Genomic DNA, 55,745 nt, shown 5'->3' with positions numbered 1-55,745 from the left:
CCGGGATGGGCGGGTGCTCGCCTGTGCGCGTTCCGCCCCACCCGAGGTAGCGGGCATGTGGGAGTTTCCGGGCGGAAAGGTGGGGCACCCGACCTAGCTGGAGTAGACCTCGAACTCGCTGAGCTGGCCGGCCGGCCAGCCGCTGTTGCCGGTGACTGTCAGCCGCAGGTACCGCTGGGTGGTCGCCGTGAAGGTCACGGTGACCGTGTTGCCGCTGGCCGGGTTGAAGCTGTAGCCGGCCGACGCTTTCAGGGTGCTGAACGTCGAGCCGTTGGTGGAGCCGAGCACCGCCAGCGTCTGCGTACGCGTCTGCCAGGCCGACGAGGGCGGGAGCTTCAGCACGACCCGGGACACCGACCGGTCAGCGCCCAGGTCCACTGTCAACGACTGCGGGAAGGCGTTGTTGGCGCTCTCCCAGTAGGTGCTCGCGTTGCCGTCCACCGCGTTGGGGGCGGCGTACACGTCGGAGTGGCTGGTCTCGGTGATCGACCGTCCGGCCGCCAGGTTGCCGCTGGGGGGCGGGGTGGTCGGTGCTGGCGTGGTCGGCGGCGGGGTGGTCGGTGGTGGCGTGGTCTGGGTGCCGCCGTACACCTCGACCTCGGAGAGTTGCGCTGCCGGCCAGCCGGTGTTGCCGGTGACGGTGACCCGGATGTAGCGACGGTCACCGGAGGGCAGCCCGATCGACACCGTGTTGCCCGCACCGGGGGCGAAGACCCTACCGGCGGACGACGCCAGAGTGGTGTACGACGACCCGTCGGTGGAACCGAGCACCGACAGGGTCTGGGTGCGTTGCTCCCAACCGCCGGGCAGTTTGAGCGCCACCCGGTCGACCGACCGGGACGCACCCAGGTCGATGGTGACCGATTGGGGGAAGGCGTTGTTGGCGCTCTCCCAGTACGTCGACGCGTTGCCGTCCACCACGTTGGCGGCCGTGTAGCTCTGATTGGTGCTGGTCGCCGTCGTGGACCGGCCCAGTGCCAGGTTGCCGCTGGTCGGGGGCGGGGTGGTCGGCGGCGGGGTGGTCGGCGGCGGGGTGGTCGGCGGCGGTGTGGTGGGCGGCGGCGAGGTGGGTCCACCGCCCCACTGGGGGTTCGGCCACGGGCCGCAGTACGGGGTCGGGGTGTACCAACCGGAGTTGCCGGAACCCTGGGTGATCTGGAAGCCGGCACCCACGCAGTTGTGCATCGGGTTGCTCTGCGCGATGTTCGTGGCCCGCACGTTGGTGAACGACACCTGGCTGTTCGCCTGCACCTGGAGCGCGTACGTTCCGGCTCCGTCGATCCGTACGTTGTTGAGGTTGATCCCGTTGGTCTGGCCCTCGATCCAGTGCAGCGCCGCGTACGAGCTGTCCAGGATGTCGGTGTCGGTGATGTTGATGGTGGGGTTCTGGAACGCCTCGTTGAGCGCGGAGAACCAGATCGCCCCGACACCGAAGTTCCAGTTGTAGTCCGAGTTGCCGTTACGGATCAACGTGTTCCGGGCGATCGTCCAGGTGCCCTGGACTCCGGTGGCGCCCTGTACGCCGGGGTAGCGGTTCGCGACGTGGATGCCGCCGCCGTTGGTCAGCGAGTCGGCAGTCACGTTGTCGGTGATCTTGATGTCCCGACCGCCGTAGCTGACCAGGTGGTTCGCCAGCAGCGTCACCCCGATGGTGTTGTGGGTGAAGGAGTTGTTGACGTTCGGCACGCTCTGCGCCCACATGGCGAGGGCGTCGTCGCCGGTGTTGCGGACGAACGTGTTCGTCACCGTCGAGTTGGTCACCCCGGTGTGGAAGTTCACCCCGTCCGCTGTCTGGTCCAGGATGCGACTGTTGCGGATGGTGAAGTTGTCCATCGGGCCGTCCATCCACGCCCCGACCTTGGTGTTCTCCAGCCAGAGGTTGTCCACCACCGAGTTGGTCATCGCCCCGCCCAGGGCGTTGACCTGGTCGTCGTCGACCCGCTCGCGGATGTCGCCGATGATGGCGAAGTCCCGCAGCGTGACGTTGCGGCTGGGCCCATTCGCCTCGTGTGCGCGGACCGGGCCGGTGTAGCCGCCACCGGGGACGTACTTGCCGTAGATGCCGACGGACCTGTTCCGCTCGGTGGGGTGCCGGCCGCCGAGCACCGAATACCAGGGGCCCGCGCCGCGCAGAGTCACCCCGTCGACCACCACGTGGTCCCAGAGGGTGAAGGTGCCGGTCGGGATCCAGACCGCCCGGCCCTGGGCCTTGCCGGCGTCGACCGCCGCCTGGAACTTCGCCGTCGAGTCGGTCGCGCCGCTCGGGTCGGCGCCGAAGTCGGTGACCACGTCGAGCACACCGGAGGGCTTCGTGATCGCCGGGGCGACCAGCTCGAAGTCGGCCAGGTCGATGGTGAACGTGGGCGACTGCGCGGTCGAGGAGACCTGGAGCCGGATCTTCGTGCCGGCCGGCTGGGTGCTGCCGAACAGCGCCCGGGTCTCGTCGTAGAAGTGGTGCGGGTTGGTGTCACCCGGGTTGTTGTTGAACGGGTATCCGCCGTAGTACCAGCCGTACCTCGACGTCACCGGGACCGACTTCAGCAGCGCCCCGTTGGCCCGCAGGTCGATGGCGGCGTCCCGACCGGTGCCGGCAGGGCTGTCCGGCAGGCTGTAGCGGAAGGTCACCGCGTTGGCCGGGGCGGTGAGGGTGAACTCGACGTACTCGCCGACGGCGTCGAGGGTGACCGCCTCCCGGCCCGACGCCTCGGACGGCAGCGTGCCGTAACGCCGATCCGGGCCGATCTTCGTGCCGTTGTGGGCGGTCTCCTCCGCCTCCTGCTCGACGAACGGAACTGTCGCGCCCCGGTTGGGGATGTCGAAGGGGGACAACCCCGCCGCCGAGGCCGGGGTCGCGGTGCCGGTGACAGCGAGGGCGGTGACCGATGTGGCGGCGAGCACTGTGGCGGCGATGGCGGCCAACAGCGCCCGGGTCGGGTGTCGAAGGTGGTGCGGGGTGCCGGTGGTGTGGTTGGCCATGAGCTGCGCTCTCCCTTTCGTCAGGCAGGCCAGATCCCCCCGTGTCGGTGCGGTGTCGCGCGTCCCCCCTCGGTTCTCCCTTCTCGGTGGCGTGGTGCCGGCGGCCGGGACGGGCCGCCGGCACCACGGCGGGCAGAGTCAGGTCAGGCCGGGCCGTCCGCCCCGCGCGGCCCGTCGGTGACTTCGGCGGTACGCAGCCAGACCGCTGTGTCAGACGGCAGCAACCCGTCGTCGAGCGGCCCGCTGGCCAGCAGCAACTCCCCCTGAGCTGGCATCGGCACCGGCGCGGCGGACAGGTTGACCAGGCAGGTGAAGCCACCCCCGCCGCGGCTGAACGCCAGCACCCCGTCCGGGGCGGGCAACCAGGTCAGCTCACCGTCACCGAGCGCCGGGTCGGCCCTTCGGGCCTGGATCGCCGCCCGGTACAGCTCCAGCATCGAGGCCGAGTCGCCGGTCTGCGCGCTGGCCGTCCGGTCCTTCCAGTCGGCCGGCTGCGGCAGCCAGGGCGCTGCGGCACCAGTGGGGCTGAACTCGAACGGCGGCTCGTCCCCGGCCCACGGCAGCGGTACGCGGCAGCCGTCCCGACCGGGGTCGATCCGGCCGGACCGCTCCCACATCGGGTCCTGTCGCATCGCGTACGGGATGTCCTCGACCTCGTAGAGGCCCAGCTCCTCGCCCTGGTAGACGTAGGCGGCGCCGGGCAGCGACAGTGAGAGAAGCGCTGCGGCGCGGGCCCGGCGGGTGCCCAACTCCAGGTCGGTGGGGATGCCCTCGCGTTTGGCGGCGAAGCTGAACCGGGTGTCCGCGCGACCGTAGCGGGTGACGTGCCGGGTGACGTCGTGGTTCGAGAGCACCCAGGTGGCCGGCGCGTTGACCGGTGCGTGCGCGCTCAGCGTCCCGTCGATGCTCTCCCGCAGCGCCGCGGCGTCCCACGCGCAGCCGAGGAAGTCGAAGTTGAACGCCGCGTGCAGCTCGTCCGGGCGCAGGTAGTTGGCGAACCGCTGCCGGTCCGGCAGCCACACCTCACCGATCAGCGCCCGGTCGGCGTACTCGTCGGCGACCCGACGCCAGCCCCGGTAGATGTCGTGTACCCCGTCGAGGTCGTGGAACGGGTGCGGCTGGTCCGGCTGCACCTCGGGCAGCGTCGCGTCCTTGACCAGGAGCCCGGCCGAGTCGATCCGGATGCCGTCCACCCCCCGGTCGAACCAGAACCGCAGGATGTCCTCGAACTCCTCCCGCACCCGGGGGTGGTCCCAGTTGAGGTCCGGCTGCTGCGGGGCGAACAGGTGCAGGTACCAGTCGCCGGGGGTGCCGTCCGGGTTGGTGGTGCGCGTCCAGGTCGGCCCGCCGAACTCGCCGATCCAGTCGGTGGGCCGCTCGTCGCCGTTGGGGCCTCGGCCGGGCCGGAACCAGAACAGGTCCCGTTCGGGAGCGTCGGGCCCGCCGGCGAGGGCGGCCTGGAACCAGGGGTGCGCGTCGGAGCAGTGGTTGGGCACCACGTCGACGATGGTCCGGATGCCCAGCTCGTGCGCCTCGGCGATCAGCGCCTCCGCGTCGGCCAGCGTGCCGAAGACCGGGTCGATGTCGCGGTAGTCGGAGACGTCGTAGCCGGCGTCCGCCATCGGGGACGGGTACCAGGGACTGAACCAGATCGCGTCGATGCCGAGCGCGGACAGGTGGTTCAGCCGGGACCGGATGCCGGCGATGTCGCCGATGCCGTCGCCGTTGCCGTCGGCGAAGCTCCGGGGATACACCTGGTAGATCACCGCTCCCCGCCACCACGGACTTCTGTCAGCTGTGGACACGAGCACCTGCTTTCTGCGTCAGTACGTCGGCGGACTCGCCGGACCTGGTCATGTGTCGGGCGAACTGTCGTTGTTCGCCGCGCGGACGGATGCGGTGGTGGTCAGCCCTTGATGCTGCCCGTGGTCAGACCGGACATGATGTTCCGTTGGAAGATCAGGAAGATGATGACCGTCGGGATCGCGGCGATGACCGACGCGGCGATCACCACGTTCATCGGTGTGCCGCCGGCGAAGGTGTAGATGCCGACGCTCACCGTCCGGGTCTCGGGCGAGGGCATGACCAGCTTCGGCCAGAGAAAGTCCTTCCACACCGCCGTCACGGCGAAGATCGAGACGACGCCGAGGATGGGACGCGACAGCGGCAGGATGATCGACCAGAGCGTACGCAGCGACGACGCCCCGTCCATGAGGGCGGCGGCCATCAGCTCCTCCGGAATCGAGTCGAAGAACCGCTTCAGCAGGAAGATGTTGAACGCGTTGGCGACCATCGGCAGCCAGATGGCGAACGGCGAGTCCAGCAGGTTGATGTGCAGGATCGGCAGGTCGAGCACCGTCACGTACTGCGGCACGATGAGGACCATCGCCGGGATCATCAGCGTCGCCAGCATCAGGCCGAGGATCGCGTTGCCGAAGATCGGCCGGAGCTTGGACAGCGAGTACGCCGCCGCGCTGTCGAAGACCAGTTGGAACAGCACCGCGCCGATCGCGTAGTAGAAGGTGTTGAAGAGCAGCTTGGCGAGGGCCAGGTTGTTCCACGCGTCGATGTAGTTCTGCGGCTGTGGGTCCTTCGGGAACAGCGACGGCGGGGTCTGCGCGATCTCCTGGCCGGACTTGAGCGCCCCGGTGACCATCCAGTAGAGCGGTCCGAGGAAGACCAGCGTGAACCCCGCCACCACGACGACCAGCAGCGTCCAGTAGATGACCTTGCCGCGCCCCCGGCTCAGCTGGGAGTGGGAGATGAGGGTCCGGGTTCCGGAATCCTGTGCCATTCCTCGCCGTCCTAGTCCTGTTTCGCAGTCAGCCGCACGTACACGGCGGAGAAGCCGGCCAGCACCACGAGCATGATCACGCCCAGCGCGGCGGCGCCGTTGAGGTCGTTCTGGAAGAACCCGTGCTGATAGATGAGGTACGCCACCGAGGTCGCCGAGTCCTCAGCGCCCGCGCCGTTGGCGAGGATCAGTGGCTCGATGAAGAGCTGCATGGTGGCGACGATCTGGAGCATCGCCAGGAGCGCGAGGATCAACCGGGTCTGCGGGATCGTCACGTGCACGATCCGGCGCCAGATCCCGGCGCCGTCGAGCTCCGCCGCCTCGTAGAGCTCACCGGGGATGTTCTGTAACGACGCCAGGTAGATGAGCACAGCGCCGCCCATGTTCATCCAGGTCGACGCGACCACCATGGCCGGCATCGTCATCTCCGGCGACTGCATCCACTGCGAGGTGGGCAGGTGCAGCGCCTTGAGGATCGCGTTGAACAGCCCTGCCTCGCTCGGGTCGTACGCGTAGAACTTGAAGAGGAACAGCGCCGAGGCCGGCGGCAGCATCACCGGCAGGTAGACCAGGATCCGCAGGTACCCCTTGGCGTGCCGGAACTCGTTGAGCAGGATCGCCACGAAGAACGGCACCACGTACCCGAGGGCCAGCGCCAGGACCGTGAAGTAGAAGGTGTTCTGCCAGGCCGTCCAGAAGCTGGGGTCGGCGATGATGCGGGAGTAGTTGTCCCAGCCCACCCAGGTGGTCTCGCCGCGCCGGGTGCGCTGGAAGCTCATCACGATGCCGCGGATCATCGGGTACCAGGAGAAGACGACGAAGCAGAGCACCGCCCCGATCAGGAACGCGTGACCGGTGAGGTTGTCCCGTACCTTGCGGCCGAGGCTGGTGCGCTGCGGCCTCGCCGAGTACGGCGACGGCGGGCGGCCCGGTTTCCTGGGGGTCTCCGGGACGGTGGTGATCGCCAAGGCAACTCCTGGGTGAGTCGGTGACGTCGAGATGTGGTGCGAGGAGCGTGGGGGCCGGGTCGGCGTACCGGCCCCCACACGATCGGTCAGCTCTCGGCGGCGAGGAGCTGGTTGACCTTCTCTTCGGCGGTCTTGAGCAGCGCGTCGATGTTCGAGTTCGGGTTGGTCAGCACACCCGACATGGCGGCGTCGAGCACCGCGTAGACCGCCTGGGCGTTACGCGGCTCACCCTTGATCGGGACCGGGGTCGCCTCGAAGAGCGCGAAGTTCGTAGTGTCGACGTTCGCGTTCGCCTTGCGCAGCTCCAACTCCTGCTTCTGCGCGTCACTGCCGTTGGCGAAGAGCAGCGGCTGGGGCAGACCGACCGGGTAGTTCTGCGGCTTGGCCCGGACGTAGTCGAACTGGCCCTTACCCGGGGTGAGCTTCTGGTACGCGATCCACTTCAGGCCGGCCTTGACCTGCTCGGGGGTGAGGTCCTTCTTGAAGAAGTAGCCCTCGCCACCACCGAGCGTGCCCTTCGCCGCGCCGTCCTGGCCGGGCAGCGGAGCCATCGCCCAGTCCTGGAACTTGCCCTGGAACTGGCTGACGATCGCCTGGGTGGCGTCCGGCGCGCCGATGAACATGCCGACCTTGCCCGCGCCGGCGTTCGTCAGCAGGTCACCCCACTGGAGCAGCTGACGGGCGCCCATGCTGTTGTCGCCGTACCGCATGTCCTTGAGGTTCTGCAGGACCTGCTTGCCCATGGCGTTGTTGAAGTCCGCCTTCTTGCCGTCCTCGGTCAGCACCCGACCGCCCTGGGAGTAGAGCAGGGAGGTGAAGTGCCAGCCGCCGGTGTTTCCGGCGCTGTACTCCGAGTAGCCGGCGATGCCGTTGCCGAGCGCGGAGATCTTCTTGGCGGCGGTCCGAACGTCGGCCCAGGTCTTCGGCGGGTTGTTCACGTCCAGCCCGGCCTGCTGGAACAGCACCTTGTTGTAGACCAGGCCCATCGAGTAGTTCTTCACCGGAACGGCGTAGAGCTTGCCTCCGTCGGTGAAGACCTCCTTGAGCGCCGGGTCGACGCTCTCCCAGGTCGGGATCGCGTCCTTGTTGACGTGCTGGCTGATGTCCATCGCCTGACCGGAGTCGAGCACCTGCTGGAGATCGGTCATGTACCCGTAGAAGACGTCGGTAACGGTGCCACCGGCGAGGCGGGCGGTGAAGTCCGGCGGGTTGTTGCACTGCTCGCCGACGCTGACGCTCTTGATGGTGATGTCCGGGTTCTGCTTCTGGAACTCGGCGACGTCGTCGTTCCAGTTCTTCAACAGCTCTTTCTGGGCGCCGACCGGCTGGCAGTCGACAGTGATGGTGACCTTGCCAGCTGCGTTCGAGCCCTTGTCGTCACTCTTCGTGGAGCACGCCGTGAGGCTGAGCCCCAGGCCGGCCACGAGCGCAACCGCCGCAGCCTTTCGGTATTGCGGTACGGACATCTGTCCATCCCTTCGGGAACGGGTGTCTCCAATGACCTTCGCTGATCTGCGGTGATACGACCTGACGCCCAGTAGCTGCGTCGGAGCCAGGTGTGAGTGGAGTCACTGTAGCGAGGCCGACTCATTTCGGCAAGGTATCGACCCTGCGGCGAAAGGACACGACGTGATGACGACAGATGTTGGCAAGCTGCTGCAAGCAGCCCTGTTTGCCAGCTATTGATCCCTTATGGCCGATCATTCGGCCCTGTCGATGGCGACCGGGTCCAGCAACGACGAAAACGGCCGCCGACCGCGAGAGGCGGTCGACGGCCGAAGCGTCGTTCGGTGTGGTGCCTAGCGGCCGGGGGCGGGTGCGGTGGAGCCCCGCACCACCAACTCCGGCTCGAACAGCAGCTCGTCCTGAAGGACGCCGGCACCCTCGATCTGGGTGACCAGCAGATCCACCGCGGCCTGCCCCATCGTCTCGATCGGCTGCCGCACAGTGGTCAACGGCGGATCGGTGCAGGTCATGAAGGCGGAGTCGTCGAAACCCACCACCGACACGTCGGCCGGCACCGAACGCCCCAACCGTCGGGCCGCCCGGATCGTACCCAACGCGAGCACGTCGCTGGCGCAGATGATGCCTGTCACGCCCCGCTCGACCAACTTCGTGGCGGCGACCCGCGCCCCCTCCATCGAGAAGCTGGAACGCTCGACGCACTCGGCGTCGCCCTCGTCCCAGCCAGCAGCCTGGACCATCGCGTCGAGTTTGCGCCGCGACGGCACGTGCCCCTCCGGGCCGAGCACCATGCCGATCCGTTCGTGCCCGAGCGAGCGCAGGTGCCCGTACGCCTGCTCCACCGCCACCGCGTCGTCGGTGGAGACCCGGGGGAAGCCCAACTCGTCCACACCGGCGTTGACCAGCACGACCGGAAGCCCCCGGTCGGTCAGTCGACGGTAGTGGTCGTGTCGGGCGTCGGCGAGCGCGTACGAGCCACCGGCGAAGATCACCCCGGAGACCTGGTGGTCGAGGAGCATCTCCACATAGTCCATTTCGGAGACCCCGCCGATGGTTCGGGCACAGAGCGCCGGGGTGTAGCCGCGCTGAGCGAGAGTGCCGGTGACCACCTCGGCCAGCGCCGGGAAGATCGGGTTCTGCAACTCGGGCAGCACCAGCCCGACCAGCCGGGCGCGTTCGCCGCGCAGCTTTGTCGGCCGCTCGTAACCGAGCACGTCCAGCGCCGTGAGCACGGCGGTGCGGGTCGCCTCGGAGACCCCGTCGCGGCCGTTGAGCACCCGGCTGACGGTGGCCTCGCTGACGCCCGCCTTCTTGGCAACTTCAGTCAACCGCTTGGTCACGGTCGCAATCGTACGTCACCTGGATGAAAGAAATGAACAGCAATCTGCCCGTCGTTTGCTGGACGGCTGCCGCATTCTTCCCACCGCCGACCATTCCGACCGCCGCCACCTGCCACACCACAACGCAGGCGCGCCATGATCGACTCGGTTTCAGTGAAATCGCGGGGTTCCAATGCCCCGGACACCCCGACTTCCTGAAACGCGAGTGGATCATGCCCGGCCGCAGCGCGCGCGGGGCGTCGCGGGGGTGCACGGCATTGCCAGGGGCCCTGGGTGCGGGCTGGCGTCAGGACAGGTCGTGCAACGCGGACTCGATGGCCCGGTGGAAGGTCGGGTACGCGTAGATCATGTGCCGGAGCTGACTCAACGGAACCGCCGCGTGCACCGCCACCACCAGCGCGGACAGCACCTCACCGCCGGCCGGGCCGACCGAGGTGGCACCGATCAGCACGCCCTGGTCCGCGTCCGCCACGAGCTTGATGAACCCGTCGTCGCCGACCCGGTGGATCCAGCCGCGGGTCGAGCTGCCGAGCTTGGTGAAACCCACCTGCACGTTGATGCCGCGTTCACGGGCCTGCTGTTCGGTGAGCCCGACCGCGCCGATCTCGGGATCGGTGAAGGTCACCCGGGGCAGCGCGCGGTAGTCGGCTCGCGGGATAGTGCCGGCTGAGCCGCTCGATCCGCTGGCGGCCAGCGAGCTGGACGCGCCCATCGCTCCGCCGACCACGCTGGAGGTGCCGCTGGCGTCCGCCCCCGCGTTCGCCTGCCGGGCGCGGGCCAGGATGTCGGCGATCACGATCCCCGCCTGGTACATGGCGATGTGCGTGAAGGCACCCTCGCCGGTGATGTCGCCGACCGCCCAGACGTGGTCGGTGACGTGCAGACGGTCGTCGACCGGGAGGTAACGCTGGCTGGCGTCCAGGCCGATCGTGTCCAGGCCCAGCTCGGCCAGGTGGGCCTTGCGCCCGGCCACCACCAGCAGCCGGTCGGCGGTGAACTCCGCGCCGCCGCCACCGTGCAGTGTGAACCTGGTCCCGTCGTGTTCGACCCGTTCCGCGCGTACCCCGGTGTGGATCTCCACGCCGTCGGCGCGCAGTGCCGCGGCGGCGACCTCGGACGCCTCGGGTTCCTCGATGGCCAGCACCCGGTCGAGCGCCTCGACCACCGTGACCCGGACCCCGAAGCGGGCGAAGACCTGCGCCAACTCCAGGCCGATCGCGCCGCCACCCAGCACGAGCAGCGACTGCGGCAGCTCCTCGACCTCGATCGCCTGGTGGTTGGTCCAGTACGGCGTGTCGGCCAGGCCGTCGATCGGCGGCACCGACGGTCGGGTGCCGGTGCCCAGCACCACCCCGTGTCGGGCCTCGAACATCTGGTCACCGACGCGGACCCGGCGCGGACCGTCGAGCCGGCCGCTGCCCCGCACGAGCCGGCCACCCTTGCCGACGAACCGCTCCGCCGCGACCGTGTCGTCCCAGGTGTCGGTGGCTTCCTCGCGGATCCGCTTCGCCACCGGCGCCCAGTCGGGTTGGACCTGCGCCGTCCCGGCGAGCCCGTCGACCCGGCGAGCCTCGGCGAGCGCGTTGGCCGCTCTGATCATCATCTTGCTCGGGATGCAGCCCCAGTACGGGCACTCCCCGCCGACGAGATCCCGTTCGACGCCGACGACGCTCAGGCCGGCCTCGGCAAGCCGCTCGGCCACCTCCTCGCCGCCGACCCCGAGCCCGACCACCACCACGTCCACCAACTCCGGCTCCGCCACACCGAACAGCATCCCCCAGCGACACCACCCCAACCACCGGGGTCGGCGGAAAAGTCGGCACGCGCACCGGCCCGGACGCCTACCGTGGCCGGATGCACGCACGCTTCGCTCCGGTCCGGGACTGCTTCCACGACATGCTCGCCTCCGGTCGGGAAACCGGCGCCGCCCTGACCATCTGGTACGACGGGCAGCCCGTCGTGGACCTGACCGGCGGCTCCCGCCGCGGCCACGGGACGGGCGGCGAGCCGTGGCTGCCGGACACGTTGGTGAACGTCTACTCGGTCGGCAAGCCGGTGGCAGCGCTCTGCCTGTTGCTGCTCGTCGACCGGGGAGCTGTCGATCTCGACGCGCCGGTGGACCGGTACTGGCCGGAGTTCCGCACTCCCGCCACTGTGCGTCAGGTGTTGTCGCACACCGCCGGGCTGCCGGCCTTTCCGGTGCCGCGACCGGCCGCCGCGATCGCCGACTGGGCGCTGCTCACCGGCGACCTGGCCGCCGCCGACCCCGAGTGGGCGCCGGGCTCGGTCGCCGGGGAACACGCCTGGACGTACGGGCATCTGGTGGGCGAGGTGGTCCGCCGTGTCGACGGACGGTCGGTGGGCCGGTTCCTGGCCGAGGAGGTCGCCGACCGGTGGCAGCTCGACCTCGGGTTCGGGTTGACCGAGGCGGACCAGTTGCGCTGCGCGGACCTGCGGTACGGCGACCCGGGATGGCCGACCCGGAAGCTCGGCGAGCCGGGGTCACTGCGGGCGCGAGCGCTGGGCAACCCGGCCGGCGGGCTGGACCTGGCCGTGCTGAACAGTCCGCTGTGGCGGGGCGCCGAGATGCCGGCCGTCAACCTGCACGCCACCGCGCCCAGCCTGGCCCGGCTCTACGCCGGCCTGCTGGCCGGTGGTGTCCTGGACGGGGTCCGGCTGTTCAGCCCCGACCTGGTGACGGAGGCGACAGGGGTCCAGTACGACGGGCCGGACCTGGTCTTGGATCGCGACGCCCGCTGGACGTTGGGTATGCAGCGGGAGCCGGACGGCAGCTGGGGCATGGGCGGCATCGGCGGCAGCAGCGCGTGGGCCGACCCCGAGCGCGGCTACACCTTCGCGTACGCCACCGCGCACCTCGCCGAGCACGACCGGGTGGACGAGCTGGTCGAGGCGTTGCACTCGGTGCTCTGATCAGCGCAGCCAGACGGGGTCGGTGCCGGGTACCGAGAGGGGCGGTGGGTAGTCGAGCGTCTGGCGCAGGGCCTCGGGCAGCCGCCACGGTTGGTGGATGGCCCTGCCCTGCACCGTCGCCAGCTCCGGCACCCACCGGCGCACGTAGTCGCCGTCCGGGTCGTACCGTTCGGCCTGCCGGACCGGGTTGAACCCCCGGTAGGGCTTCGTGTCGTTGCCGGTGCCGGCGACCCACTGCCAGTTGCCGGAGTTGTTCGCCACGTCCCCGTCGAGCAGCCAGCGGAAGAACACCGCAACCCCGGACCGCCAGTCCTGCCCGAGGTGCTTGGTCAGGTAGCCGGCGGTGATCAGCCGGGCCCGGTTGTGCATCCAGCCCTGTGCCAGCATCTGGCGCATCCCGGCGTCGACGATCGGCATCCCGGTGCGTCCCTCGGTCCAGGCCGCCAATGCGTCGTCGTCGTAGCGCCACTGCTCGGTGGCACCCCGCCGGTACGCCGCAGTCGAGATCTTCGGGAAGGCTGCGGTGACCTGGTAGTAGAAGTCCCGCCAGCAGAGCTGCCTGACGAACGGGCCGGACCGGTCGCCGGCACGGTTCGCCACCGCCAGCGGAGACACACAGCCGAAGCGCAGGTACGGGCTGAGCCGGGACGTGTCGTCGCCGGCCATGTCGTCGTGCTGATCGCCGTACCGGGTCAGATCGGGCAGCCAGTCGGTGAGCCGCTGCCCGGCGATCCGCTCACCACCGATGGCCGCGTCGGGCGAGTCTCCGGTCGGCAGCGCCGGCAGCGGGCCCACGCGCACCCGATCGGGCAGTGCGATCCCGCGTGGCGCGGCCAACTCCTCGCGCCAGCGGTTGGCCGCCCAGGCCCTGTGGTACGGGCTGAAAACCCGGTAGTGGTCCCCGCCGCCACCGGGCCGCAACGCGCCCGGCTCGACCACCGTCAACCCGGGAAACAGCCGCAGGTGCAGCCGGTGCCGCTCACACTCGGCGCGTAGTCGCCGCTCCCGGCGGACGGCGTAGTGGCTGACGTCGGCCGAGAGCGCGACGGCGGTGGCCCCGACCTCGTCGGCCAGCCGGATCGTCTCGGCCACCGGGTCGCCGTGCCGGACCACCAGGTCGCCACCACGCTCACGAAGTTGGTCGCGCAGGTCGGCAAGGGCCTGGTGCAGGAAGCGGGTGCGGTTGGCGGAGAGGTCGGCCAGCGCCGGGTCGAGCACGTACAGCGGGACCACCTGGTCGAAGGCCGCAGAGGTGGTGGCCAGCGCCGGGTGGTCGTGCACCCGCAGGTCGCGGGTGAGGAGCACGATCGCCGTGCTCGCGGTCACCGGTTCTCCGGCTGGATCGTCGGCCCGGGAATGACTACCGGCGTACCGGTCGAGCTGAGCAGGGCCCGCGCGGCCACCGCCATCCGTCGGCGCTGCGGCACCAGGGCCCGCCGGACGAAGACGTCGTAGTCCTGCGCGGCCACCTCGTCGAGGATGCCGCCGTAGAGGGCGTACGCGGTGCGCATGCAGGCCTGTGAGGCGGGTGCCAGCATGGTGATGCCCGGTGCGGCGGCGGCGTAGTGCGCCTGGGCTCGGGTCACCTCGTACTCGATCAGCTCGCGGATCCGGGGGGTGACGCGGCCCCGGGCGCGGGCCTCGGCCAACTCCTCGCGGGTGACCCCGAACTTCGCCATGTCCTCGTCGGGCAGGTAGGTGCGGCCCCGGTCGAGGTCCTCGGCGACGTCCCGGATGAAGTTGGTGAGCTGGAAGGCGAAGCCGAGCTGTCGGGCCGGTTCCCGGGCCGCCACCGGGTCGGAGCTGCCCAGGATCGGCAGCATCATGGTGCCGATGACCGCCGCCGAGCCCTCCATGTAGTCGAGCAGGTGGTCGTAGGTCGGGTACGCGGTGACCGTCAGGTCCATCGCCATGCTCTTCAGAAACGACGCAAAGTCGTCCCGGTCGAGATCGAAGACGGCGATCGTGTGCAGCACGGCCGGCAACAGTGGGTCGTCTACCGGCGCACCGTGCAGACCGGCCACGAACTGGCTGGCCCAGCGGTCCAGCAGGGCGGCCCTCTCGGCCGGCGGCAGGTCCTCGGTGCGGTCGACGATCTCGTCCGCGTACCGCGTGAACCCGTAGAGGGCGTGCACATGTCGTCGTTTCCAAGCGGGGAGCAGGCGGGTGGCGAGATAGTAGGTGCGGCCGTGGCGTTTGTGCAGCTCACGGCACCGGTCATAGGCAGCGGTGAGATCAGTTTCCACCGGCCCTCCTCCATTTATCGACGCACCAATCGACGCAACCCGTAGCCTAGGGTACGCTCAGCCGCATGGCCAACGACGCAGTTGCGGGCAACGTGACAGGCGTGGCGCCGACAGGGCCAGGGGACGGGGACGATCCGGTCCGCGCCGTTCTGGCTGCCTATACCCACGATCTGGTCACGGCGGTCGACGAGACGCTGGACACCTTCCTCACCTCCGAGGTCGACAACCTCAACGACATCGACGCGTCGATGGGCCGCTTCGCCGCCACCGCGCGGGAGGCCGTCCTCACCGGCGGCAAGCGGATCCGCTCCACGTTCGCCTACTGGGGATGGCGTGGGGCCGTCGGTGGCACCGCGGCGCTGCCACCCGTGCTGCCCGCGCTGGCCGCGCTGGAGTTGCTGCACACCTTCGCGCTGGTGCACGACGACGTGATGGACGCGTCCACCACCCGCCGCGGCCGGCCCACCGCGCACGTCGCGCTCGCCGAACAGCACGTCGCCGCCGGCCACCGAGGTGATCCCGGCCGGTTCGGTGAAGCCGTCGCCGTGCTCATCGGCGACCTCTGCATGGTCTGGGCCGACCAGTTGCTGGCCCATGCCTCGGTGCCGTCGACGCGACTCTTCGAGGTGCGCCGCTGCTACGACCAGATGCGGGTCGAGACGGTCGCCGGGCAGTATCTGGACGTGCTCGGCGAGAACGACCCGGGCAACTGGTCGGTCGACCGGGCGCTACGGGTGGCCCGCTACAAGACCGCCAGCTACACCGTCCAGCGACCACTGCTCTTCGGTGCCTGCCTGGCCGGGGTGCCCGCCGACGACCCGCTGGTCTCCGCGTACACCCGCTATGGCCTGGCTGTCGGCGAAGCGTTCCAGCTCCGCGACGACCTGCTCGGCGTCTACGGCGACCCGGTCGCCACCGGCAAGCCGGCCGGGGACGACCTCCGCACCGGCAAACCGACCACGCTGCTGATGCTGGCCCGTGAGCTGGCCACACCGGCACAGCTCACGGCGTTGGAGCGGGCCGCCGACGGACCGGTCGACACGCTCGCCGAGCTGGTCACCGAGACCGGCGCGGTGACCCGGGTGGAGCAGATGATCGCCGAGCGGGTCAGCGACGCGCTGGCCGCGCTCGACGCCGCACCCGTGGACCAGACGGCGCGGACCGCGTTGACCGGGCTGGCCACCGCCGCTGCCAACCGGCGGGCCTGATGAGCGACTTGAGCGAGGAGGTGGTCACGTGCGGACTGTGACAGGACGGACGGACCGGGTGGTGGTCGTCGGGGCCGGGCTGGGCGGGCTTGCCTGCGCGCTGCACCTGGCCGGCAGCGGTCGACAGGTGACAGTGCTGGAGCGCGAGCCGGTGCCCGGCGGGCGGGCCGGACGCCTCGGCGTGGACGGCTACGAGTTCGACACCGGCCCGACGGTGCTCACCATGCCCGATCTGATCGCCGAGGCGCTCGGCGCTGTCGGCGAGGAGCTGCACGACTGGCTGGACCTGACCCCGCTCGACCCCGCGTACCGGGCGTACTACCCGGACGGCTCGACCCTCGACGTGCTCACCGACACCACCCGGATGGCTGCCGAGATCTCCCGGGTCTGCGGGCCCCGGGAGGCCGACGGCTACCTGCGGTTCGTCGAGTACGCGCGGGAGCTGTGGCGGCTGGAGCGCACCGACTTCATCGAGCGCAACCTGGACGCGCCGACCGACCTGATCACCGGCAACCTGCTCAAGCTGCTCAGTGGCGGGGCCTTCCGGCGACTCCAGACGAAGATCAACCAGTTCTTCCGGGATCCGCGTACCCAGCGGATCTTCTCCTTCCAGGCGATGTACGCCGGCCTCGCGCCGCACGACGCGCTGGCCATCTACGCGGTCATCGCGTACCTCGACTCGGTGGCCGGGGTCTACTTCCCACGCGGCGGCATCCACGCGGTCTCGAGGGCGATGGCCGGCGCGGCCGAGAAGCACGGCGTGCAGATCCGGTACGACACCACCGTCACCCGGGTGGAGACAGTGAACGGCCGCGCCACCGGCGTGCTCACCGCCGACGGCGACCTGGTCCCGGCGGACGTGGTGGTGCTCAACCCCGACCTGCCGGTCGCCTACCGGGACCTGCTCCCCGCCGCGCCTCAGCGCCGGCTCACCTACTCGCCGTCCTGCGTCGTTCTGCACGTCGGCTCCCGACATGCCTATGCGAAGATCGCCCATCACAACATCCATTTCGGACGCGCGTGGAAGGGCACCTTCGATGAGGTCATCCGACGGGGTGAGCTGATGACCGATCCGTCGCTGCTGGTGACCAACCCGAGCCGGACCGACCCCGCGGTCGCACCGCCGGACCGACACACCTACTACGTGCTCGCCCCGGTGCCCAACCTGCACCGGGCGCCGTTCGAGTGGCGCGGCGACCTGACCCAGCGCTACACCGACCAGCTGATCGGCACCCTGGAGGAGCGCGGCTACGTCGGCTTCGGCGCCGGGGTCGAGGTGCTCCGGGCGATCACCCCCGCCGAGTGGGAGGAGCAGGGGATGGCCGCCGGCACCCCGTTCGCCGCCGCGCACACCCTCTTCCAGACCGGCCCGTTCCGCCCGTCCAACCTGCACCGCGACCTGTCGAACGTGGTCTTCGTCGGCTCCGGGACCCAACCCGGCGTCGGCGTACCGATGGTGCTCATCTCCGGCAAGCTCGCCGCCGGCCGGATCACCGGAGAGGGCCGATGAGCGGTCGTGAGAACCACCTCGTCGAACTCGTCGACGAGACCGGCAAGGCCCACGGCGAGACGACAGTCGCGGCGGCGCACCAGCCACCGGGGCAGTTGCACCGGGCCTTCTCGGTGTTGCTGGTGGACCCGGACGGCCAGGTGCTGCTCCAGCGCCGAGCCGGCGTGAAGACCCGGTTCCCGCTGCGCTGGGCCAACTCCTGCTGCGGCCATCCCCAGCCTGGCGAGTCGCTCGCCGAGGCGGCCAACCGACGGCTGAGCGAGGAGTTGGGCGCGGGCCCGGTCGAGCTGACCGAGGTCGGCATCTACGTCTACTACGCCGAGGACCCGGCGACCGGTCGGGTCGAGTTCGAGTACGACCACGTGCTGCGAGGCGAGTTCCTGCCCAACGCTCCGCTACTGCCCGACCCGGACGAGGTGGCCGAGCTGCGGTGGGCCGACCCCGCCGCCCTGGAGGTCGAGTTGAAGCGCGACCCCCGGTCGTACGCGCCCTGGCTGGGCGGGGTGGTGAGCCGGCTGCTCCGCCACGCGGAGTCCCGGTCGGGCGCACCCGGCCCGGCCATGACGCCGCCCGGATCGTCGGCGGATGACACGGCGGAGCGGTCGGGTGGTCGATGAGGCGCTGAGCGCGGGCGCTGTCGCACGTCGGTTGGGGGTCGCGGTAACGACCCTCCGCACCTGGCACCAGCGCTACGGGCTCGGGCCCAGCGAACACATCCCCGGTCACCACCGCCGGTACACACCCACCGATCTGGCCCGTCTCGAGATCATGCGACGACTCACCGCCGAGGGGGTGAGCCCCGCCGAGGCGGCCCAGTGGGCCCGCCAGGCACCGGACCCGACGCCAAACGGCACCGTCGCTCCCGCCCGGATCCACCCCACCGGCCGTGACGGCGGCAGCTCCATCCCGGTCGGCCGCGCCGGTCCGGCGGCGCGCGGCCTGGCCCGGGCGGCCATGCGACTGGACGCGGCGGCGATCAGCGAGACCATCGCGCACACCCTTGCCGCCAGCGGAGTCGTCGCCACCTGGGAGGGCCTGCTGCGCCCGGTGCTCGTCGGCATCGGCGAACGGCACGCCGCCACCGCCGGCCTGATCGAGGTGGAACACCTGGTGTCCCGCTGCGTCTCGGAGGCGCTCGCGGCGGCCAGCCGGGCCAACGTCCCCACCGGGCCGGCCCGGATCCTGCTCTCCTGCGCCGACGAGGAACAGCACACCCTGCCGCTGGAGGCGTTGGCGGCAGCCCTCGCGGAGGCCGGTGTCAGCTACCGGATGCTCGGCGCCCGGGTGCCGGTGGCCGCCCTCGTCGAGGCGGTCAACCGGACCGGCCCGGCCGCCGTGGTGCTCTGGTCGCACACTCGGGCCACTGCCGATCCGACCCAACTCAGCGCGCTGCTCGCCGCTCCCCGACGCCCGTTGCTGGTGCTCGCCGCCGGCCCCGGCTGGCGAGCCGACACGCTGCCCGCCGGGGTGGTGCGGCCGGTCGACCTGGCCGAGGCGGTCTCGCTCTCCGCCGCCGTCCGCGACTCCCTGGACCAGTCGAGGCGTGACTGATCGCACTGTCGCCGGACCGCGTCGTGAACTACCGTCGGGCGGGTCCGCCTACCCCGACCCCTCCGGGAGCGAGCAGATGCAAGCCCGCGCCATCCTGGCGTCCGTCCTCGCCGTGGCGCTGCTCCTTTCCGGCTGTGCCCAGCCGAAGCGCACCATCGCACCCGTCGGTGCCCCACGGCCGGTGGAATCAACCACGCCGCCCACCCCGAAACCACGCCCCAGCGTCACCAAGCCGGCCAAGCCGCCACTGCGGCCGCTGCCGGCCAAGCTCCCCACCGGCCTGGGACGCAACACCGGCGTACGTCCGGTGGCCCTGACGTTCGACGACGGGCCCAGCCCGGCCTGGACACCCAAGGTGCTCGACCAACTGAAGGCCGCCAAGGTGACGGCGACCTTCTGCGTCGTCGGCCGCGAGGTGCAGCGTCACCCGGAGCTGGTCCGGCGGATCGTCCGGGAGGGACACCAGCTCTGCAACCACAGCTGGCGACACGACCTCGAACTCGCCCGTCGACCTGTCGGCGAGATCCGGGCCGACCTGGACCGCACCAACAAAGCCATCCAGAAGGCCGCTCCCGGCGCGAAGGTGTCGTTCTACCGGCAGCCCGGCGGCCGGTGGACATCGGAAGTGGTCGGGGTGGCCAAGGACCTCGGCATGCGTCCGCTGCACTGGTCGGTCGACCCGCAGGACTGGGACAAGCCGACCGCCGCCACGATCGGCAAGCGTGTCCACTCCGCCACCCGACCCGGTGCGATAGTTCTTCTGCACGACGGGGGCGGTAATCGGGCCGCGACACTCGCCGCATGCCCGAAGTTGATCGCCGACCTGAAGCACCGCTTCGGCATCACCCCACTCCGATAGAACCGCTCTGACCTGCGGTTATGACCCGCCTGAAGCCCTTGCCCATACCGATTTTGTCGACCGACGGAGCATCACGTATGCTTTCCAAGCCTCCGGCGGGGCCGGATGGGAGCAAGTCCGCTTGAAGTTGCGAATGTGCAATGATGGCGGGGCCGCCCTCATCGTCTAGCGGCCCAGGACGCCGCCCTTTCAAGGCGGTAGCACGGGTTCGAATCCCGTTGGGGGCACGACCGGCGCAAGCCGGAGCAAGGCAAGACCGGCGCAAGCCGGGCAACACAAGCTAGGTCCTGTGGAGCAGTTGGAGTGCTCGCCGCCCTGTCAAGGCGGAGGTCGCGGGTTCAAGTCCCGTCAGGACCGCAGCGCCGACGCCGCGCCCCGCGCGGCGTTCTGCGTATCGGAGCAGGTCGCCTTGCCGCCGGTTCGTCCGGTTGGCGGGTAACATGAGCCGAGCGACACGGCCAGGTAGCTCAGTTGGTACGAGCGTCCGACTGAAAATCGGAAGGTCGGCGGTTCGACCCCGCCCCTGGCCACATAGCCTTTCGCCGGGCTACAGAGGTCCCCGCCAGCGGAAACGCAGGTGGGGATCTTGCTTTTGGCGGGTCGCTTCCAGTGACGACCACACCCGCCACCCTCCGCGTGGGCGACTTCCTGGGCTATCGCCGACACCCTCCGCCGGCCTACCTGACCAACCCCCGCCGGCCGCGACCGCCCCCGCCCGGCCTGCGCGACCGCCCCCGCCCGGCCTGCGCGACCAACCCCCGCCCGGCCTGCGCGACCAACCCCCGCCCGGCCTGCGTGATCAACACGCCTTTCTTGAAGTCGCGGTGTCCCAGTAGGCGCGACACCGCGTATTCAAGGAAACCGAGTCGATCATGCCCGGGGGAGCCGCCGCGTCGGGGCGGTGGGCCCGGACGTGACGCAGCGGGCGGTGGGCGTGACGCACGACCGCGCGGCGTCAGTGGTCGCGGCGACCCTGCGGGCGATGCTGGGCCACGCTGCCCTGGATCGCCTCCCACACGCTGCGTCCGGCCTCTCGCAGCGTCTCCCCCGCCTGCTCGGCGAACTGGGCTGCGCTCTGCGCGGCAGCCTGCGCCGCGCCCGGAAGACCACCGTCGCCACCTCCGGACGGGCTTGGACCGGACCCAGCCGACTGGCCGGACTTGTTGCCGGTCTGCCCGGCGGTCGGCCCCGTCGACCCCTCGGGGCGCCGCTGGTCCCGCCCCGCCGGGTGCGCTCCGTCACCCGCGCCTTCGGGCCGCTCTCCAGCGGGGTGACGCGCCCCCTCGTGCCGCTGGCCCTCCGGGCGGTTGCCACCTGGCGCGCCGCCCTCCGGCTGCCGTCCATCTGGCTGCTGACCCTCAGGCCGCCGCCCCTCAGGCTGCTGACCCTCCGGATGCCGCCCCTCAGGCTGCTGACCCTGCGCATGCGGGCCCTCAGGCCGCCGCCCCTCAGGCTGCGGCCCCTGCGGGTGCTGACCCTGCGCATGCTGGCCCTGTGGCTGCTGGCCCTGCGGATGCGCCTGGTCGGCAAGCCCCGGGCCGCCAGCTCGCGGCCCAGGTCCGCCGGCACCGGGTCCCGAGCCGACCGGACCAGCCCCGGGTCGACCCGCATCCGGCCGATCAGAACCCGAACGACCTGGGCCGGACTGATTGAGACCCGGGCGATCCGGACCCGGGCCAGCACCCAGTGGCCGAGCTGGACCCGGTCGGTCGGATCCCAGTCGGTGGCGGTCGGCCACCGGGCTGGCCGCGCCGACATACTGGCCCGGCTCGTCGCGTACGGCGTCCGGGCGTCGACTCGACGCCTTGATCTCCGCTGCGCCCGCGGCCACCTGTTGGGCGCTGCGGTTCACGTCGTCGACTGCCGTGCGCGCGAGCGCCTCGATGATGTGCGGGTTGTGGTCGAGCGTGTCGAGGGCGCGGCCCAGGATTCTGGTCAGCTGCTCCAACCGCACCCGTAGTTGCGCCTCGGCGTTCACCCCGTCGATGTTCAACTCGCCGCTGTTGAGGTGCACCCGTACGCCGGCGTCGACCTGGAGCAGGTTGGCCACCCGGGCCCGCAGCGACAGATCGGCCTCCAGACCGTCGACCGCCAGTCGGATGGAGTCGACGGAGACCTTCGGAATGTCGAGCAGGACGTCCGGGTTCCCGCTGTCGACGTTCCGGTCCGGTTCCCGCTGCTGCCCGCTCTCGCTCATGCTCTCCCGCCCCACCTGCACACCGGCCGGGTCGTCCGGGCCGTCGGGCGCGGTTACCCGCTTTCCGGCGGGCCATCCCGTCAGTGACGGCTCGACGACCCTCTGTCTGGAACCGGGCACCGCGCGAAGCTGCACACCGAGGCATCAGCCGGTATGGTCCGGGCCTATGGGACAGGAATTGACTGATCCGGCCGACATCCGGCAGGACGTCGGCCAGTTCTCTCTCCGGTGCAGCCTGCTCGTCCCGGGCTCCGCCGAGCACGCGTTCGCGGTCTTCACCGACGAGCTGACCGACTGGTGGGTCACCGAATACACCTGGTCCGGCCCGGACGCGCTGGCCGAGCTGGGCATGGAGCCTCGGGCCGGCGGCATGCTCTACGAGATCGGCCCGTACGGTTTCCGCGCCGACTGGGGCCGGGTGCTCACCTGGGATCCGCCTCGCCGGCTGGTCTTCGTGTGGCAGATCGGCCCCGACCGGGCGCCGGTGCCGGACCCGGCCCGCGCGAGCGAGGTCGAGGTGCTGTTCCATGCCGAGGGGCCGGAACACACCCGGGTCGAGCTGGAGCACCGGCACTTCGACCGGCACGGCGAAGCTGCCGAGGGTTACCGCAAGGCGCTCACGGCCGGCTGGCACGAGCTGCTCACCCGGTACGTCGCCACTGTGTCGCGTCACCGCCCCAGCACGGCGGCCTGACGACCTACCGGGTCACCGGCCGAGCCGCCGACCGGCTGCGGCGCCGCCGAGGTCCCGACCACCGAGGTTCGCGCGTTGGCCGGCCTCCGCCCCTGAACCGAAGCCGGTGCCGCCCAACCGACGTGGCGGTGCGGTACGCAGCCGTGGGTACTCCTCGGTGAGCCGGCGCTGCACCCGGTCGGACCGGTCGGCCAGCACCAGGGCCATCGACTGTGTGCCCGACTCGCTGGCCGCCGCCGACTCCGCCGCCCAGAGTCGCCCTCCGACCACCTCCGCGAAGCCGGCCAGCCAGGAGCGGCGGAAGGCGGCGGGGTGGTCGTCCGCTGGCACCTCGGTGGCGGCCAGGCCGTGGGCCGCCTGCACGAGCAGCGAGGTGAAGAGCAGGTCGACCCGTTCCAGGTCACTGGAGAAGCCGAAGAGGTGCAGGGCGAAGCCGTTGCCTCGCCGACGGCGTACGCAGCGGCAGCGCAGCGGCTCGGCCACCGCGGCGAGCAGGCCCACCTTGTCGCGGGCGTACGGGGCGACGACGTCCAGCACTCGGTCGCCGACCGGGTCGGTGGTCGGGTCCCGGGCGGCGAGCAGGGCCCTGTCGACGCCGTAGCGGGCGATCAGCTCGGTCGCCTTGGCGGTGAACGCGGCGGCCTCGGCCGGCGTGCAGGCCGGGTCCTCGGCCTGGGCCAGCAGCTTGCGCACCTTGCTGAGCATGGCCTCGGACATGCCTACAGAGCTACCACACGGGCCGGACATCGGGGCCGCGCGGCAATCGATCGATACGTATCATCGTCACGGCCAGATGATCAGTCCGATACGGACGGTCAACCAACTGTTTGGAGGAACGAACGGATGCCATCCCCGACCGCTCGTCTGCTCGCCGTCGCCACGGCCACCGCGCTGCTCTCCGTCGGCACGCCCGCGCAGGCGGAGCCGACCACACCGATCAGCTCCGGGCCGAACGTGTTCGCCCCGCTCGCCACCTGTTACGGCGGGGCGGTCCGGTCGTACTTCGAGACCGGCCGCTACGGCGGCTCGGCCGGCCAGTACCGCACCACGACACGCTGTCGCGACATCAACGTGCGCAACGCGAGCGTGTACGCCACCGACGCGTGCGTGATCTTCGTTGACAAGACGAGCGCCTGCAACTACTGGACCTACCTGCCGGCCAACTCGGGCTGGATCACTGTGGCGACCAATGTCCGGGACGGCGTCAACTTCCGGGTCCGCTTCGAGAACCTGCGGTACGAGTACGAACCGCTGATCGCGTACCACGCGTTCTGACCGACCCGCACCGTCGCGGCGTCCGCCCCCCCGACGGACGCCGCGACCCGGCGTCGGTTCACCCGGCGCGGCTGCGCAGGGTGGCGATCGTCGAGCCGGCGAGTGTGAGCAGGCAGTCGGGGAGCAGGCCGTCGGCGGCCGCAGCGCCGAACAGCGCCTCCCCGGTCGGCTCGTCCCGGTTCGCGTACGCGCTGACGAAGCGGGCCACCCAGCGGGTGTCGTACCCGGCCTGATCGATGCCCGGAAAGTCGAGCGCCGCCCCGCTGGCCGCTGGCGCGTCGCCGAGCATGGTCGCCGCCAGGCACCAGGCGACGTCGTACGCGCCGTCCAGGCCGTCCCGGTCGACGACCGCGTCGAACGCTCCCACCACCGCGTCTCCATCGCCGGTGAGCGCCGAACGGAGCACGGCGGCCGCGTCATCGAACGTCTGCTGTGGTAGGTCCGTCACGCAGCGCACAGTAGGACGGGTGGTCAAGCGCCGCCCGCGACCGTCACTGTCCGTGTTCAACGCGAGCTACCTGCGCATTACGCCACCTCCACGGTCCCGCCGCCGGCCTCGGCACGCTAATGTGCGCAGCGGACCTTCGCCGGAGGAAGGACGACCATGTTCGTATCACGCCGCTCGCGGGTAGCCACACTGGCTGCCTGCGCGACGATCCTGCTCGCCACAAGCGCTTGCGGGGATGACAAGCCCGAAGAGGCCAGCGCTCAACAGGTGCGCCTCTACGGCACGGACGGCAACATGCTCAACTCCTATCCTGCGGAGTTGAAGGAACGGGCGAGTCTGGTCGACGGGATGAAGGGCACCACGCCCCTCGTACCGCTGCCAGACGACTTCAAGGGCCGGCTACGGGCCGTCAATCCGGCGCTGACGGACTACGTGTACTCGGCCGAGACGTACGACGCGGTGGTGATCGCCGTGCTCGCCGCCCAGTTGGCCGGGAGCACCGACCCGGCCGCCATCACCAAGCAGATCGTCGCCGTGACCAACGACGGGCAGCGCTGCGAGGACCCGGCCAGTTGTCTCGCGTTGGCCCGCAACGGGCAGGACATCGAGTACCGCGGCGTGTCGTTGACCCGGGCGGGCTTCACCGACAAGGGTGAGCCGGCCACCGCGAGCTACGCCACGCTGACCTTCGACGGGCAGCAGATCAACGACGGCAAGACCGAGTTCGTCGGCGCGGGCATCGAGTCGGCGGCGAGCACCAAGACGCCGCCGAAGCCGAAGAAGCAGCGCCCGGGTGGCGCCTCCGCCGACCAGGAGCCGCTGATTCTGGGCGGCCTGCTGCCGAAGACCGGTGACCTCTCGATCGCCTACCCGCCGATGGCCGCCGGCGCCGCGCTGGCGATCAAGGAGATCAACGCCGCTGGCGGCGCGCTGGGCAAGCCGGTGACGTGGCTCGACGGCGACGACGGCACCAACCCGGCGGTGGCCAAGGCGACGGTTGCCAAGCACGTGGCGGACGGCGTCAGCGTGATCATCGGTGCCGGCGGTTCGGGCATCTCCCGGGCGGTGCTGCCGGACGTGGTGCAGGCCGGGAAGATCCTCTTCTCCCCGTCCAACACTGACAGCAGCCTGACCGACGTCGACGACCAGGGCCTCTACTTCCGTACCGCCCCGCCGGACAGCCTCCAGGGCCGGGCGCTGGCCGACGTGATCCTCCGCGACGGGTCGCAGAAGATCGTCATCGTCGCCCGTAAGGACTCCTACGGTGAGGGCCTGCAGGGCACCGTCCGCGACGAACTGGAGAAGGCCGGTATCGCCAACGACCGGCTCAAGCTGTTGACGTACGAGCCGCCGGCCGACGCGAAGGCCGCTCCGGTCGACTTCAGCGGCGGCGCGAAGCAGATCAAGGAATTCGGCGCGGACGCCGTGCTGATCATCGGTTTCGGTGAGTCCGCCCAGGTGATCCGTGGCCTGGCCGACGCCGGGGTGCAGATCCGGCAGTAGGCGGTACCCGAAACCCACGACGGCCGCACCGGCTTCCCGCCGGTGCGGCCGTTTCTGGTACGCGGGTTCAGCGCGGTCGGCGACGCTCCAGGAACTCGGTCATCCGGCGGTGCTTCTCGTCGTCCTCGAAGAGCACCGCCTGGCTGACCAGGTCGAGATGCGGGTGCGCGGCGGCCGGCGCGTCCACCGCCAGCTTGGTCAGTCGCACCGCCAACGGTGAGCCCAACGCGATCTCGTCCAGCAACGCGTGCGCCACCGTCAGCAGCTCGCCGGGCTCGTCCACCACCCGGTTCACCAGGCCGATCCGCAGTGCCTCCGCGGCGTCCACCCGCCGGCCGGTGAAAAGCAGCTCCTTGGCCCGGCCCTCGCCGATCAACGCGGGCAGCCGGTGGGTCGCGCCGGCGCCAGCCAGGATGCCCAACCGCACCTCCGGTTGCCCGAAGACCGCCCGCGCGGTGCACACCCGAAGGTCGCACGCGTACGCCAGCTCCGCGCCACCGCCCAACGCCGGGCCGTCGACGGCCGCCACTGTCGGCATCGGCAGTGCCCGGATGCGGGCGAACGCGGCCGAGTTGATCGCGGCGAGGGCGTCAGTGCGGCCCCGTTCGCGGAGCTGGCCGATGTCGGCGCCACCGGCGAAGATGCCCGCCGCCCCACCGGTGAGCAGCAGCAGGCGCGGGCGCGCCTCCAACTCGGCGCAGACCTGGTGCAGCTCGGCGATCAGGTCGGCGTCGATGGCGTTGCGCTTCTCCGGCCGGTCGAGGGTGACCACCAGCCGGTCCGGCCGCTCCTCGATCCGTAACCCGCTCACTGGGCCCACCTTCCGTTCGCGACCGCGGGGCCCGCAAGCTCACTCCTGGCGCTCACTGCTTGACCCCGCCGCTCCAGCGGTAGAAGCCCTGCCCGGACTTCTTACCCAGCCGCCCCGCGGTCACCATCTCCACCAGCAGTGGGGGTGGCGCGAAGCGGTCCCCGTAAGCGGCCTGGAGGGTGCGGGCGATGTCCAGCCGCACGTCGAGGCCGACCAGGTCGGTGAGTTCCAGCGGCCCGATCGGGTGCCGGTAGCCGAGCACCATGGCCTTGTCGATGTCCGCCGGGCTGGCCACCTCGTCGGCGACCATCCGGATCGCCTCCAGCCCGAGGGCGACCCCGAGCCGGGAGGTGGCGAAGCCGGGCATGTCGCGTACGACGACGGGGTCCTTGCCGAGCCGGCCGGCGAGCGCGACGGCAGCGGCGGTGGTCTCCTCGGCGGTGGCCGGGCCGACCACGATCTCCAGCAGCGCCATCGCCCAGACCGGGTTGAAGAAGTGCAGGCCGAGGAAGCGCTCGGACGCGTCCAGCCCGGCGGCCAGATCACCGATGGCGATGCTCGACGTGTTGCTGCCCAGCAGAGCCGGTCGCAGCGCAGCGGCGTCCCGCAGCACCGCGCGCTTGAGGTCGAGGCGCTCCGGCACCGCCTCCACGATCACCTCGGGGGTGGGAGACACCTCGGCGAGGGTCGGGCGCAGCGTCACCCGCTGCCGGTTCGTGGCGGCCTGGTCGGCGCTCAGCTTTCCGCGCTGCACCGCCCGCTCCCACAGCTCGGCGAGCCGGTTCAGCGCGGCCGCACCCCGCTCGGGGTCCACCTCGACCAACTCGACGGCGTGCCCGGCGCCGGCCGCCACGTACGCGATGCCAAGCCCCATCGTGCCGGCACCGACGACCACGAAACGATCGCTCATCACGCCTCCCTGTCCCGCCCGCCGACGCGCGGGGTCCCCGCTACGCCGGCCCGGGTGTCCCGCCCGCTCCGCTCGCTCATGGTGCGACAGTAGACAGCGCGGCGGCCCGGCCCATGCGTGGGGGAGCGCCGGATCGGGTAATGACGGCCAGTCAACCGAGGGAAGGACCGCATCGACATGAGCCAGGCACCGGAGAGCGTCACCGACGGGGAGATCGTGGAGACCCGAGGCGACGAGCGGGTCGAACTGCTGCGCGCCGACACCAACAACGACGGCAAGACCGACGTGTGGGTGGTGGACACCGACGGCGACGGCAAGGCGGACCTGTTCCAGTTCGACACCGACGGTGACGGCAAGGTGGACATCACCATGGTCGACATCGACGAGGACGGCCAACCGGACGAGGTGGTCGACGGCGACGGCGGCCTTCCGCCCGAGCAGCTCCCCCCGACCGTCCAGGTCTGAGACGTACGGACGGCCCCGCTCTCCGCCCGGCGGAGAGCGGGGCCGTCCCGCTCAGTCGACGAGGCGCAGGGTGGCCAGGTAGTAGGGGGCGTCGCTGTCGTCCACATCGGTGAGCCGCCAACCGGTGCCGTGCACCAGGCTGGCGAACTCGTCCGCCGAGCAGACCAGGTAGTCGAACCAGTCGGTGCTCAACTCGCGGTAGCGCAGCCGCAGCCGCAGCTGGCCACCGAGTCGGCCGCGCCGACGGTTGCGCTCGTGGTAGCCGGTGTGCAGCGGATCGCGGGTGCCGTACGGGTCGGTGCCCTGCGCGATGATCTGCGCCCCCGGTCGGGCCAGCGCGGCGAGCGCGGCCAGGAACTCGGGAGCCCGCTCCCGCCCCTCGAACAGCCCGAGGTTGTTGCCGAGCAGCAGGAACGTGTCGTACCGCGACCCGTCGGCGACGTGCGTGTCGACGGTGCCGTGCACCAGCCGCCGGACACCGCGACGCCTGCTCACCTCCAGCGCGCCCGCTGAGGTGTCCAGCCCGGTGACCGGTACGCCGCGCTCCTGGAGCCGCAGCGCGATCCGGCCGGCTCCGGTGCCGATGTCCAGCGTCTCGCCGTGCGCCCGGTCCACCGCGCGGTGGTCGTACGGCTGCCACTCGGCCGGCCCGTCCAGGTAGTGCGCGGACGGGGCGCCGTTGATCAGACCGTCGTCCCGTTCGATGATCTCGATGACCGGTCGGGGCAGTCGACCACCGACCAGGGGTCGGGGACCCACCCCGGTGGCCACGGCGAGCGTGTCCCGCAGTAGTTCGCCGACCACGTCACCGATTAGAGGCTCAACAGTCACGACGTTCACGCTATCCGGCCACTCAGTGGCCCGCGCCGGCCGTATCCTGGCGGCGTGACCACGCTGGACCGGCTGTCGGCCGAGAAGTACATCCTGCTCACGACCTTTCGCAAGGACGGTCGGGCGGTGCCGACCCCGGTCTGGGCGGTGCGCGACGGGGAGGCGCTTGCGGTCTGGACGCGGGCCGACTCGGGCAAGGTGAAACGGATCCGCCGCAACGGTGAGGTGACAGTGGCGCCGTGCGACGTGCGGGGTCGGCCACATGGGGCGGAGGTGCCAGCTCACGCGACGATCTACGGGGGCGGTGACACCGGTCGGGTCCGCGACCTACTCAAGCACAAGTACCGCCTGATCGGCCGGCTGAGTCTGCTGGGTAGCCGGTTGCGTCGCGGCGAGGGCGGCACTGTCGGCATCCGGGTGACGTTGGCCGAGCCACGGCGCTGACTGACCCGCTGCCGGGTCGTGCCCGGCGGGGCATACGAAAGGGGCGGCGGATCGAGATCCACCGCCCCTGACGAAGAACTGTTGCCTGCTCAGTCGCCCTGCCGCTGCTGCGGGATCTGGCCCTGCAAGAGCGCCCTGACCTCCGACTCACGGTACCGACGGTGGCCACCCAGGGTGCGAATGGCACTGAGCTTGCCAGCCTTGGCCCACCGGGTCACCGTCTTCGGGTCGACCCGGAACATCGACGCCACCTCGGCCGGCGTGAGTAGCGGCTCTGGTTCGTGCGTTCGCGATGCCATCGGTCACTCCTCCACATGTATAGACATCGGCCGGGGTCCCGCCGGCCGACGCGTCTCCCATGGTCCGGCTAGTCCCCGATGTCCGACATGGGCCGAACGGATGAAGGTCCCTAGACGGACGGATGAACCATGCCCGATTTTTACGACTTTTACACGGCAGAAAGTACCTTATTCGGACTCATGATCACGGTTCGTGATGCGTCAACTACGAGTACAACTCACCTTGGGAGCGCTCCTAGGGTGATATGCCCTAGTTGCACCGCTCCAACAGCTGCACCGCGCGCCACCGAGCCACCAACTTGTCGTACGCGGCCGACGCCTCCTCGGCCTCGCCGCGCGACAGCCCCGCGAGGCCGCTGGCGACCAGCTCGGGCGAGTCGTCAGCGGCGAGCGTCTCGTCGGAGAGCAGGTCGACCAGACCGCCGTAGTCCAACTCGACCACCGACCGCGGATGGAACTCCTCCAGCCAGCGGGCCGCCTCCTCCACCGCCTCCGTGATCGGCGCCTCGCCCACCGACTTGCGCAGCACCGACAGCGCCCGCGACGAGCGACGTCGAGCCTTGGAGATCTCGGTGCGGTAGCGCAACGCCCGCCGGCCCGGCTGGGTGACCAGGTCCCGCTCCGCCGGGTCGAAGAGCACGAACCACCGCAGCGGTACGCCCCAGGTGGCGATCTGCTCGTGCACCCGGGGCACCCCGTGCTCCAGCACCCGGGCGCCACTGCGCCAGTCGTCCACCACCGCCCTGGCCTGCCCGGCCAGCACCGGCGGCACGAAGGCGTCGGCGAGCACCGAGGGCACCCCGTCCCGGGCGCTGAGCGCCGCCTCAGCGACCCGGATGCGCAGGTTCCACGGGCAGACCAACAGGCCGTCGTCCGTCTCCAGGACGTACGCCTCCTCCGGCAGGTCCGGCAGCCGGGTCCAGCCAGCACCCAGCGCCTCGATCACCGCCGTCCGCTGCCGACCGGGCCCCTCGACCGGAGCGATCGCGCGCCCCTCCGAGACATAGCGGCGCCAGTAGCTCTGCCGGTCTCGATCGAAGGCGGCCAGCGGTTCGTACACGCGCAGGTAAGAAGCGAAGAGCGACGGCACCGCGCGATCCTCCCACGAACCACGCCCGTACGCGGTCAGCGGCCGGAGCACGCGCGCCGCACCGTGGGACGGCGGCGGCGCGTCGAGCGCCCGCCCGGCCGCCGATACTAGGCTCGATCACACCGGCAGCATCCCCGCCGGGGTCCACCAGGTCCGCGTCCCACAAGGACGCACACCACAGTAGGAGCCAACAATGGGCGTATTCGCGAGCACCGACGACCCGGTATCGACCGGTCACGAACAGGTCGTGTTCTGCCAGGACAAGCAGAGCGGCCTGAAGGCGATCATCGGGATCTACTCCACCGCGCTGGGCCCGGCGCTCGGCGGCACCCGCTTCTACCCGTACGCGAGTGAGGACGACGCCCTCGCCGACGTGCTGGACCTGTCCCGCGGGATGGCGTACAAGAACGCGCTCGCCGGGCTGGACCTGGGCGGTGGCAAGGCCGTCATCTGGGGCGACCCGGAGCAGATCAAGAGCGAGGCGCTGCTGCGCGCGTACGGCCGCTTCGTGGAGTCGCTGGGCGGCCGCTACTACACCGCCTGTGACGTCGGCACGTACGTGGCGGACATGGACGTCGTGGCCCGGGAGACCCGCTACGTGACCGGGCGCAGCGTGGAGCACGGCGGGGCCGGCGACTCGTCGATCCTCACCGCCTGGGGCGTCTTCCAGGGGATGCGGGCCGCGGCCGAGCACGTGTGGGGCACTCCGAGCCTGCGGGGCCGGCGGATCGGCGTGGCCGGGCTGGGCAAGGTCGGCAAGTACCTCACCGGGCACCTGCTGGAGGATGGCGCCGAGGTGGTCGCCACCGACGTGAACCCGAAGGCGCTGACGTGGGTCCGCAGCAACCACCCGCAGGTCACCCTCGTCGACGACGCCAGCGCGCTGGTCGCCGCGGACATCGACGTGTACGCGCCGTGCGCGCTGGGCGGCGCCCTGAACGACGACACGGTGCAGGCGTTGCGCGCCAAGGTGGTCACCGGGGCCGCGAACAACCAGCTCGCCCACCCGGGCATCGAGAAGCTGCTGGCCGACCGGGGCATCCTCTACACCCCTGACTACGTGGTCAACGCGGGCGGCGTCATCCAGGTGGCCGACGAGATCGAGGGCTTCAACTTCGACAGGGCGAAGCTGCGGGCGACCCGGATCTACGACACCACCCGCGAGATCCTGCACCTGGCTGACGCTGAGGGCGTGCCGCCGGCGGTGGCCGCCGACCGGCTGGCGGAGCGGCGGATGGCGGACGTCGGCCGGCTGCGCGCGATCCACCTGCGCTGAGCGTCCCCCGGAGGCGGATCGACGAGATCCGCCTCCGGGCCCCGCTGCCGGGCGTCGCTGGGTAAGCTGAGCCGGGGTCAAATTTGATGCGGTTTGTCCGGTGTCACGGGTGCTAACCGTTCCGCTCCTTACCCGGTACACTGAGTGACGGCCGGATCGACGCGACGCGCAGAGCCGGCTGACGGTAACCCGAGGTGCCGAACGATGGCATCCCCATGTACCGTAAGAGCCACGAGAGATGCCTGACGTCATCGGGGCCCGCCTTCGGGCTGCCCCGCATTCTGTGCGAGGGGGTCGAGCCATGGGGCGCGGCCGTGCTAAGGCCAAGCAGACTAAGGTGGCGCGGGAGTTGAAGTACCACTCCCCGAACACCGACCTCACCGCTTTGCAGCGCGAACTGGCGGGTGCTGGTAAGTCTGAGCACCACTTCGACGACGACTCTAAAGAGTTCGTCGACGACGATGATGAGGATCACGCGGACGACGATCCGGATCCCTGGGTCCGTCCGACCCGCTGACCTCTCGACGCAGCTGAGCACGCGGTAACCCCCGCGTGCTCACGCACGTCCCGTGCGGTGCAGTCGCCGACGATCAGGGGCCTGGCCCGACCGGATCCACTCCGGCCGCTCGACAGGCCCCTGACAACGGCTCCCTCAGCGCGGGCGATTGTTCCAGTTGTAGAACGTCGGGATGTTCTCGAAGTGGTTCCAGGCGCAGACCGCGCTGGAGCCCTCCGCGCCCGACACCTCCGAACGCAGCCGCCGTGCGTCCTCGGCCTCCTGGAGCAGCGCGACGAGCGCAGGAGCCGCGCCCCGCACCCGTTCGGTGATTCCGTCGTCCGCTTCGCGCTCAGGCCGCCGGTGACTGGTGGTCTCGGGCATGCTCCAACACTCCCTCCAATAGGCGGATCTTGCTGTTGCGGCAGTGCTCGGTCTCCGTACCGTCAAAACGCCCCAGCTCGAAGTAACGGTTGGCGGCATGGCCGCCACCGCAGAAGCCGAAGTACGGGCAGGACGCCCGACAGGCCTCCACCCCAGCCAGGAACTCCCCCACCCACGGCGTCGCCGCCGCGTTGCCGAGGATCTGCGCCAACGGAGTGGTCAGCACGTTGCCGCTGCTGAAGTCGCCGTAGCGAGGGTCGGTGAAACCGGCCAACTCCGGGGAGAGCACGATCACCGATCCGTCGTGACCGATCGTCGGGATCGGGTCCAGGTGGCGGGGCAGCACCCCGTCCGCCGTGTTGTCGAGCACCGCCGCTGCGTAGCGCAACGACCACTCGATCTCGCGCAGGTGAATCCGAGGCTCCCGGCGCCACGCCCCGACCAACTCCGCCCAGAACGCGGAAACCGCCGACGGGTCGTGGCGGTTGTCCCGGGTGTTGACCCCCTCGGTCTCCTCGATGTTGATGCCCAGCACGTCGCAGCCCAGCTCGAGGAAGTAGTCGTACAGCTCGGTGGCGAGCCCCGGCTCAGGCCGGGACACCACGGCCAGTGCGGAGAAGGGCAGACCGCGCCGGCGCAGCACCGATATGCCGCGCAGGATCCGGTCGTACGCCGGCTGACCGCCCCGGTTGACCCGGTCGCCGTTGCGCGCCCGGGGCCCGTCGACGCTCACGCTCACCCGCATCTCGTGCCGGGTGAAGAAATCACACCAGTCGTCGTCGATGAGGGTGGCGTTGGTCTGCACGTGGTGCTCGACCTCTGGCCCGAACGGGGCGATCAGATCGGCCAGGTGCTCCCGACCGGCGGCCAGGGGCTCGCCGCCATGCCACACCACGGAGAACCGACCGTTCACCGCCCACTGGTTGACAGCGGCCGCGACCGCCTCGGCCACCGCCACCGGCATCCGGCGATCCGCAGCCCGAAACGGCAGGTAGCAGTACGCGCAGTCGAGGTTGCAGAGGGTGGTGGGCTGCATCACGACGTACGACGGGACGGCGGCCAGACCGCGCATCCCGCTGAACGACTGTCCCCGAGCAGCCATCGCCCTCCTCCGCCTAGCCTGAGGGTGCCCTTCAGGCTAGGCGGCATTGGCCACTCGGGTGAAGCCCTGATCAGGTGCCCGTACGATCACCGGAGGGTGATCAGCCTCGGGTGTGCTGACCAACCATCTGCACGTTTCCGGTGCCCTCGATGATCTCGCCGGCCTGCCAGGCCTCGACGCCACGGCCGGTCAGGGTGGCCAGCGCCCGGTCGGCGTCCTCGGCCGAGACGATCGCGAACATGCCGACGCCCATGTTGAAGGTCGACTCCATGTCGTGGTCGTCGATCCGACCCTTCGTCTGGATCAGGTCGAAGATCGGCTGCGGCTTCCAGGTGGACCGGTTGACCACCGCGTCGACGTTCTCGGGCAGCACCCGGACCAGGTTCCCGGGGATGCCGCCACCGGTGATGTGGGACAGCGCCCGCACCTCGGCCTCGGCGATCAGCTTGAGGCAGTCCTTGGCGTAGATCTTGGTCGGCGTGAGCAGCTCCTCGCCGAGGGTCCGCTGCCGACCGAAGTCGTCGATCACGATGTCCAGACGCATCCGGGCCGCGCCCAGCAGCACGTGCCGGACCAGCGAGTACCCGTTGGAGTGCAGGCCCGAGGAGCGCATGGCGATCACCACGTCGCCCACCTCGACCCGCTCGGGGCTCAGGATGTCGGCTTCCTCGACCACGCCCACGCCGGTCGCGGAGATGTCGTACTCGTCCGGACGCAGGACGCCGGGGTGCTCGGCGGTCTCCCCGCCCAGCAGCGCGCAGCCGGCGTAGCGGCAGCCGTCGGCGATGCCCGCGCCGATCTCGGCGACCTTGTCCGGCACGACCTCGCCGGTGGCGATGTAGTCGAGCAGGAACAGCGGCTCGGCGCCGCACGCCACCAGGTCGTCGACGACCATCGCGACGAGGTCGATGCCGACCGTGTCGTGAATGTCCATCTGCTGGGCGATCACCAGCTTGGTGCCCACCCCGTCCGTGGAGGACGCCAGGATCGGGCTCTTGTACTTCTTCGTGTCCAGCCGGAACAGGCCCGCGAAGCCACCGAGGTCACCGAGCACCTCGGGACGGCGGGTCTGCCGCACCTTCGACTTGAGCAGCTCCACAGCGCGGTCACCCGCGTCGATGGAGACACCGGCGTCGGCGTACGAGACCGAGCGTTTGCGCGCCTGGCGGCCAGCACCGCCCGTCCACGGCTGCCGGTCACCGCCGGCGCCGGTCGGGCTGCTTCCTGCGCCGCTGCGCTCGGACACGTGCGTCACGGTTCTCCCCTTTGGTTCTCGGTGCCGCCGGCGGTAGCCGGGCCGCGCCGGTTGGTGCTACGGGCGGTTTGCGGTAACGCCACCCGGAGTGGCGACGGACGAGCCGTTGGTGTGCGGGGCCTCCGGCGCCGAGTTGGCGACGCGTCGACCCACCCCTTCGAGCACGTGCTTGCCGATCAGGTTGCCAGCTGGCAACTCGATCGGGTACTCCCCATCGAAACACGCCCGACACAACCTGGTCTTCGGCTGCTCGGTCGCGGCGATCAGGCCGGGAAGGGAAACGAAGCCCAGCGTGTCGGCGCCGATGGAGCGCCGGATGCCGTCGTTGTCCAACCCGTTGGCCAGCAGCTCCGCCCGCGTGGCGAAGTCGATGCCGTAGAAGCACGGCCAGCTGACCGGTGGGGAGGAGATCCGGACGTGCACCTCCAGCGCCCCCGCCTCGCGCAGCATCCGCACGATGGCGCGCTGGGTGTTGCCGCGCACGATCGAATCGTCGACCACCACCAACCGCTTGCCGCGGACGTTCTCCCGCAGCGGGTTGAGCTTGAGCCGGATACCGAGCTGACGCAGGGTCTGCGACGGCTGGATGAAGGTGCGACCCACGTACGGGTTCTTCATCAGGCCGGCGCCGTACGTGATGCCGGACGCCTCCGCGTACCCGATGGCGGCTGGCGTGCCCGACTCGGGCACCGGGATCACCAGGTCGGCCTCGACCGGGTGCTCCTTGGCCAACTGCCTGCCGATCTGCACCCGCGCCGAGTGGACGTTGCGCCCGGCGATGGTGGCATCCGGGCGGGCGATGTAGACGTACTCGAAAAGGCAGCCCTTCGGCTCCGGCGCGGCGAACCGGGTGGAGCGCAGCCCGTTCTCGTCGATGGCGATCAGCTCGCCCGGCTCGACCTCGCGCACCACGCTCGCGCCGACGATGTCCAGGGCCGCCGTCTCGCTGGCCACCACCCAGCCGCGCTCCAGGCGGCCGAGCACCAGCGGGCGGACGCCGTGCGGATCGCGGGCCGCGTACAGCGTCGACTCGTCCATGAAGACGAAGCTGAACGCGCCGCGCAGCTGCGGCAGCACCTCCAGCGCGGCGGCCTCGACCGACAGATCCGGTCGGCTGGCCAGCAGCATCGTCACCAGGGAGGTGTCGTTTGTCGAACCGTCCGCGATGAGGCCGCGCTCGGCGACCTCCTTCTCCAGCTCGGCAGTGTTGACCAGGTTGCCGTTGTGGGCCAACGCGATGGTCGTGCCGGAGGTGGTCGACCGGATCGTCGGCTGGGCGTTCTCCCAGTTGGACGCGCCAGTGGTGGAGTATCGGGCGTGCCCGATCGCCAGGTGACCGCGCAGGCTCGCCAGGGTGGGCTCGTCGAAGACCTGCGCCACCAGGCCGAGGTCCTTGTAGACCACCACGCCGGAGCCATCGCTCACCGCGATGCCCGCCGCCTCCTGGCCGCGGTGCTGCAGGGCGTAGAGACCGAAGTAGGTCAGATTGGCAACCTCTTCGCCGGGGGCCCAGACGCCGAAGACGCCGCAGGCATCCTGGGGGCCAGGTCGTTGGGGGTCAAGGTCGTGGCTCAGCCGGCCGTCGCCTCGGGGCACCTACCGCTCCCTCATGCTGGTCTGGACCGGCCGGGCGGGGATCACGGGCGGATCCACTCTCCTCTGCCGGGACCACTGTCATCGCCTGACAGTGTACGCGAATCGGCGTCAATACAGAAAGTCACGATTCCCCTGCTCAGCGTCACGGCGAGTGGGACAACCGGACGACTAGAGGGGCAGATACGCCGAGAGGTCCGCGCGGTTGCCACTCATCTGGACGCGACCGTCGGTGACCGCCTCCGCCCAGGCAACCCTGCCGGTTGCCAGCTCCAACCAGGTGTTCGGGGCCATCTCGACCACGTTTGGTGGATTTCCCCTGGTGTGTCGAGGCCCCGGTACGCACTGGATCGCCCCGTATGGTGGAACGCGCACCTCCACCGATCGGCCGGGGGCGCGCTCCGCGAGGACGGCCAACAACGACCGGACCGCCTCTCGGAACACCGGCCGTTCGGGTGTACGCCCCTCGTCGAGCGCCGACAACGCGGCCGTAACGGCAGCGGACTTACTGTGCGGAGAGGACACGACGGGACGATACGACCCCCAGGCCAGACACGCGACGCTGGCCCTGGGTCGCGCTCATGCAGTCGGACAAGGCATAGTTGCCGACGGCGTATTCGTACCGTGATGATCCCCGGCCCGGCGCCCCGCCGGTCAGAGGGAAGTCAGCCCGGAAGGCGGTGGACGTGTCAACACACCGACGTGCCTGGAAGCAGCGGGCCGGTGTGGTCGTAGCGCTGGTTGCCGGCGCTCTGCTCGCCGTCCCCGCCACACCAGCAATGGCCGCAGATGTCAGCGTTTCCCCCGGCTCGGTCACAGTAAACGCCGGCAGCGACGCCACAATCACCGTGCGCGTCACTGGGGGTAACAACGACGAGTCAGCGAAGGTCAGCCTCGCCGGCCTGCCGTCCGGCGTCAGCTGCGCCAGTGGTTGCGGCGACGTCAAACTCTCCGGTGGCGGCCTGGGCAACCCGACAGGGTCGGCGCTGGTCAGGATCGCGGCGAACGACAACGCCGGCGACGCGACCGCGACCATCACGGTGGCCGTCGAGGCCGATTCGGGCCCGGACACCGCCACCGTCTCGCTGACGGTGAAGGGCAAGGCCGCTCCGCCGCCGCCGCAGAACCAGACCGTGCGGTCGGTCTCCGGCAAGGTCGTCGCCCAGGGCGACGGCAAGGCCGTGGCGAACGCGTTCGTGGTCCTCCAGGACACCGCCGGTCACCGCTACGACGCCACCAGCAACGGCAGCGGCGACTTCCGGTTCACCGGCACCACCGAGAAGCCGATCGCACCCGGCCGGATCGACCTGGGCGCGTCGTTCGACAACATCAAGGCGTTCAAGTCCCTGAACGCCAGCGCCGGGCAGGCCATCACCGGTCAGCGGCTCAGCCTCGCGATCAAGGTCGAGACGACGCCCAGCGCCACGCCGTCCGCCACCCCCGAGGCCACTGCCACCGAGGAGGCGACCGAGGAGGGCACCGAGGAGGAGCCCACCGAGGAGGCCAGCCAGGGTGCTCCGGCGAACGCCTCGAACAGCGAGGACGACGGCGGCGGCATGAGCTCGTACATCATCATTCTGCTCGGTGGTCTCCTGGTCGCCGCCGGTGTCGGCACGATCGTGCTGCTGTGGATGAAGCGCAGGGAGAACGGCGACGACGACGCTCCGGCAGGTGCCGGTGGCGGCGGCGTGGTGCCGTCCTCGCGCGGCGGGTTCCGCGGTCCCGACGACCAGACCCGGGTGGTCGGCGGTCGTCCCGGCGCGGACCCGACGATGGTCGGCGGCGCGGCGCTGAGCGAGGCCCCGACGATGATGCACCGACCGGTGGTCGACGACGTTCCGCCGGACCCGTACGGCGCGCCTGCCCAGGCGTACGGCGGCGCAGGTCAGCAGGGCTGGGGCGGCGCCGGCTACGGCGAGGAGCCAGCGCCGGGTGGATACGGTGCCGGCGGTTACGGCAACGCCCCCGCTTCCGGTGGCGGCTACGGCGCTCCGGCCGGCCCCGAAGGCGGGTACGGCGCGGCCGGTGACGGCTACGGTGCCGCGCCTGGCTCCGGTGCCGGCTACGGCGGCGCACCAGCGCCCGCTGGTGGCTACGGCAACGCTCCGGCCTCCGGTGGCGGCTACGGCGGTCGTGATTACGACGCCCCGGGCGGCACCGCCGCCTACCCGCCGGCTCCCGCTGGCGGAGCGGCCTACGGCGAGCGGTTCGACGAGCCCACCGGCCGGTACACCGGCGACAGCACCCAGTACCCGGCCCCGGCCGACCCATACGCCACAGGCGTCTACCAGCCGGAGCAGGGGCAGGGGTACGGCCAGCCCGATGCCGCCCCGTACGGCGGCCGCGCCGCCGAGCCGACCGCCGGGTACGGCGCTCCGGAGGCTGGCGGGTACGACCAGGGCGGCTACGGTCAACCGGCCGGCGGCTACGACCAGGGCGGCAACTACGGCCAGGAGCCTCCGCAGCAGCGCGGCGGCTACGACGACCGGGGCTACGACCAGGGCGGCTACGGCCAGCCCGCTGGGCGGAACCGACCGGACACCCCACCGCCGCCGCCACCGACGGAGCGCGGCGGTCGCCGCCTCGACTGGTTGGACGACTGACCCCACCACAGCACAGGAAACGGCCACCCGGAGATTCGGGTGGCCGTTTCGTCGTGGCAGGACAGAGGCCGTCCCAGGAGCGACCCTGCTCCAGGCCCCGCTGTTTCAGCGCCCCCTGCTCAGCGCCGCCTACTTAGCGCCCAACCTGCGGCAAGATCGACTCGCGTTTCAGGGAGTCGGGCTATCCCACGGACCCGGACACCCCGATTTCCTGAAACGCGAGTGGATCACGGTCGGCAGCAGGCGAGGGCGGGCGGCAGGCGTCGCTGGCCTGGACGGGCGGCAGGCGTAGCTGGTGTGGACGGGCGACGGGCCCCTCGGTCAGGCGGCGGAGAAGATGCCCTGGTGGAGCACCGGCACAACGTCCGACACGCCGATCCGGACGGCGACGTCCACGTCCGCGGCGAAGCCGCTCTCGGTCAACTCTCGTCCGGAGACGCTGCCGCGCACCGCGGCGGGCAGATCCGGGGTGCTGGCCAGCGCGGCGAGCGCCATGGCCGCCTCCACCGACAGCCCACCCGGCACACCGGAGAGGGCGTCCAGCACCGAGGCGGCGCCGAGTTGGTCCTCCACCGACGGGCGCAGTGACCCGTCCGGCCACCGCTCCCCCGAGGCGATCACGCCGATCGGGGCGTCCAGCGTGCCGTACCCCTGGCGGCGCAGCCAACGCCCGACGGCGCGTGCGTTGCGCAGGCACGCCGCGACCACCGGCAGACCGGTGGCGCTGGCGGCGGCGCTGATGGCCGAGCCGTTCGGGGAGGGCAGCACGAGGTCCGCCACCACTGGTGCGCTGCTCAGCGCGGCGGGCGACAGCGACCACGGATGTTCAGCTGTCGTCTGCCGCCGCCCGACGGCAGCTGTCGCACCGACCCGGACGGCGTACTCGGCGGCCTGCTCACCCCAGGGGAACGGGTGCACCCGCATGCCCCGGGCGACGGCCACCTCCACGGCGGTGGTGAACGAGAGGACGTCCACCACCACCAGCGCCGCGCAGACCCGGCCGAGCTCGGCCGCCCCGGTCAGCCCCCAGTCGAACCGGGCACCCGATCCGGGTTGGCCGTAGACGGCGGCCGTCAACGCCTCAGCGCTCGTCGGGCGAAGGCTCGGTGACACCGGAGTCAGACTCGGACGCCTCGCCCGGCTGCTCCGACCCGATCGGCTCGACAGCGCCGGTCTCCGGGGAAGGGCCCGAAGAAGCGATCGGCTCGGAGACCACCGCCGCCGCGTCGACCGGCTCAGCCTGCGCGACCGGCAGCGGGACGGCCTCGACCGCACCCGCCACACCGGCAGCCGGCGCGGGCACCTCGACGGCCGCCGAGCCTCCGAAGAGGCGCGGCAACGTCTCGGTGTGCGCGGCACGCAGCTCGTCCAGGCCGATCCGGAACTGGCCGTGCACCTCGAGCGCCCCACCGGACGGGTCGGTGACGCCGATCAGCTCGAACGGCACGCCCCGCTCGGCGCAGAGCGCCGCGAACGCCTTGTCGTGACCGCGCGGCACCGAGACCAGCGCCCGGGTGGCGGACTCGCTGAACAGGTAGACGAACGGCATCGAGCCCTCGGTGAACTGCTCCGGCACGGCGACCCGGGCACCGACGCCACGACGCAGGCAGGCCTCGACCAGGCTCTGGGCGAGGCCGCCGTCGGAGAGGTCGTGTGCCGAGCTGAGGTGACCGACGCGGGCCGCCTCGGCCAGCAGTTCGGCGAGGGCCTTCTCGCGGAGAAGGTCGACCTGCGGCGGAATGCCACCGAGGTGCTCGTGCGTCACCCAGGCCCACTCCGAGCCGGACAGCTCAACGTTCGTCTCGCCGAGCAGGTAGAGCTGGTCGTGGTCGCCACCGGCGCGCGGCACGAAGCCCATCGGCACCCGGTCGGCGACGTTGTCCAGCACGCCCAGCACACCGACCACCGGGGTCGGGTGGATCGCCGCGGCACCGGTCTGGTTGTAGAAGCTGACGTTGCCGCCGGTCACCGGGATGCCCAGCTCCAGGCAGCCGTCCGCCAGGCCACGCACGGCCTCGGCGAACTGCCACATCACGCCCGGGTCCTCCGGCGAGCCGAAGTTGAGGCAGTTGGTCACGGCGATCGGCTTCGCGCCGGTCACCGCGACGTTCCGGTACGCCTCGGCCAGGGCCAGCTTGGTGCCGTTGTACGGGTCGAGCCTGGCGTACCGGCCGTTGCCGTCCACCGACAGCGCCACACCGAGACCGGTCCGCTCGTCGATCCGGATCACACCGCCGTCCTCCGGCTGGGCGAGTACCGTGTTGCCCAGCACGTAGCGGTCGTACTGCTCGGTGACCCAGGTCTTGTCAGCCAGGTTGGGCGACGCGATCATGCGCAGCACGGTCTCCCGCAGCGCCTCCGGGTCTGCCGGGCGGGGCAGCGTCTCGGCCCGGTCGGCCTGGAGCAGGATCAGGTCGGCCGGCTCACGCATCGGCCGGGCGTAGACCGGGCCGTCGTCGACGAGCGACCCCGGTGGCACGTCGACGACCAGGTGGTCCTGCCAGGTGATCAGCAGTCGACCCGGGCTGCCGTCCGGCTCCGGTGCGGTGACCTCACCGATCGCGGTGGCGAGGACGCCCCACTTCTCACAGGTCTTGAGCACCGCGTCGAGCTTGTCCGGCTCGACGACCAGCAGCATCCGTTCCTGCGACTCGCTGGCCAGGATCTCGTGCGGGTCCATCGAGGGCTCCCGCAGTGGCACCCGCTCCAGCCAGACCCGCATGCCGGTGCTGGCAGCGGCGGCGGTCTCGGTGAGCGCGCAGGTCAGACCGGCGCCACCGAGGTCCTGGATGCCGACCACCAGTTGGCCGTCGTACAGCTCCAGGCACGCCTCGATCAGCAGCTTCTCGGTGAACGGGTCGCCGACCTGCACGGCGGGTCGGCGCGCCTCGCTGCCCTCGTCGAAGGTGGCGCTGGCCAACACCGACACGCCACCGATGCCGTCGCGGCCGGTCTTGGCGCCCATCAGGACGACAACGTTGCCCGGGCCGGCGGCGGCCTTGTTCTGCAACCGGTTGACCGGCAGCACGCCCAGGCAGAGCGCGTTGAGCAGCGGGTTGCCCTGGTAGGAGGGGTCGAAAACCAACTCTCCACCGATGTTGGGCAGGCCGAGGCAGTTGCCGTAGCCGCCCACGCCGGCGACCACGCCGGTGAGCACCCGGGCGGTGTCCGGGTGGTCCGCGGCACCGAAGCGCAGCGGGTCCATCACCGCGACCGGGCGGGCACCCATGGCGAGGATGTCCCGGACGATGCCGCCGACGCCGGTCGCCGCGCCCTGGTACGGCTCGACGAAGCTCGGGTGGTTGTGCGACTCGACCTTGAAGGTCACCGCCAGCTCGTCGGAGACCTGCACGACACCGGCGTTCTCACCGATGCCGGCGAGCAGCCGGTCGCTGTGCGGGGCCTTCTCGCCGAACTGGCGCAGGTGCACCTTGCTCGACTTGTAGGAGCAGTGCTCGCTCCACATGATCGAATACATGGCCAGCTCGGACTGCGTGGGCCGGCGGCCGAGGATCTGCCGGATCCTGTCGTACTCGTCGTCGCGCAGGCCCAGCTCGGTGTACGGCTGAAGCTCGCCCGGGGTGCCACCGGCGCGCGGCACCGTGTCCACGCCCTCGGTCCAGACGGCGGCGGCCGGCTGGGCGGGAGCGGTTGCCGGTGCGACCGGCTGCGCCGCGCTCGGCTCGGCCGGCTGCGCCGGGGCGGAGTACGCCTCCGGTGTGTCCCGTACCGGGTCCGGATGGGTGGTCATGACCTCTCCTCGCTGCGCTCGTGCCCGCCAGGCCGGCGGTTGAGCTGACCGATGATCGTGCCGCCGGTCATGCCGGCGCCCCCACCAGGTGCTTGAGGACCGACGTGAAGAAGCCGAGGCCGTCCAGCGAAGGGCCGGTGAGCGCCTCCACCGCGTGCTCGGGGTGCGGCATGATGCCGACCACGTTGCCGGCGGCGTTGGTGATCGCGGCGATGTCGCGCTGGGACCCGTTGGGGTTGCCGCCGACGTAGCGCGCGACCACCCGACCTTCGGCTTCGAGCTGGTCCAGCGTCGCGGTGTCCGCGACGTAGCAGCCCTCGCCGTTCTTGACCGGGATGAGCACCTCCTGGCCGGGCTGGAACGCGTTGGTCCACGCCGTCCCGGCCGACTCGATGCGCAGGACCTGGTCCCGGTTGCGGAAGTGCAGGTGCTGGTTGCGGGTGAGCGCGCCGGGCAGCAGGTGCGCCTCGCAGAGGATCTGGAAGCCGTTGCAGATGCCGAGCACCGGCAGACCACCCCGGGCGGCGTCCACGATCGTCTCCATCACCGGGGCGAACCGGGCGATGGCACCGCACCGCAGGTAGTCACCGTAGGAGAAGCCTCCGGGCAGGACGACCGCGTCGACACCGTGCAGCTCCGGGTCGCCGTGCCAGAGCCGGACCGGCTCAGCGCCGGCGATCCGGACGGCCCGGGCCGCGTCCCCGTCGTCGAGCGAGCCGGGGAAGGTGACAACACCGACCCGGGCGGTCACGAGCGGGCGTCCGCGGTCTCGTCGGCCTCGACCAGGCGGACGGTGAAGTCCTCGATGACCGGGTTGGCGAGTAGTTTGTCGGCAATCTCCCGAGCGCGGTCCAGGTCCGGTTCACCGGTGAACTCGATCTCGATCCGCCTGCCGATCCGAACCGAGGCGACGTCACCGACGCCGAGCCGGGGCAGCGCGTTTGCGACGGCCTGGCCCTGCGGATCAAGGATCTCGGGCTTGAGCATGACGTCGACGACGACGCGAGGCACTGGGCACTCCTGACTGTGTACGCAGTTGGGTGCCGACCCACAATGGGCGAGCGCAGCCAGCGTACCTGGCAGATATCGCCGCGGACGCACCGGCCGGGTGCAGTTCAGGCAGTGATCGACATTACTGACGCTCAGTCGGACCTGTCAGGCGCGACAGGTGGCCCTAGCAGGACATACACGGCGCAGCAGGTGGCCGAATCGTTACATTGGGCAACCTCGATGACCTCCTTGATAACGATCGCGTCGCGCCCTACTCTACATCGACGTAAGTCGATACTGCCGGCTTCGGGAACCCCCGCCGCCCGGCCCCATCCGCACCCGGCGACCCCGGGCCCGCCCCGTCCAAGGAGTCCACCCGATGCGCATCCGCCCCCTGCTCGCCGTCCTCAGCACCGCGCTGGTCGGCGCCCTCGGCGTCACGTCCGCCGCGTCCGCCGCCCCCGCCGGACCGCAACCCATCATCGGCGGCGGCACCGTCTCGTCCGCACCCTGGGCCGCCGCGGTGCTCAGCAACGGCTCGTTCACCTGCTCCGGCAGCGTCATCGCCGCGCAGTGGGTGCTCACCGCCCGGCACTGCATCAGCGGCACCATGTCGGTGCGCGTCGGAAGCGTGAACCGCACCTCCGGCGGGGTGACCCGCACGGTCAGCGCCACGTACACCCGCAACGACCTCGCGCTCATGCGGCTCTCCAGCACCGTCAGCACCTCCGCGGTGAGCCTGGCCAGCAGCAACCCGCCGATCAACTCGACGAACTCGATCTACGGCTGGGGCATGACCTGCTACAGCGGCTGCTCGGCGTCCACCCAACTGAAGACCGCCACCGTCCGGGTGACCAGCAACAGCGCCACCGACGCGTACGGCGGCCAGGCGATCCGCAGCAGCCGGATCAACGGCAACGCCTGGCGCGGTGACTCCGGCGGCCCGCAGTTCTACAACGGTCAGCAGGTCGGCGTCGCCTCCACCGCCGACGGGTCGAGCATCCAGAACTACGGCAGCGTTGCGTACAACCGGGCCTGGATCACCTCGGTGGCCGGTGTCTGACGGTTAGCGCCCCGCTCGGCGCGGATGGTCGGCCACGTGCCGGCCGTCCGCGCCGCGTCGTTTTGCAGCATCCGATCAGGTGAACAATGCACACGATCGGGTCGCGCCACTCCTGACAGCATCGGAAACGTGCTGGTCGTGACGACAGAGCAACTGCCCGGCTACGAGATCCGCCAGATTCTCGGTGAGGTGGTGTCATCGATGGCCAGGACGCGCAACCCGTACCGCGAGGGTGTGAAGAACCTGCGCGGTGGCGCGTACGACCCGATGGCCCCGGACAACCTGACCCGCTGGCGCACCGACTCGGTGGCCCGCCTCGGCGAGGAGGCCCTGCGGCTCGGCGCGAACGCGGTGATCGGCATGCGGTTCGACAGCCGGGACTGTGGCGAGATGTGGATGGAGATCTGCGCGTACGGGACGGCAGTGGTCGCCGTACCCAAGATGCCCGAGGTCATGCCAGCCGACCAGCCGGCTGTCGCAGCGGGAACCGCGGAGCCCGCAGGCTTCGCCGAGTCGCTCGGCGGCATCGCCGAACCCGCCAGCGCCCCCAACCTGAGAACCGCCGCCGAAACCCCAACCGGCGAATAACCCGGCCCCAGCCCCCTGCCCCGGCCCCTCTCACCCCGTTGATCATGAAGTTATTGCCCTACGCGCCGGCGTGTCGTGGCAATAACTTCATGATCAACACGGCGGGGCGGGGGGTGGGGGGGCGGGGTTAGAGGATGGGGGGTGGGCTGTAGGTGGCGGCGTGGGGGTGGGCTTCCACCACTGCCGTGATGCGGCGGGTCACCGCTGCCACCTGAGCTTGGGCGGCGCCCACGAAGGCGTTGCGGTCGGCGACCAGGGTGTCGATGTCGGCGCGGGACAGGCCGAGTCGGCCGTCCGCCGCCAGGCGGTCGAAGAGGTCGTTCTCCGGTGAGCCCTTCTCGCGCATCGCCAGGGCCACAGCCACCGCGTGCTCCTTGATCACCTCGTGGGCGACCTCCCGGCCGACGCCCCGCCGGACCGCCGCGACCAGGATCTTCGTGGTGGCCAGGAACGGCAGGAAGCGCTCCAGCTCCCGGTTGATCACTGCCGGGTACGCGCCGAACTCGTCGAGCACTGTGAGGAACGTCTGGAACAGCCCGTCGGCGGCGAAGAACGCGTCCGGCAGTGCCACCCGGCGGACCACCGAGCAGGACACGTCCCCCTCGTTCCACTGGTCACCGGCCAGCTCACCGACCATCGACAGGTAACCCCGGATGATCACGGCGAACCCGTTCACCCGCTCCGAGGAACGGGTGTTCATCTTGTGCGGCATCGCACTGGAACCCACCTGGCCCGGCTTGAAGCCCTCGGTCGCCAACTCCTGACCGACCATCAACCGGATCGTGGTGGCCAGCGACGACGGCGCGGCGGCGGTCTGGGCCAGCGCGGCCAGCACGTCGAAGTCGAGCGAGCGCGGGTAGACCTGCCCGACGCTGTCCAGCACCCGGGAGAAGCCCAGGTGCTCGGCGACCCGTCGCTCCAACTCGGCCACCTTGTCGGAGTCGCCGTCGAAGAGGTCGAGCTGGTCGGCGGCCGTGCCGACCGGTCCCTTGATCCCCCGCAGCGGGTAGCGGGCGATCAGCTCCTCCAGCCGCTCGTACGCGATCAGCAGCTCCTCCGCCGCTGACGCGAAGCGCTTGCCCAGCGTGGTGGCCTGCGCCGCCACGTTGTGCGAACGGCCGGTCATGACCAGCTCGGAGTGCTCGTGGGCCAGCCAGGCCAACCGGGCCAGGGTGGCCACCACCCGGTCGCGGATCAGCTCCAGTGAGGCGCGCACCTGGAGCTGCTCGACGTTCTCGGTCAGGTCCCGGGAGGTCATCCCCTTGTGCACGTGCTCGTGCCCGGCGAGCGCGCTGAACTCCTCGATCCGGGCCTTCACGTCGTGCCGGGTGACCCGCTCCCGCTCGGCGATCGAGGCGAGGTCGACCTGGTCGAGCACCCGCTCGTACGCCTCGACCACGCCATCCGGCACCGGCACGCCCAGGTCGCGCTGAGCGCGGAGAACGGCGAGCCAGAGCCGCCGCTCCATCCGGACCTTCTCCTCCGGGGACCAGAGGGCGACCAGTTCGGGCGAGGCGTACCGGTGGGCCAGCACGTTGGGGATCGTCGTCACGTGCCTCATTCTCTCCTACCCGGCGGCCGGTCCGGCCAGCAGGCCAGGGCGGGTGCCGGTGGGCCTGGTGGGCGTTTTGTCGGACGGGACGGTGCGCTACCCGCCGGTATCGGATCATGGTCTCCATCTGATCTCCGGCGAAGCCGAATCTCTTTTCACGACAGAGGGCATGCATGCGTAGAAGATCCCTCGCCGGCCTCACCGCGATCGCGGTGACCGGCGGCACCCTCCTGGCCACCGGCGCACCCGCCCAGGCAGACGACCCTGTGATGCTTCTGCACGTCAGGCAGGCCGACGCGAACTGCTCCGACCAGGGGCCCGGCTCCGACGACACGCCGTTCTGCACGATCGGTGCCGCAGCCGCCGTGGTGACCGCCCCCGGGGAGGTCTGGGTCGACGGCGGCACCTACGCCGAGCGCGTCACCATCACCAGCTCTGGCACACCAGAAGCGGGGATCGCCTTCAAGGCCCGGAATCCCCGCACACCGGTGACGCTCGTCGGGCCGAACGCCGGCCTGGTCGTCGACGGCCAGCACGACATCTATATCCAGGAAATCAATGTCAGTGGGTCTGCTGACGTGCCCGCCCTCGATCTGCGGAACGCCTCGAACGTAGTGGTCGCGGGCGGCAGATTCACCATGGCGAACGTCGCCACCGCGCCCGCCATCCAACTCGCCAATGTGACGTGGTCATGGCTGGATGGCCTCATCGCCACCGGAGCGGCGCTCGCCGACGGATTGACGATTGATGCCTCCACCAGCGACGTGCGCGTCAGCAACACGTTGGTGTCGACCGCCCCGAACCACGTCGCCGCCGATGGCGGCGTGGGCATTCGAGTCGACGGGCCGCGCAGCACGATCGTCGGCGGCGATGTTGCCGGCTTCTCCGGAGCGGCCATCTCGGTGGGCCCTGCCGCCGCCGGGACGGTGATCGCCAACAACCGGATCGGGGGCGGGATCGGGTACGGCATCCACAACCGCGGAGCCGTGGGCACGGGCATCGCCAACAACGACATCCAGGACCGCTGCCTGGGCGGCGTCCGGGTCGACGGGACGTCGTCCCAGGTCTCGGTGCAGAACAACGTGCTCCGCAACAACGGCGCCTTCAACCAGGGCTACTGCGATCCGCAGGCGCCCGAAGGCGCTGAGATCGCGGTCCACGACGTCGCGCTGAGCGGTACCGTGATCGATTACAACAACACCTGGCACCAGTCCGCGTCCGCGACCGGCTACTCGTGGAACGGAACCAGGATGGGTCTCACCCAGTTCCGCACCGTCTCCGGGCAGGCCGCACACGACCGGTACACGTCGGATGTCCGGGAGAACGTCGACTCGGCGAACTCGACGGCACCCGGCTACCAGGAGCTTGACACCAACGGCAAGCCGCGCCGGGACGATCCGGCCGTGGCGAACACCGGCGCCGGCCCGATCGCGTACGCCGACCGTGGCGCTGCTGAGTCCATCAAACACCCGGTGTCGTCCTTCGACGCCACAGTGGACCTCGCCACGAGCACTGTCAGGGTGGACGCCTCGGCCTCGACGCCGGGCTTCGTCCCGATCCGTGATTACGAGTTCCGTTGGGGCGACGGCACCTCCTCCACCAGTCAGTCACCGATCGCCACGCACAATTACACCAAGCCGGGCACCTACGACGTCACAGTCAGCCCCACAGGGACCGACGGCCTGAGCGGCAGCAGCACCGAGCAGGTCAGCGTGTTGCGGCGGACCGCGTCCGTGGGCCTGCTCGCGATGTCGAACCGTCGCTACGTGGGTACGTCCGCGCCGGTTCTGCTGCCGAACCAGGCCGGGCTTACCGCCGCCGCACAGTACGACCTGGCGGACGCCGGCAACGGCCAGGTGGCCCTCGTCGCGCGGGCCAACGGCCGTTACGTCACGCAGTCGGCCAACGAGTCCCTGAACGCCGCGGGCCAGGTGGTCGGCACCACCGAGAAGTTCACAGTCGTCCGCAACAGTGACGGCACCGTCAGTCTCAAGGCGAGCAACAACCTGTACGTCACCGCCGACGCCAGCGGCACCGTCTCGATGAGCGCCAGCCGGTCCACCATCGGCGCCTCGGAGAAGTTCGCCCAGGTCCCGGTCGCCGACGCGAACAGGTCGTTGAAGGCCAGCGTGAACGGCCGCTACGTGATAGCCGACGGTGCCGGGGTGAAGCCGCTGATCGCGAGCGCGGCGACCGTCGGTAGCTGGGAGCGGTTCGACTTCGCCGACCTCGGCAACGGCCAGGTTGCTCTCTTCGCCCGCGCCAACAGCCGTTTCGTGTCCGCCGACGGCGCAGGCGCCAAGCCGCTGATCGCGAACGGCCCGGCCGTCAGCACCTGGGAGCGGTTCACCCTGGTCCGCAACAGCGACGGCACTGTCAGCTTCAAGGCCGGCATCAACAACAAGTACGTCAGCGCCGACGGCGCGGGCAGCAAGCCACTGATCGCCAACGGCCCGGTCGTCAGCACCTGGGAGAAGTTCACCCTCGGCTGAGCCGCCTCACCACCTCGACGCCCGCCAGACCCTCGGGTCCGGCGGGCGTCGTCGTGCGGGGGCCCAGTCAGCGCAGCTCGTAGACCGTGACGCTGCCGGAGACGAGGCGTACCTGAGCCAGCCCGGCCAACGCGGGCGACACCTCGCCGGCCCGGGTGTCGGCGAACAGCCACCGGACCCGGTGGTCGGCGCGCAGACGGTCCAGGTCGGCCGTGGTGGGTGCCCGGAACACCCTCTCGTTCAGCGCGAACCGGGCCGGGTCCGGCGGATCCTGCCGTACGTATCCGAGACCCCGCCGTCCGTTGGCGGCCAGGGCGGCATCGGTGTAACCCCAGCTCTCCACCACCGTCCGGTGCCCACCCAGCCCGGTCACGCAGTAGGCGCGGGCGTCGCAGTGCGCGGTGGTCGGCACCGGACGGCAGTGCACGTTGGTGGCCACCACGTCGTCGTCCGCCGCGTGCTCGTCCAGCCACAGCGCGGCCCGCATCTCCGCCGCCGTCACAGTGGACGGCTGCGCGACAGACGCGGGCAGCCCCGGTGCGACCTGGACGTACCGGACGGCACCGTCGACGCCCCGGGCGACGCTCGCGCCCAGCAGCGCCGCCGTGACGCCGGCCAGCGCCACCGCCACGGTCCGCCGCCGCCCGCCGCCGTCCGGGCGAACCAGCAGCGCACGGACTCCGATCGCGACGAGCGCGGCCAGCAGGAGAAGGACCGCGAGCCGCAGGTACGACCGGGCGAGAACGCCCATCCAACCGGCCATGGTCGCGGTCGGCCGGGGCATCATGGGCACAAGAAGGTACGACGCCACGCCGAGCACCGCGGCGGACACCGCCACCGGCCAGGGCGGCCGTACGAGGGTGAGCAGCCACACGGTCAGCACGGCGCCGAACGGGAGCACGTCCAGCCAGAAGTAGACCTGGCTCAGCGACGGATGATGCAGGGTCCAGATGCCGCCCGCGCCGGCGAGCACCGCGCCCGACAGCAGCCAGGGTGCCGGGTCGGCACGGCGAGGCCCGGCGAGGACCAGCATGCCGATCAGCCGGGGCAACTGCACCAGCAGCCACCAGCCGAGCAGGACGAATGTCAGCAGCCAACCGGACGCCCCCGCCCTGCTCAGGCCGAACGGCAGCAGCCCGCCGCCGCGTACCCCGTCGCCCGCGCCGATGGTCTCCCGGTACTGCGGCATCGCGTGCAGGAACGCGAACGCCTGTGGGGCGAGGGTGCCCGCTCCGCCGCCGGCGAAGAGGAGATAGCCGACGCCCATCGGCACCACGAGGCAGAGCAGGGTCGCGAGCGCCGGCCAGGGCACCCGCCGGCGCTGCTGCCACCAGGTGGTGGCGACGGCCACGGCGACGCCGGCGATCAGCGGCGGCAGCGCGCTGGACTTGGCGCCGGCGCAGGCCAGCCCGAGTGCCGGCAGCAACGCCCAGGCCACGCCCAGCGGTCGCCCGCGTACGGCGTCGACGCAGATGCCGGCGAGCAGCACCAGCAGTGGCAGGACGTACGTCTGTGACGGGCTGGAGAAGGAGAATGCGAAGGCGCCGTCCGCGATGGCCGAGTTGACGGCCACCGGCATGCCGAGGCCAGCCGCCGCGCCCGCCACCGGGCCCGCCCACCAGCGGCCGGTCAGGTCCCGGGCCAGGCCGGCGGTGACCAGCACGCTGACCACGGCGACCGGCGCCAGCCACAGCCGCAGCAGGACCGTCGCGGGTGGAATACCGGTGATCATGCTGCCGGCGGCCATGTGCGCGTCGGACAGGTAGTGGTAGCGCAGCGGCTCGCCGGCCAGCTGCGGCAGTTGGAAGGGCAGGTCCCGGGTCAGCTCCTGGACCAGCGACAGGTGGTAGAGCAGATCCTGGTAGTAGCTGTGGTTCACCGGCGGGAGCGGCACCAGACGCCACTGCGCGACGGCCCACAGCAGCACGAGTAGCAGCACAGCGACGACGGACCAGTGCCAGGCGAGAGGGAGCGGCCGGCGGGCCCCGACCCGCCAGTGGCGACGTAGCCGGGGAACGGCCAGGAAGGCGAGCACGAGGGGCACCGGCCACCATCGCAGCAGGTGCTGCTGACCGGTGGCCGCGGCGGCGACCCAGACGCCGAGTTCGAGGAGCAGGCCGGTGGCCGCACCGAAGCCCAGGTCCTCCGGCAGGTTGCCGCGGCCACCGCGTACCGCCCGGTGCACCAGGGTGCCGGGTAACACCAGGGCCAACGACCAGTACGCCACGTAGCGGAGCACGTCGACGGCGGGAACGCCGGTGTACGACCAGGCGGCCGGCATCGCGGCGAGGAGCACCGCCCAGGGCAGGGCCGCGACCACGGCGGACCGGAGTGACCGGGCGGATCGTCGGTCCGGGTGCGGCGCGGGCGCCGAGGCGGGTCGGTCCACCAACCCGAGCGAGTCAGCCACCGGCACTACCCACCGGCGCGGCGGGAAACGGGGAGGTCAGCTCGGCGTCCGCCGAGTCGGCCCCGACGTGGTACGTCGGTCGACCCTGCACTGTCGCGTAGATCCGCCCGACGTACTCGCCCAGCAGGCCGAGACAGACCAGTTGCACGCCACCGAGGAGCAGGACCGCCACGAAGGTCGACGTCCAGCCCGGGATGGTCAGACCGCGCAGGTACGCCACGACGCCGAAGCCGATGAGGCCGAGGCAGGCCAGGAAGCTGATCGCTCCCAGCCAGGTGGCGAGACGCAGCGGCGCTGCGGAGAAGTTGGCGATGCTGTCCCAGGCGAGCGCGATCATCCGGGGCAGTGGATATTTCGTCTCGCCCGCCGCCCGAACCTCCCGGGAGTAGCGCACCTCCGCACTGGCGAAGCCGAGCGCGGGTACCAGCAGCCGGTAGACCGGGGTGCGTTCGGGCAGCTGACGCAGGGTCTCGATCACGTCCCGGCTGACCAGCCGGAAGTCACCGGCCTGGGCGGGCACCTCGGCGCCGACGAGCCGGCGCATCAGTTGGTAGTAGAGCTGCGCGGTGCGCCGTTTGAACATGGTGTCCGAGCTGCGGTCGGCGCGTACGCCGTACACCACATCGACGCCTTGCTCACGGGCGACCCGCAGCATCTCGGCCACCGTCTCCGGCGGGTCCTGCAGGTCGGCGTCCAGACTGACCACCCACTGCCCACGGGCGCGGTACAGCCCGGCGGTCAACGCCGCCTGGTGTCCACTGTTGCGGCGCAACTGGAGCAGGCGTAGTTGCGGCCAGCTCCGCGCATGGGTGAAGAGCACCGAGACGGTGTCGTCCCGGCTGCCGTCGTCGACGGCCACCACCTCGTACTCGACGCTGAGCGCGTCGAGCACCGGACGCAGCCGGGCGATCAGGGCCGGGATGACCGCGGCCTCGTTGTACATCGGAATGACGACAGACAGCACCAACACTTACCGGCCCCGTTCCGGACGCAGGTGTCATCGAACGCACCTCGTTCGGGGGTGCGGACGGTCACCGTTACCCGACAACCTCACGGGCTTTCAGCCACCCGTTGAACAGGACGTGAACGTCTAACTGCCGGCCGCTTCGATTCGCCGGAACCAGGACGGTCACGAGACGGGTGGCCGTTTTGTCACCCAGGTCAGCACCTCACTTGTCGATCATGCAGAATCGCCTTATCTGACCTCCGGCGTCGCCGGATCCTCCTCCTTTCCGAGGCCAGCATGCGCAAATCCTTCTTCGCCGGTCTCGCGACCGCAGTACTTACCAGTGGCACCCTGGTGGGCACCGCGCTGCCCGCCCAGGCGGCCGCTCCGACGACGCTCTACGTCCGGCAGAATGCCGCCACTGGCTGCTCGGACCAGTTCCCGGGCACCTTGGAGCAGCCGTTCTGCACCATCGGAGCCGCAGCGGCGATCGTCACCGGCGGGCAGACCGTCGACATCGGCGGCGGCAACTACCCGGAGCGCGTCACGATCGGCACGTCCGGCACGCCTGAGCAGCCGGTAACCTTCCTCACCACCTCCAGTTCCGCGGCGACCCTGATCGGCGCGACGGCGGGCTTCGTGATCGACGGCCAGCACGACGTGGTGCTCCAGAACCTCCGCGTCGACGGGTCGGGCGACGTGCCGGCCCTGGACGCGCGCAACTCCTCGGGCCTCACCATCCGGGGCGGCACCTACGGCCTGAAAATAACCGCGACGTCACCGGTGATCCGGTTTGCCGGCGTGACCAGCTCGAGCCTGTCGAAGATCACCGTCAGTGGGTTGACCGCCAGCGTCGGCATCAGCATGGACGCCGCCAGCAGTGACGTGGCCATCCAGGACACGAGCGTGCAGGGCTATGCCAACTACATCCTCTCCGACAACACGATCGGCGTCCGGATCGACGGGCCGCGCAACTCGTACATCGGTGGCAGCATCGCCGGCTTCACCAACGCGGCGATCATGCTCGGGCCCACCGCGGCCGGCACTGTGGTGGCCAACAACGTGATTTCCGGGGGCGCCGGCCACGGTGTGCACAACAACGGGGCCACCGGCACGGCCATCGCCAACAACACCATCAATAACCGCTGCCAGGACGGCATCCGCGTCGACGGAGCCTCGTCCGGCGTCTCCGTACAGAACAACGTGCTCGCTCTGAACGGTTACTTCGATCTGGCTTACTGCGACAGCAAGGTGCTGGACGGGGTCGAAATCGGCGTCTACGGCGGTGCCGTCGGAAAGACGGTGGTCGACTACAACAACGCGCACCACTACGACAACGACTCACCGGAGATCTACGCCTGGAACACCCGGATGTCGCTGGCCGCGTTCCGGGCCGCCTCCGGCCAGGCCGCCCACGACCGCGAGACGGGGCAGGCCCGGGACAACATCGACTCGGCGAACTCGGCCGCGCCCGGTTACCCGACCCTCGCCCGCGGCGGCGCGCCGCGCATCGACGACCCGGGCGTGCCGAACACCGGTGCCGGCCCGGTCACGTACGCCGACCGTGGCACCACCGAAGCCGTCCGCAGCCCGGAGGTGCGGTTCGACGTCGCCATGAACATCCAGGCGCGCTCGGTGACTGTGGACGCGTCCGCCTCCCTCCCCGGCCTCAACCCGATCGAGTCCTACCGGTTCACATTCGGCGACGGCAGCACCGTCACCCAGACGAGCCCGATCGCCACGCACACCTACGCGAACCCGGGCGGCTACCAGATCGGCGTCACCGTCACTGGCACCGACGGTCGGTCGGGGACTTACAGCAGGCGGATCAGCATGCTGCGGCCGACCGGGACCGTTGGTCTGCGGGCCCTGTCGAACCGCCGCTACGTGAGTTACGAGACCGGCTTCGGGCTTCGACCGAACCAGGCCGAACCGACTACGATCGCGCAGTTCGACCTGGCGGACGCCGGCAACGGCAAGGTCGCCCTCTTCTCTCGGGCGGCCGGGCGCTACGTCGCCATCTCCCAGTTCGACCTCGCCACGTTGACAGCGGACAGCGTCGTCGTGGACGTACGCGAGATGTTCAAGCTGGTGCGCAACGGCGACGGCACCATCAGCCTCCAGGCCCCCATCACCAGTAAATACGTGACCGCCGACGTCAACAGCGCCGTTCCGATGAGCGCCAGCCAGTCCACCATCGGCACCTGGGAGAAGTTCCTCCAGGTCGTCGTACCGGACGCGAACCGGTCCCTGAAGGCGCAGGTCAACGGTCGCTTCGTCAGCGCCGACGGCGCTGGCGCCAAGCCGCTGATCGCGAGCGCGCCGACCGCCAGCACCTGGGAGCGGTTCGACGTGGTGGATCTCGGCAACGGGCAGGTCGGCCTCCTCGCCCGTGTCAACAACCGTTACGTGTCCGCCGACGGCGCTGGC

The 55,745-nt window shown here is 70.7% G+C and carries 47 protein-coding genes, 3 tRNA genes and 1 pseudogene; 22 read left to right on the top strand and 29 right to left on the bottom strand.

Annotated elements, in window-relative coordinates:
* A pseudogene (locus AB0B98_RS05525) lies at positions 1-82 on the top strand (DNA mismatch repair protein MutT); the annotation flags it as partial.
* An 11-nt stretch (positions 83-93) separates the two neighbouring features.
* Here AB0B98_RS05525 and AB0B98_RS05520 read toward each other — a convergent pair.
* From AB0B98_RS05520 to AB0B98_RS05490, 7 genes are all read right to left on the bottom strand, one after another.
* Positions 94-2,976 carry a discoidin domain-containing protein gene (locus AB0B98_RS05520; RefSeq protein WP_357361111.1) on the bottom strand — a complete coding sequence of 961 codons (2,883 nt, stop codon included), beginning with the start codon at positions 2,974-2,976 and terminating at the stop codon, positions 94-96.
* Between the two features lie 143 nt (positions 2,977-3,119).
* Complete coding sequence (locus AB0B98_RS05515; protein ID WP_357361109.1) at positions 3,120-4,781, bottom strand: glycoside hydrolase family 13 protein; 1,662 nt, start codon at positions 4,779-4,781, stop codon at positions 3,120-3,122.
* A 101-nt stretch (positions 4,782-4,882) separates the two neighbouring features.
* The gene (locus tag AB0B98_RS05510; protein WP_279514615.1) at positions 4,883-5,770 is read right to left on the bottom strand and encodes a carbohydrate ABC transporter permease; all 888 of its coding nucleotides are present in this window, start codon (positions 5,768-5,770) and stop codon (positions 4,883-4,885) included.
* An 11-nt stretch (positions 5,771-5,781) separates the two neighbouring features.
* Positions 5,782-6,738, bottom strand: coding sequence for a sugar ABC transporter permease (locus AB0B98_RS05505; protein ID WP_124821582.1), 957 nt, complete (start codon positions 6,736-6,738; stop codon positions 5,782-5,784).
* A gap of 86 nt (positions 6,739-6,824) precedes the next feature.
* Positions 6,825-8,204: an extracellular solute-binding protein gene (locus AB0B98_RS05500; RefSeq protein WP_357361106.1), complete on the bottom strand. Its 1,380-nt coding sequence runs from the start codon at positions 8,202-8,204 to the stop codon at positions 6,825-6,827.
* 333 nt (positions 8,205-8,537) lie between these two features.
* A complete protein-coding gene (locus AB0B98_RS05495; protein ID WP_112677526.1) occupies positions 8,538-9,542 on the bottom strand; it encodes a LacI family DNA-binding transcriptional regulator in 1,005 nt (334 codons plus the stop codon).
* Positions 9,543-9,828: 286 nt separating this feature from the next.
* Positions 9,829-11,316, bottom strand: a complete 1,488-nt coding sequence (locus tag AB0B98_RS05490) for an FAD-dependent oxidoreductase (protein ID WP_357361104.1) — start codon at positions 11,314-11,316, stop codon at positions 9,829-9,831.
* A gap of 80 nt (positions 11,317-11,396) precedes the next feature.
* Here AB0B98_RS05490 and AB0B98_RS05485 point away from each other — a divergent pair, with 80 nt between their 5' ends.
* Positions 11,397-12,473, top strand: coding sequence for a serine hydrolase domain-containing protein (locus AB0B98_RS05485; protein WP_357361102.1), 1,077 nt, complete (start codon positions 11,397-11,399; stop codon positions 12,471-12,473).
* Here the strand turns inward: AB0B98_RS05485 and AB0B98_RS05480 are convergent, their stop codons facing one another.
* Positions 12,474-13,799, bottom strand: a complete 1,326-nt coding sequence (locus AB0B98_RS05480) for a deoxyribodipyrimidine photo-lyase (RefSeq protein WP_357361100.1) — start codon at positions 13,797-13,799, stop codon at positions 12,474-12,476.
* Positions 13,796-14,719, bottom strand: a complete 924-nt coding sequence (locus AB0B98_RS05475) for a phytoene/squalene synthase family protein (RefSeq protein ID WP_238672784.1) — start codon at positions 14,717-14,719, stop codon at positions 13,796-13,798. The genes AB0B98_RS05480 and AB0B98_RS05475 overlap by 4 nt, the downstream gene beginning before the upstream one ends.
* 65 nt (positions 14,720-14,784) lie before the next feature.
* On the opposite strand from AB0B98_RS05475, the gene AB0B98_RS05470 reads away from it, so the two are divergent.
* From AB0B98_RS05470 to AB0B98_RS05435, 8 genes are all read left to right on the top strand, one after another.
* Complete coding sequence (locus tag AB0B98_RS05470; protein WP_357361098.1) at positions 14,785-15,927, top strand: polyprenyl synthetase family protein; 1,143 nt, start codon at positions 14,785-14,787, stop codon at positions 15,925-15,927.
* Positions 15,928-15,955: 28 nt separating this feature from the next.
* A complete protein-coding gene (gene crtI, locus AB0B98_RS05465; RefSeq protein WP_357361096.1) occupies positions 15,956-17,437 on the top strand; it encodes a phytoene desaturase family protein in 1,482 nt (493 codons plus the stop codon).
* On the top strand, positions 17,434-18,054 hold the full coding sequence (gene idi, locus AB0B98_RS05460; protein WP_357361094.1) for an isopentenyl-diphosphate Delta-isomerase: 621 nt from the start codon (positions 17,434-17,436) through the stop codon (positions 18,052-18,054). Before crtI ends, idi begins: the two co-directional genes overlap by 4 nt.
* The gene (locus tag AB0B98_RS05455) at positions 18,044-18,988 is read left to right on the top strand and encodes a MerR family transcriptional regulator (protein WP_357361144.1); all 945 of its coding nucleotides are present in this window, start codon (positions 18,044-18,046) and stop codon (positions 18,986-18,988) included. Before idi ends, AB0B98_RS05455 begins: the two co-directional genes overlap by 11 nt.
* Positions 18,989-19,064: 76 nt before the next feature.
* Positions 19,065-19,847 (top strand): polysaccharide deacetylase family protein, encoded by a 783-nt coding sequence (locus AB0B98_RS05450; protein WP_238672780.1) that lies wholly within the window; start codon positions 19,065-19,067, stop codon positions 19,845-19,847.
* A 154-nt stretch (positions 19,848-20,001) separates the two neighbouring features.
* A tRNA-Glu gene (locus tag AB0B98_RS05445) sits at positions 20,002-20,074 on the top strand.
* A 56-nt stretch (positions 20,075-20,130) separates the two neighbouring features.
* Positions 20,131-20,204, top strand: a tRNA-Asp gene (locus tag AB0B98_RS05440).
* Positions 20,205-20,303: 99 nt separating this feature from the next.
* Positions 20,304-20,377 (top strand) — tRNA-Phe (locus tag AB0B98_RS05435).
* A gap of 425 nt (positions 20,378-20,802) precedes the next feature.
* Here AB0B98_RS05435 and AB0B98_RS05430 read toward each other — a convergent pair.
* Positions 20,803-22,164, bottom strand: a complete 1,362-nt coding sequence (locus AB0B98_RS05430; RefSeq protein ID WP_357361091.1) for a hypothetical protein — start codon at positions 22,162-22,164, stop codon at positions 20,803-20,805.
* A gap of 46 nt (positions 22,165-22,210) precedes the next feature.
* On the opposite strand from AB0B98_RS05430, the gene AB0B98_RS05425 reads away from it, so the two are divergent.
* The gene (locus tag AB0B98_RS05425; RefSeq protein WP_238672778.1) at positions 22,211-22,738 is read left to right on the top strand and encodes an SRPBCC family protein; all 528 of its coding nucleotides are present in this window, start codon (positions 22,211-22,213) and stop codon (positions 22,736-22,738) included.
* Positions 22,739-22,750: 12 nt separating this feature from the next.
* Here AB0B98_RS05425 and AB0B98_RS05420 read toward each other — a convergent pair whose 3' ends face one another.
* Positions 22,751-23,455, bottom strand: a complete 705-nt coding sequence (locus tag AB0B98_RS05420) for a DUF2786 domain-containing protein (RefSeq protein WP_238672777.1) — start codon at positions 23,453-23,455, stop codon at positions 22,751-22,753.
* Positions 23,456-23,581: 126 nt separating this feature from the next.
* On the opposite strand from AB0B98_RS05420, the gene AB0B98_RS05415 reads away from it, so the two are divergent.
* A complete protein-coding gene (locus AB0B98_RS05415) occupies positions 23,582-24,013 on the top strand; it encodes a hypothetical protein (RefSeq protein WP_357361088.1) in 432 nt (143 codons plus the stop codon).
* Positions 24,014-24,071: 58 nt separating this feature from the next.
* On the opposite strand, the gene AB0B98_RS05410 is transcribed toward AB0B98_RS05415, so the two are convergent.
* Positions 24,072-24,461, bottom strand: coding sequence for a hypothetical protein (locus tag AB0B98_RS05410; RefSeq protein ID WP_238672775.1), 390 nt, complete (start codon positions 24,459-24,461; stop codon positions 24,072-24,074).
* Between the two features lie 156 nt (positions 24,462-24,617).
* Between AB0B98_RS05410 and AB0B98_RS05405 the strand changes: the two genes are divergently transcribed.
* Complete coding sequence (locus tag AB0B98_RS05405; protein WP_238672774.1) at positions 24,618-25,964, top strand: ABC transporter substrate-binding protein; 1,347 nt, start codon at positions 24,618-24,620, stop codon at positions 25,962-25,964.
* A 67-nt stretch (positions 25,965-26,031) separates the two neighbouring features.
* Here AB0B98_RS05405 and AB0B98_RS05400 read toward each other — a convergent pair whose 3' ends face one another.
* The gene (locus AB0B98_RS05400; RefSeq protein ID WP_091396017.1) at positions 26,032-26,775 is read right to left on the bottom strand and encodes an enoyl-CoA hydratase/isomerase family protein; all 744 of its coding nucleotides are present in this window, start codon (positions 26,773-26,775) and stop codon (positions 26,032-26,034) included.
* A gap of 52 nt (positions 26,776-26,827) precedes the next feature.
* On the bottom strand, positions 26,828-27,685 hold the full coding sequence (locus tag AB0B98_RS05395) for a 3-hydroxyacyl-CoA dehydrogenase family protein (RefSeq protein WP_357361085.1): 858 nt from the start codon (positions 27,683-27,685) through the stop codon (positions 26,828-26,830).
* A gap of 177 nt (positions 27,686-27,862) precedes the next feature.
* On the opposite strand from AB0B98_RS05395, the gene AB0B98_RS05390 reads away from it, so the two are divergent.
* Positions 27,863-28,150, top strand: coding sequence for a hypothetical protein (locus tag AB0B98_RS05390; protein WP_091396025.1), 288 nt, complete (start codon positions 27,863-27,865; stop codon positions 28,148-28,150).
* 51 nt (positions 28,151-28,201) lie between these two features.
* On the opposite strand, the gene AB0B98_RS05385 is transcribed toward AB0B98_RS05390, so the two are convergent.
* Positions 28,202-28,981, bottom strand: a complete 780-nt coding sequence (locus AB0B98_RS05385; protein ID WP_238672772.1) for a class I SAM-dependent methyltransferase — start codon at positions 28,979-28,981, stop codon at positions 28,202-28,204.
* A 54-nt stretch (positions 28,982-29,035) separates the two neighbouring features.
* Between AB0B98_RS05385 and AB0B98_RS05380 the strand changes: the two genes are divergently transcribed.
* A complete protein-coding gene (locus AB0B98_RS05380; RefSeq protein WP_357361083.1) occupies positions 29,036-29,425 on the top strand; it encodes a PPOX class F420-dependent oxidoreductase in 390 nt (129 codons plus the stop codon).
* A gap of 89 nt (positions 29,426-29,514) precedes the next feature.
* Here the strand turns inward: AB0B98_RS05380 and AB0B98_RS05375 are convergent, their stop codons facing one another.
* Positions 29,515-29,724 carry a BldC family transcriptional regulator gene (locus AB0B98_RS05375; RefSeq protein WP_007073996.1) on the bottom strand — a complete coding sequence of 70 codons (210 nt, stop codon included), beginning with the start codon at positions 29,722-29,724 and terminating at the stop codon, positions 29,515-29,517.
* Positions 29,725-29,974: 250 nt separating this feature from the next.
* Positions 29,975-30,814, bottom strand: a complete 840-nt coding sequence (locus tag AB0B98_RS05370; protein ID WP_124853509.1) for a hypothetical protein — start codon at positions 30,812-30,814, stop codon at positions 29,975-29,977.
* Positions 30,815-31,007: 193 nt separating this feature from the next.
* On the opposite strand from AB0B98_RS05370, the gene AB0B98_RS05365 reads away from it, so the two are divergent.
* A complete protein-coding gene (locus AB0B98_RS05365; protein WP_357361081.1) occupies positions 31,008-32,090 on the top strand; it encodes a Glu/Leu/Phe/Val dehydrogenase dimerization domain-containing protein in 1,083 nt (360 codons plus the stop codon).
* 301 nt (positions 32,091-32,391) lie between these two features.
* A complete protein-coding gene (locus AB0B98_RS05360) occupies positions 32,392-32,607 on the top strand; it encodes a DUF3073 domain-containing protein (RefSeq protein ID WP_030332207.1) in 216 nt (71 codons plus the stop codon).
* 135 nt (positions 32,608-32,742) lie between these two features.
* On the opposite strand, the gene amcA is transcribed toward AB0B98_RS05360, so the two are convergent.
* The 5 genes from amcA to AB0B98_RS05335 all read right to left on the bottom strand — a co-directional run bounded on the left by amcA (position 32,743) and on the right by AB0B98_RS05335 (position 37,445).
* Positions 32,743-32,970, bottom strand: coding sequence for a multiple cyclophane-containing RiPP AmcA (gene amcA, locus AB0B98_RS05355; protein WP_357361079.1), 228 nt, complete (start codon positions 32,968-32,970; stop codon positions 32,743-32,745).
* The gene (amcB, locus tag AB0B98_RS05350; protein ID WP_357361142.1) at positions 32,939-34,042 is read right to left on the bottom strand and encodes a cyclophane-forming radical SAM peptide maturase AmcB; all 1,104 of its coding nucleotides are present in this window, start codon (positions 34,040-34,042) and stop codon (positions 32,939-32,941) included. The genes amcA and amcB overlap by 32 nt, the downstream gene beginning before the upstream one ends.
* Positions 34,043-34,172: 130 nt before the next feature.
* Positions 34,173-35,327 carry a phosphoribosylformylglycinamidine cyclo-ligase gene (gene purM, locus AB0B98_RS05345; RefSeq protein WP_238672768.1) on the bottom strand — a complete coding sequence of 385 codons (1,155 nt, stop codon included), beginning with the start codon at positions 35,325-35,327 and terminating at the stop codon, positions 34,173-34,175.
* A gap of 57 nt (positions 35,328-35,384) precedes the next feature.
* Positions 35,385-36,923 (bottom strand): amidophosphoribosyltransferase, encoded by a 1,539-nt coding sequence (gene purF / locus AB0B98_RS05340; protein ID WP_091396045.1) that lies wholly within the window; start codon positions 36,921-36,923, stop codon positions 35,385-35,387.
* Between the two features lie 168 nt (positions 36,924-37,091).
* Positions 37,092-37,445, bottom strand: a complete 354-nt coding sequence (locus tag AB0B98_RS05335) for a sterol carrier family protein (RefSeq protein WP_244218736.1) — start codon at positions 37,443-37,445, stop codon at positions 37,092-37,094.
* Between the two features lie 161 nt (positions 37,446-37,606).
* Between AB0B98_RS05335 and AB0B98_RS05330 the strand changes: the two genes are divergently transcribed.
* Positions 37,607-39,523 carry a carboxypeptidase-like regulatory domain-containing protein gene (locus AB0B98_RS05330; protein ID WP_357361077.1) on the top strand — a complete coding sequence of 639 codons (1,917 nt, stop codon included), beginning with the start codon at positions 37,607-37,609 and terminating at the stop codon, positions 39,521-39,523.
* Positions 39,524-39,844: 321 nt separating this feature from the next.
* Here the strand turns inward: AB0B98_RS05330 and AB0B98_RS05325 are convergent, their stop codons facing one another.
* From AB0B98_RS05325 to purS, 4 genes are all read right to left on the bottom strand, one after another.
* Positions 39,845-40,600: a 2-phosphosulfolactate phosphatase gene (locus AB0B98_RS05325; RefSeq protein ID WP_357268410.1), complete on the bottom strand. Its 756-nt coding sequence runs from the start codon at positions 40,598-40,600 to the stop codon at positions 39,845-39,847.
* Between the two features lie 4 nt (positions 40,601-40,604).
* The gene (gene purL / locus AB0B98_RS05320; protein ID WP_357361075.1) at positions 40,605-43,274 is read right to left on the bottom strand and encodes a phosphoribosylformylglycinamidine synthase subunit PurL; all 2,670 of its coding nucleotides are present in this window, start codon (positions 43,272-43,274) and stop codon (positions 40,605-40,607) included.
* Between the two features lie 67 nt (positions 43,275-43,341).
* Positions 43,342-44,025, bottom strand: coding sequence for a phosphoribosylformylglycinamidine synthase subunit PurQ (gene purQ / locus AB0B98_RS05315; protein WP_091396055.1), 684 nt, complete (start codon positions 44,023-44,025; stop codon positions 43,342-43,344).
* Positions 44,022-44,285: a phosphoribosylformylglycinamidine synthase subunit PurS gene (gene purS / locus AB0B98_RS05310; protein WP_030491392.1), complete on the bottom strand. Its 264-nt coding sequence runs from the start codon at positions 44,283-44,285 to the stop codon at positions 44,022-44,024. The genes purQ and purS overlap by 4 nt, the downstream gene beginning before the upstream one ends.
* A 358-nt stretch (positions 44,286-44,643) precedes the next feature.
* On the opposite strand from purS, the gene AB0B98_RS05305 reads away from it, so the two are divergent.
* On the top strand, positions 44,644-45,327 hold the full coding sequence (locus tag AB0B98_RS05305; protein WP_238672764.1) for a trypsin-like serine protease: 684 nt from the start codon (positions 44,644-44,646) through the stop codon (positions 45,325-45,327).
* Positions 45,328-45,351: 24 nt separating this feature from the next.
* Positions 45,352-45,915 (top strand): YbjQ family protein, encoded by a 564-nt coding sequence (locus AB0B98_RS05300; RefSeq protein ID WP_238672763.1) that lies wholly within the window; start codon positions 45,352-45,354, stop codon positions 45,913-45,915.
* Positions 45,916-46,042: 127 nt separating this feature from the next.
* Here the strand turns inward: AB0B98_RS05300 and purB are convergent, their stop codons facing one another.
* Complete coding sequence (gene purB, locus AB0B98_RS05295) at positions 46,043-47,467, bottom strand: adenylosuccinate lyase (protein WP_357361072.1); 1,425 nt, start codon at positions 47,465-47,467, stop codon at positions 46,043-46,045.
* A 173-nt stretch (positions 47,468-47,640) separates the two neighbouring features.
* On the opposite strand from purB, the gene AB0B98_RS05290 reads away from it, so the two are divergent.
* A complete protein-coding gene (locus AB0B98_RS05290) occupies positions 47,641-49,959 on the top strand; it encodes a PKD domain-containing protein (protein ID WP_357361070.1) in 2,319 nt (772 codons plus the stop codon).
* 67 nt (positions 49,960-50,026) lie between these two features.
* Here AB0B98_RS05290 and AB0B98_RS05285 read toward each other — a convergent pair whose 3' ends face one another.
* A complete protein-coding gene (locus AB0B98_RS05285) occupies positions 50,027-52,369 on the bottom strand; it encodes a hypothetical protein (protein ID WP_357361068.1) in 2,343 nt (780 codons plus the stop codon).
* Complete coding sequence (locus AB0B98_RS05280; protein WP_357361140.1) at positions 52,362-53,333, bottom strand: glycosyltransferase family 2 protein; 972 nt, start codon at positions 53,331-53,333, stop codon at positions 52,362-52,364. The genes AB0B98_RS05285 and AB0B98_RS05280 overlap by 8 nt, the downstream gene beginning before the upstream one ends.
* Before the next feature lie 279 nt (positions 53,334-53,612).
* On the opposite strand from AB0B98_RS05280, the gene AB0B98_RS05275 reads away from it, so the two are divergent.
* A partial coding sequence (locus tag AB0B98_RS05275) for a PKD domain-containing protein (RefSeq protein WP_357361066.1) occupies positions 53,613-55,745 on the top strand: 2,133 nt, incomplete at its 3' end.

It is taken from the genome of Micromonospora sp. NPDC048947 (genome assembly GCF_040649495.1).
Classification (GTDB): Bacteria; Actinomycetota; Actinomycetes; order Mycobacteriales; family Micromonosporaceae; genus Micromonospora; species Micromonospora alfalfae.
Note: the sequence above shows the minus strand (reverse complement) of the source record. Positions and strands in the feature narration are given on the sequence as shown.

Coding starts and splice junctions, on each gene's coding strand:
- AB0B98_RS05485 (WP_357361102.1), top strand. CDS start 11,397: ATGCACGCACGCTTCGCTCCGGTCCGGGACTGCTTCCACGACATGCTC.
- AB0B98_RS05425 (WP_238672778.1), top strand. CDS start 22,211: ATGGGACAGGAATTGACTGATCCGGCCGACATCCGGCAGGACGTCGGC.
- AB0B98_RS05300 (WP_238672763.1), top strand. CDS start 45,352: ATGGTCGGCCACGTGCCGGCCGTCCGCGCCGCGTCGTTTTGCAGCATC.
- AB0B98_RS05405 (WP_238672774.1), top strand. CDS start 24,618: ATGTTCGTATCACGCCGCTCGCGGGTAGCCACACTGGCTGCCTGCGCG.
- AB0B98_RS05520 (WP_357361111.1), bottom strand. CDS start 2,976: ATGGCCAACCACACCACCGGCACCCCGCACCACCTTCGACACCCGACC.
- AB0B98_RS05510 (WP_279514615.1), bottom strand. CDS start 5,770: ATGGCACAGGATTCCGGAACCCGGACCCTCATCTCCCACTCCCAGCTG.
- AB0B98_RS05500 (WP_357361106.1), bottom strand. CDS start 8,204: ATGTCCGTACCGCAATACCGAAAGGCTGCGGCGGTTGCGCTCGTGGCC.
- purL (WP_357361075.1), bottom strand. CDS start 43,274: ATGACCACCCATCCGGACCCGGTACGGGACACACCGGAGGCGTACTCC.
- AB0B98_RS05470 (WP_357361098.1), top strand. CDS start 14,785: ATGGCCAACGACGCAGTTGCGGGCAACGTGACAGGCGTGGCGCCGACA.
- amcA (WP_357361079.1), bottom strand. CDS start 32,970: ATGCCCGAGACCACCAGTCACCGGCGGCCTGAGCGCGAAGCGGACGAC.
- amcB (WP_357361142.1), bottom strand. CDS start 34,042: ATGCGCGGTCTGGCCGCCGTCCCGTCGTACGTCGTGATGCAGCCCACC.
- AB0B98_RS05305 (WP_238672764.1), top strand. CDS start 44,644: ATGCGCATCCGCCCCCTGCTCGCCGTCCTCAGCACCGCGCTGGTCGGC.
- AB0B98_RS05420 (WP_238672777.1), bottom strand. CDS start 23,455: ATGTCCGAGGCCATGCTCAGCAAGGTGCGCAAGCTGCTGGCCCAGGCC.
- AB0B98_RS05365 (WP_357361081.1), top strand. CDS start 31,008: ATGGGCGTATTCGCGAGCACCGACGACCCGGTATCGACCGGTCACGAA.
- AB0B98_RS05395 (WP_357361085.1), bottom strand. CDS start 27,685: ATGAGCGATCGTTTCGTGGTCGTCGGTGCCGGCACGATGGGGCTTGGC.
- AB0B98_RS05450 (WP_238672780.1), top strand. CDS start 19,065: ATGCAAGCCCGCGCCATCCTGGCGTCCGTCCTCGCCGTGGCGCTGCTC.
- AB0B98_RS05415 (WP_357361088.1), top strand. CDS start 23,582: ATGCCATCCCCGACCGCTCGTCTGCTCGCCGTCGCCACGGCCACCGCG.
- AB0B98_RS05490 (WP_357361104.1), bottom strand. CDS start 11,316: ATGCTGTTCGGTGTGGCGGAGCCGGAGTTGGTGGACGTGGTGGTGGTC.
- AB0B98_RS05390 (WP_091396025.1), top strand. CDS start 27,863: ATGAGCCAGGCACCGGAGAGCGTCACCGACGGGGAGATCGTGGAGACC.
- idi (WP_357361094.1), top strand. CDS start 17,434: ATGAGCGGTCGTGAGAACCACCTCGTCGAACTCGTCGACGAGACCGGC.
- AB0B98_RS05290 (WP_357361070.1), top strand. CDS start 47,641: ATGCGTAGAAGATCCCTCGCCGGCCTCACCGCGATCGCGGTGACCGGC.
- AB0B98_RS05375 (WP_007073996.1), bottom strand. CDS start 29,724: ATGGCATCGCGAACGCACGAACCAGAGCCGCTACTCACGCCGGCCGAG.
- AB0B98_RS05360 (WP_030332207.1), top strand. CDS start 32,392: ATGGGGCGCGGCCGTGCTAAGGCCAAGCAGACTAAGGTGGCGCGGGAG.